At 39.5% G+C, this 57671-nt stretch carries 49 protein-coding genes and 9 pseudogenes (1 of these 58 running past the window's edge); 36 read left to right on the forward strand and 22 right to left on the reverse strand.

Annotation, left to right across the window (positions count from 1 at the left end):
• Positions 1-35 precede the first annotated feature (35 nt).
• On the reverse strand, positions 36-323 hold the full coding sequence (locus ABID23_RS01385) for a hypothetical protein (RefSeq protein ID WP_354188562.1): 288 nt from the start codon (positions 321-323) through the stop codon (positions 36-38).
• Between the two features lie 238 nt (positions 324-561).
• On the opposite strand from ABID23_RS01385, the gene ispG reads away from it, so the two are divergent.
• Entirely contained in the window at positions 562-1803 is a 1242-nt protein-coding gene (gene ispG / locus ABID23_RS01390) for a flavodoxin-dependent (E)-4-hydroxy-3-methylbut-2-enyl-diphosphate synthase (protein WP_354188564.1), read from the forward strand.
• Between the two features lie 796 nt (positions 1804-2599).
• On the opposite strand, the gene ABID23_RS01395 is transcribed toward ispG, so the two are convergent.
• The gene (locus ABID23_RS01395) at positions 2600-3502 is read right to left on the reverse strand and encodes a polyprenyl synthetase family protein (protein WP_354188566.1); all 903 of its coding nucleotides are present in this window, start codon (positions 3500-3502) and stop codon (positions 2600-2602) included.
• A gap of 351 nt (positions 3503-3853) precedes the next feature.
• On the opposite strand from ABID23_RS01395, the gene rpmF reads away from it, so the two are divergent.
• Positions 3854-4033, forward strand: coding sequence for a 50S ribosomal protein L32 (gene rpmF, locus ABID23_RS01400; protein ID WP_011181291.1), 180 nt, complete (start codon positions 3854-3856; stop codon positions 4031-4033).
• A 257-nt stretch (positions 4034-4290) separates the two neighbouring features.
• Here the strand turns inward: rpmF and ABID23_RS01405 are convergent, their stop codons facing one another.
• The 4 genes from ABID23_RS01405 to ABID23_RS01420 all read right to left on the reverse strand — a co-directional run bounded on the left by ABID23_RS01405 (position 4291) and on the right by ABID23_RS01420 (position 8144).
• Positions 4291-4422 carry a hypothetical protein gene (locus ABID23_RS01405; RefSeq protein ID WP_354188568.1) on the reverse strand — a complete coding sequence of 44 codons (132 nt, stop codon included), beginning with the start codon at positions 4420-4422 and terminating at the stop codon, positions 4291-4293.
• 900 nt (positions 4423-5322) lie between these two features.
• Positions 5323-5907: a CarD family transcriptional regulator gene (locus ABID23_RS01410; protein WP_354188570.1), complete on the reverse strand. Its 585-nt coding sequence runs from the start codon at positions 5905-5907 to the stop codon at positions 5323-5325.
• A 305-nt stretch (positions 5908-6212) separates the two neighbouring features.
• Complete coding sequence (fdxA, locus tag ABID23_RS01415; protein ID WP_354188572.1) at positions 6213-6551, reverse strand: ferredoxin FdxA; 339 nt, start codon at positions 6549-6551, stop codon at positions 6213-6215.
• Between the two features lie 21 nt (positions 6552-6572).
• Positions 6573-8144: a hypothetical protein gene (locus ABID23_RS01420; protein WP_354188574.1), complete on the reverse strand. Its 1572-nt coding sequence runs from the start codon at positions 8142-8144 to the stop codon at positions 6573-6575.
• A gap of 561 nt (positions 8145-8705) precedes the next feature.
• Between ABID23_RS01420 and ABID23_RS01425 the strand changes: the two genes are divergently transcribed.
• On the forward strand, positions 8706-9617 hold the full coding sequence (locus tag ABID23_RS01425) for an RNA polymerase factor sigma-32 (RefSeq protein ID WP_354188576.1): 912 nt from the start codon (positions 8706-8708) through the stop codon (positions 9615-9617).
• A gap of 149 nt (positions 9618-9766) precedes the next feature.
• Here the strand turns inward: ABID23_RS01425 and ABID23_RS01430 are convergent, their stop codons facing one another.
• Positions 9767-11347 (reverse strand): M48 family metalloprotease, encoded by a 1581-nt coding sequence (locus ABID23_RS01430; RefSeq protein WP_354188578.1) that lies wholly within the window; start codon positions 11345-11347, stop codon positions 9767-9769.
• Positions 11348-11523: 176 nt separating this feature from the next.
• On the opposite strand from ABID23_RS01430, the gene ABID23_RS01435 reads away from it, so the two are divergent.
• The 4 genes from ABID23_RS01435 (at position 11524) to ABID23_RS01450 (ending at position 15285) form a co-directional block, all read left to right on the forward strand.
• Positions 11524-12159, forward strand: a complete 636-nt coding sequence (locus ABID23_RS01435) for a thiamine diphosphokinase (RefSeq protein ID WP_354188580.1) — start codon at positions 11524-11526, stop codon at positions 12157-12159.
• Between the two features lie 90 nt (positions 12160-12249).
• Positions 12250-12639 (forward strand): YMGG-like glycine zipper-containing protein, encoded by a 390-nt coding sequence (locus tag ABID23_RS01440; RefSeq protein WP_354188582.1) that lies wholly within the window; start codon positions 12250-12252, stop codon positions 12637-12639.
• Positions 12639-14501, forward strand: a complete 1863-nt coding sequence (locus ABID23_RS01445; protein WP_354188584.1) for an ABC-F family ATP-binding cassette domain-containing protein — start codon at positions 12639-12641, stop codon at positions 14499-14501. The genes ABID23_RS01440 and ABID23_RS01445 overlap by 1 nt, the downstream gene beginning before the upstream one ends.
• A 415-nt stretch (positions 14502-14916) precedes the next feature.
• Positions 14917-15285: a helix-turn-helix domain-containing protein gene (locus ABID23_RS01450; protein WP_354188586.1), complete on the forward strand. Its 369-nt coding sequence runs from the start codon at positions 14917-14919 to the stop codon at positions 15283-15285.
• Between the two features lie 522 nt (positions 15286-15807).
• On the opposite strand, the pseudogene ABID23_RS01455 reads toward ABID23_RS01450, so the two are convergent.
• Positions 15808-16197 (reverse strand): annotated as a pseudogene (locus ABID23_RS01455) (GNAT family N-acetyltransferase); the annotation flags it as partial.
• A gap of 405 nt (positions 16198-16602) precedes the next feature.
• A complete protein-coding gene (locus tag ABID23_RS01460; protein ID WP_354188588.1) occupies positions 16603-16860 on the reverse strand; it encodes a DUF2312 domain-containing protein in 258 nt (85 codons plus the stop codon).
• Positions 16861-17086: 226 nt separating this feature from the next.
• On the opposite strand from ABID23_RS01460, the gene ABID23_RS01465 reads away from it, so the two are divergent.
• The 8 genes and pseudogenes from ABID23_RS01465 to ABID23_RS01505 all read left to right on the forward strand — a co-directional run bounded on the left by ABID23_RS01465 (position 17087) and on the right by ABID23_RS01505 (position 22827).
• Entirely contained in the window at positions 17087-17620 is a 534-nt protein-coding gene (locus tag ABID23_RS01465; RefSeq protein ID WP_354188590.1) for a DUF1036 domain-containing protein, read from the forward strand.
• Positions 17617-19053 carry a pyruvate kinase gene (gene pyk / locus ABID23_RS01470; protein WP_354188592.1) on the forward strand — a complete coding sequence of 479 codons (1437 nt, stop codon included), beginning with the start codon at positions 17617-17619 and terminating at the stop codon, positions 19051-19053. The genes ABID23_RS01465 and pyk overlap by 4 nt, the downstream gene beginning before the upstream one ends.
• A 1348-nt stretch (positions 19054-20401) precedes the next feature.
• Positions 20402-20845 (forward strand): annotated as a pseudogene (locus tag ABID23_RS08140) (ATP-binding cassette domain-containing protein); the annotation flags it as partial.
• A 48-nt stretch (positions 20846-20893) separates the two neighbouring features.
• A complete protein-coding gene (locus ABID23_RS01485; RefSeq protein ID WP_354188596.1) occupies positions 20894-21148 on the forward strand; it encodes a hypothetical protein in 255 nt (84 codons plus the stop codon).
• A gap of 85 nt (positions 21149-21233) precedes the next feature.
• The gene (locus tag ABID23_RS01490; RefSeq protein ID WP_354188598.1) at positions 21234-22058 is read left to right on the forward strand and encodes an ABC-2 family transporter protein; all 825 of its coding nucleotides are present in this window, start codon (positions 21234-21236) and stop codon (positions 22056-22058) included.
• 10 nt (positions 22059-22068) lie between these two features.
• Positions 22069-22275, forward strand: a complete 207-nt coding sequence (locus ABID23_RS01495) for a hypothetical protein (RefSeq protein WP_354188600.1) — start codon at positions 22069-22071, stop codon at positions 22273-22275.
• Positions 22266-22406: a hypothetical protein gene (locus ABID23_RS01500; protein ID WP_354188602.1), complete on the forward strand. Its 141-nt coding sequence runs from the start codon at positions 22266-22268 to the stop codon at positions 22404-22406. Before ABID23_RS01495 ends, ABID23_RS01500 begins: the two co-directional genes overlap by 10 nt.
• A gap of 127 nt (positions 22407-22533) precedes the next feature.
• Positions 22534-22827, forward strand: coding sequence for an ABC-2 family transporter protein (locus ABID23_RS01505; RefSeq protein ID WP_354188604.1), 294 nt, complete (start codon positions 22534-22536; stop codon positions 22825-22827).
• Positions 22828-24065: 1238 nt separating this feature from the next.
• Here ABID23_RS01505 and ABID23_RS01510 read toward each other — a convergent pair.
• The 3 genes and pseudogenes from ABID23_RS01510 to ABID23_RS01520 form a co-directional block, all read right to left on the reverse strand.
• Positions 24066-24447: pseudogene (locus ABID23_RS01510) on the reverse strand (helix-turn-helix domain-containing protein).
• A gap of 1114 nt (positions 24448-25561) precedes the next feature.
• Positions 25562-25966, reverse strand: coding sequence for a cell division protein ZapA (locus ABID23_RS01515; RefSeq protein WP_354188606.1), 405 nt, complete (start codon positions 25964-25966; stop codon positions 25562-25564).
• Positions 25967-25978: 12 nt separating this feature from the next.
• The gene (locus ABID23_RS01520; protein ID WP_354188608.1) at positions 25979-26254 is read right to left on the reverse strand and encodes a DUF4164 domain-containing protein; all 276 of its coding nucleotides are present in this window, start codon (positions 26252-26254) and stop codon (positions 25979-25981) included.
• Positions 26255-26596: 342 nt separating this feature from the next.
• Here ABID23_RS01520 and tkt point away from each other — a divergent pair, with 342 nt between their 5' ends.
• From tkt to ABID23_RS01545, 5 genes and pseudogenes are all read left to right on the forward strand, one after another.
• The gene (gene tkt / locus ABID23_RS01525) at positions 26597-28603 is read left to right on the forward strand and encodes a transketolase (protein WP_354188610.1); all 2007 of its coding nucleotides are present in this window, start codon (positions 26597-26599) and stop codon (positions 28601-28603) included.
• Between the two features lie 156 nt (positions 28604-28759).
• Entirely contained in the window at positions 28760-29767 is a 1008-nt protein-coding gene (gene gap / locus ABID23_RS01530; RefSeq protein ID WP_354188612.1) for a type I glyceraldehyde-3-phosphate dehydrogenase, read from the forward strand.
• Positions 29768-30129: 362 nt separating this feature from the next.
• A complete protein-coding gene (locus ABID23_RS01535; protein ID WP_354188615.1) occupies positions 30130-31320 on the forward strand; it encodes a phosphoglycerate kinase in 1191 nt (396 codons plus the stop codon).
• 240 nt (positions 31321-31560) lie between these two features.
• Entirely contained in the window at positions 31561-32595 is a 1035-nt protein-coding gene (locus tag ABID23_RS01540; RefSeq protein WP_354188617.1) for a class I fructose-bisphosphate aldolase, read from the forward strand.
• Positions 32596-33675: 1080 nt separating this feature from the next.
• Positions 33676-34060 (forward strand): annotated as a pseudogene (locus ABID23_RS01545) (helix-turn-helix domain-containing protein).
• Between the two features lie 505 nt (positions 34061-34565).
• On the opposite strand, the gene ABID23_RS01550 reads toward ABID23_RS01545, so the two are convergent.
• Positions 34566-34928: a hypothetical protein gene (locus ABID23_RS01550; RefSeq protein WP_354188619.1), complete on the reverse strand. Its 363-nt coding sequence runs from the start codon at positions 34926-34928 to the stop codon at positions 34566-34568.
• 212 nt (positions 34929-35140) lie between these two features.
• Here ABID23_RS01550 and ABID23_RS01555 point away from each other — a divergent pair, with 212 nt between their 5' ends.
• The 3 genes and pseudogenes from ABID23_RS01555 (at position 35141) to ABID23_RS01565 (ending at position 37699) form a co-directional block, all read left to right on the forward strand.
• Entirely contained in the window at positions 35141-35341 is a 201-nt protein-coding gene (locus ABID23_RS01555) for a hypothetical protein (protein WP_354188620.1), read from the forward strand.
• A gap of 361 nt (positions 35342-35702) precedes the next feature.
• Positions 35703-36100, forward strand: a pseudogene (locus tag ABID23_RS01560) (helix-turn-helix domain-containing protein).
• A 1401-nt stretch (positions 36101-37501) separates the two neighbouring features.
• On the forward strand, positions 37502-37699 hold the full coding sequence (locus tag ABID23_RS01565) for a hypothetical protein (RefSeq protein WP_354188621.1): 198 nt from the start codon (positions 37502-37504) through the stop codon (positions 37697-37699).
• Positions 37700-38434: 735 nt separating this feature from the next.
• On the opposite strand, the gene rpmE is transcribed toward ABID23_RS01565, so the two are convergent.
• Complete coding sequence (rpmE, locus tag ABID23_RS01570; protein ID WP_354188623.1) at positions 38435-38656, reverse strand: 50S ribosomal protein L31; 222 nt, start codon at positions 38654-38656, stop codon at positions 38435-38437.
• Between the two features lie 180 nt (positions 38657-38836).
• Between rpmE and ABID23_RS01575 the strand changes: the two genes are divergently transcribed.
• Positions 38837-40645: an ABC transporter transmembrane domain-containing protein gene (locus ABID23_RS01575; protein WP_354188625.1), complete on the forward strand. Its 1809-nt coding sequence runs from the start codon at positions 38837-38839 to the stop codon at positions 40643-40645.
• Between the two features lie 1101 nt (positions 40646-41746).
• Here ABID23_RS01575 and ABID23_RS01580 read toward each other — a convergent pair.
• The 8 genes and pseudogenes from ABID23_RS01580 to ABID23_RS01615 all read right to left on the reverse strand — a co-directional run bounded on the left by ABID23_RS01580 (position 41747) and on the right by ABID23_RS01615 (position 50186).
• A complete protein-coding gene (locus ABID23_RS01580; RefSeq protein ID WP_354188627.1) occupies positions 41747-42538 on the reverse strand; it encodes an inositol monophosphatase family protein in 792 nt (263 codons plus the stop codon).
• A gap of 260 nt (positions 42539-42798) precedes the next feature.
• Positions 42799-43374 carry an elongation factor P gene (gene efp / locus ABID23_RS01585; protein WP_354188629.1) on the reverse strand — a complete coding sequence of 192 codons (576 nt, stop codon included), beginning with the start codon at positions 43372-43374 and terminating at the stop codon, positions 42799-42801.
• A gap of 417 nt (positions 43375-43791) precedes the next feature.
• Complete coding sequence (locus ABID23_RS01590) at positions 43792-44805, reverse strand: tetratricopeptide repeat protein (RefSeq protein ID WP_435521239.1); 1014 nt, start codon at positions 44803-44805, stop codon at positions 43792-43794.
• Positions 44806-46184: 1379 nt separating this feature from the next.
• Positions 46185-46583 (reverse strand): hypothetical protein, encoded by a 399-nt coding sequence (locus ABID23_RS01595; RefSeq protein WP_354188633.1) that lies wholly within the window; start codon positions 46581-46583, stop codon positions 46185-46187.
• 418 nt (positions 46584-47001) lie between these two features.
• Positions 47002-47425: pseudogene (locus ABID23_RS01600) on the reverse strand (helix-turn-helix domain-containing protein).
• 874 nt (positions 47426-48299) lie between these two features.
• Positions 48300-48656, reverse strand: coding sequence for a TIR domain-containing protein (locus ABID23_RS01605; protein ID WP_354188703.1), 357 nt, complete (start codon positions 48654-48656; stop codon positions 48300-48302).
• Positions 48657-48858: 202 nt separating this feature from the next.
• Positions 48859-49062 carry a hypothetical protein gene (locus ABID23_RS01610; protein WP_354188635.1) on the reverse strand — a complete coding sequence of 68 codons (204 nt, stop codon included), beginning with the start codon at positions 49060-49062 and terminating at the stop codon, positions 48859-48861.
• A gap of 461 nt (positions 49063-49523) precedes the next feature.
• Positions 49524-50186, reverse strand: coding sequence for a thiamine phosphate synthase (locus tag ABID23_RS01615; RefSeq protein ID WP_354188637.1), 663 nt, complete (start codon positions 50184-50186; stop codon positions 49524-49526).
• A gap of 105 nt (positions 50187-50291) precedes the next feature.
• On the opposite strand from ABID23_RS01615, the gene ABID23_RS01620 reads away from it, so the two are divergent.
• The 12 genes and pseudogenes from ABID23_RS01620 to ABID23_RS01675 all read left to right on the forward strand — a co-directional run.
• A complete protein-coding gene (locus tag ABID23_RS01620; protein WP_354188639.1) occupies positions 50292-51434 on the forward strand; it encodes an OpgC family protein in 1143 nt (380 codons plus the stop codon).
• Between the two features lie 165 nt (positions 51435-51599).
• Positions 51600-52127, forward strand: a complete 528-nt coding sequence (locus ABID23_RS01625) for a DUF1465 family protein (protein ID WP_354188641.1) — start codon at positions 51600-51602, stop codon at positions 52125-52127.
• Positions 52128-52303: 176 nt separating this feature from the next.
• Positions 52304-52816, forward strand: coding sequence for a crossover junction endodeoxyribonuclease RuvC (gene ruvC, locus ABID23_RS01630; protein ID WP_354188643.1), 513 nt, complete (start codon positions 52304-52306; stop codon positions 52814-52816).
• A 44-nt stretch (positions 52817-52860) separates the two neighbouring features.
• A pseudogene (locus tag ABID23_RS01635) lies at positions 52861-53064 on the forward strand (crossover junction endodeoxyribonuclease RuvC); the annotation flags it as partial.
• A complete protein-coding gene (gene ruvA, locus ABID23_RS01640) occupies positions 53061-53681 on the forward strand; it encodes a Holliday junction branch migration protein RuvA (RefSeq protein WP_354188645.1) in 621 nt (206 codons plus the stop codon). The pseudogene ABID23_RS01635 and the gene ruvA, both read left to right, overlap by 4 nt.
• 9 nt (positions 53682-53690) lie before the next feature.
• Positions 53691-54779: a Holliday junction branch migration DNA helicase RuvB gene (gene ruvB / locus ABID23_RS01645; protein ID WP_354188647.1), complete on the forward strand. Its 1089-nt coding sequence runs from the start codon at positions 53691-53693 to the stop codon at positions 54777-54779.
• 40 nt (positions 54780-54819) lie between these two features.
• Positions 54820-54957, forward strand: a pseudogene (locus ABID23_RS01650) (Holliday junction DNA helicase RuvB C-terminal domain-containing protein); the annotation flags it as partial.
• 204 nt (positions 54958-55161) lie between these two features.
• Positions 55162-55300, forward strand: a pseudogene (locus tag ABID23_RS08145) (Holliday junction DNA helicase RuvB C-terminal domain-containing protein); the annotation flags it as partial.
• Between the two features lie 106 nt (positions 55301-55406).
• Positions 55407-55865: a tol-pal system-associated acyl-CoA thioesterase gene (gene ybgC / locus ABID23_RS01660; protein ID WP_354188649.1), complete on the forward strand. Its 459-nt coding sequence runs from the start codon at positions 55407-55409 to the stop codon at positions 55863-55865.
• Positions 55866-56011: 146 nt separating this feature from the next.
• Complete coding sequence (gene tolQ / locus ABID23_RS01665) at positions 56012-56725, forward strand: protein TolQ (protein ID WP_354188651.1); 714 nt, start codon at positions 56012-56014, stop codon at positions 56723-56725.
• An 11-nt stretch (positions 56726-56736) separates the two neighbouring features.
• The gene (tolR, locus tag ABID23_RS01670) at positions 56737-57186 is read left to right on the forward strand and encodes a protein TolR (RefSeq protein ID WP_354188653.1); all 450 of its coding nucleotides are present in this window, start codon (positions 56737-56739) and stop codon (positions 57184-57186) included.
• Between the two features lie 70 nt (positions 57187-57256).
• Positions 57257-57671, forward strand: the 5' end (the start) of a protein-coding gene (locus ABID23_RS01675; protein WP_354188655.1) for a cell envelope biogenesis protein TolA. 1088 nt of this gene lie beyond the right edge of the window; 415 of the gene's 1503 nt are visible here — the first part of the coding sequence; its start codon is at positions 57257-57259; its stop codon lies off the right edge, out of view.

Here is a 57671-nt window from a genome sequence, read left to right on the forward strand (position 1 = left end):
TTAAGGCGGGCATTTAAAAGGTATTTTGGGTTATATTATCTGTATTTGCGCGCTAGCAGGAAACCAGATAAAATCAATCCTGCAGTTAAGGCAAGAGTTGTTTTGGGGTGTTGTTTTGCTTTTTTCTTTAATGCTGTCGTATGCTCGTTAAGGTGGTAGAGTGCATGACGTCCTTTTTGTTTCCATGTATTCAGTACATCAGAGATATTTTCAAAGCTATTATGATGAGAGTGCCAGTGATTTACAGGGACAAGTTCATTTTTTAATTGTGCAATGCGTTTTTTAATTTTAGCATTTTTGCTGTGGGGTGAAAATAGATACATTTGTTGACTCCTTTATCTGTTATACTGTTTTACGGGAATGGGAACGGGTTTTGAGGTGTTGCGATAACGGTTTGGCAATGAAAAGGTTGCATTTGGTTGTGTTTGTCGGCGAGGTGAAAAAAGCTAAGGGCTTTGGTTGAGTGAATTGGTATTTTTTGTGCGTTTTTTAAATTGTACTGTAATAAGTGGTATTATGAATGATGTTTGAGAGCGCAGGTTTTGGGAATTTGAGGATTTGATGCGTACAGCGTATTATTTATCTAAACCTCTTGAGCGTCGTCGGTCTGTTGGGGTTGCGGTTGGCGATGTGATGGTTGGTGGTGATAACCCCATTGTTGTTCAGTCAATGACCAATACCGATACGGCCGATATTGATGCAACTGTTGCGCAGGTTGCTGCTCTTTGGCAGGCTGGTTCGCAGTTGGTTCGGATTACTGTTGATCGTGATGAAGCGGCGGCGGCTGTGCCCAAAATACGCGATCGGTTAGAACGATTAGGTTTTTCTGTACCATTGGTGGGAGATTTTCATTATATTGGTCACAAGCTTTTATCGGAACATCCTGCCTGTGCTGAAGCTCTTGCAAAATACCGGATTAATCCTGGAAATGTTGGCTTTGGTGCCAAAAAAGACCGCCAGTTTGCAGAAATTATTGAAATTGCTTGTCGGTATCATAAATCTGTTCGTATTGGTGTGAATTGGGGGTCGCTTGATAATGCATTGTTAACACAGCTTATGGATGAAAATGCACAGCAGGAAAATCCTTTATCTGTTGCAGAAGTTATGCGAGAAACCGTTGTGCAGTCTGCTTTGCGTTCGGCTGTTCTTGCTGAAGAGTTGGGGATGGGACGTGATAAAATTATTCTTTCTGCAAAAGTGAGTGATGTTCAAGATCTTATTGCTGTTTACAGTGCTTTGGCGGCGCGTTGTGATTATGCGCTCCATTTGGGGTTAACAGAAGCAGGGATGGGAACAAAGGGTGTTGTTGCCTCTTCCGCGGCTTTGGGAATTTTGTTACAGCAAGGGATTGGGGATACGATCCGTATTTCATTAACGCCTGAACCGGGTGGAGATCGAACACGCGAAGTGAGAGTTGGGCAAGAGCTTTTACAAGTGATGGGGTTTCGGCAATTTTTACCTGTGGTGGCGGCTTGTCCTGGGTGTGGACGTACAACCTCTACGGTATTTCAGCAATTGGCGCAAAAAATTGAAGCGGATTTATACAAAAATATGCCTATTTGGCGTAAGAAATATCCTGGTGTTGAAACGCTTAAAGTTGCTGTGATGGGTTGTATTGTCAATGGACCAGGAGAATCAAAGCATGCCGATATTGGTATTTCATTGCCTGGAGTGGGTGAAAGTCCAGCTGCCCCTGTTTTTATTGAAGGAAAAAAGGTAAAAACTTTGCGGGGTGATCATATTGCCGAGGAATTTGAAGCACTTTTGAGTGATTATATTCATACACGTTTTGGGCAGGGGTAAAATAGACGAGCTGTTTATAATGGTCATTTATCGTTTTTCGTCGTAAAAACCCCAAGAGCGCAAACTTCTTTCACGTCAGATCTGTTTATTTTGAAGCAATTAAAATCTATATTTTAGCGCATCATAAATAGTGTGAGCGTGTGGGCGAAAGTGAGCAAAGAAAGGCGCTGTATCTTATGAATCGTGTAACAATACCCACAAGCTGGCAAATAGCATGATGGTGCTTGTTTTCTCTTTCATAAACGCAAAGATGCGTGTTGCTTAATAGATCTTATTATATCATTCACAGGTGTCGTTGTGAAATGGAGTTGCGAGTGATGTATATTTTGAAAACAAATGCGTGAAATTGTGACGCAATGGTATTTTGTTTGACATGAGGAGTGTGATTTCATGAAAAAACGTAATAAAAGCGTGAGGCAATGCGTCATCTCTCTTTTTAAGAGATTTCTGGAGATGTCTTTGACAGGTGTAAAGATAAACTAAAAAGAAATAGTAGGTTTGAAAGCTGGTTTTTACTTTTAAAACTTCATATTCCTTTCAAATTGGGTTTCTCCTGTTTCAGAGATACTTCATACCAACACCTTTGTCCTTAAAAGGTGGGAATTTCTTATAAACATGTCCAATTTGGTCGGAGGGCATCCGTTGTGTAACTGGATCAAGTTAAAATGAGCTATTCAATGATGGGGGTGAAATAAGTTGTTTTTAATGGTGGAGTGAAATTCTTCAAAAAGTTTAACATAAAGTTTTTGTTTTTTATCTTTCAGTTGTTTTACGTTTTATTGGAAGTTTGGTGCCTTTAATTTTTTCGTATTGCGCTAAAATGGGCTGCTTGTCGGAGTGATTTCGCTTTGATGCCAAAAGGGTGTAAAATTTGTTCTGCTTTTGTGATGAGTTCATTGCGCTTTTTTTCTGTTTCTTTAATCCCATAAAGGTCAACAAAAGTGGCTTTGTGTGCTGTTTTATCTTTTCCAGCAGTTTTTCCTAAAATGTCACTGCTGGCGGTGACATCTAGAAGATCATCGGTTAATTGAAATGCTAAACCAACATAGCTTCCAAAAAGAGAGAGTTTTTCTGTCAACTCTTTTGGAGCATTGCCAATGATTGCGCCTGCTTGGCAAGCAAAGCTTATAAGGGCTGCCGTTTTCATGCGTTGTAGCGTGATAATGTTGCTACTTTCTTGCGGTGTTTTTTCTGCTGTAATGTCGAGCATTTGACCGCCTATCATCCCACCAAGTCCTGACGCTTGTGCAAGGGCAGTGATTAGCTTTATTCTGGTTTCAAAAGAGAGGCTGCTGGATTTATGGGAAATGATTTCAAAGGCAAGCGTCAAGAGAGCATCGCCTGCGAGAATCGCTGTTGCTTCATCAAAGGCTATGTGAACTGTTGGTTTTCCACGCCGAAGCGTATCGTTATCCATGGAGGGAAGATCATCATGAATGAGTGAATAGCAATGGACACACTCTAAGGCACATGCAACATCAAGAGAGTGTTCAAGAGGGATATCAAAAAGTGCGGCACTTTGAATCACAAGAAAGGGGCGTAAACGTTTTCCACCATTCAGGACACCGTGACGCATGGCTTTGATCAAATTTTCAGGACGCGCAATCTCACCATTTTGAACTTGATCACTTAACAGTGCTTCAAGACGGTTTTCAACAGCGCGCCCATGCTCGGCAAGAAAGGTGGCAAATTCGTGCATCTTGCTTCCTTATATTTTATGAAACTTTAGAATGGATAAGAGAAAGTCTATTTTTTCTCGTTTTTATCAATTTTCATCGGTTTCTTCATTTAAAAATCAATTTCTTTTTTGGTCCTTAAGGTGAGTGTACGCGCAAGTCATTGTTAAAGCCAAACAAAAAATGAGATGAAAGTTTCATGAAAAGTTTTTCATGTGTGCATAAAACCATCATTTTGGTCATTATATTACTACTTTTGACATTGCCTCTTCTTTTTTATCAGTGTATAAGAGTCTCAATTTTTATGTTTTTTGATATAGGCTCTGTCATTTTGACATTGCCTCTTCTTTTTAGTGGATTTGGAGTGTCTCTTTATGGCTGTACCTAAACGAAAAACCTCTCCATCGAAGCGGGGTATGCGCCGTTCGGCTGATGCCCTTAAAGCGCCGACTTATATTGAGGATAAAAACTCTGGTGAGCTGCGTCGACCTCATCATATTGATTTGAAAACAGGAATGTATCGCGGTCGTTCTGTTTTGCCTGCTAAAGATTGAAACTTTGTCTCTTTAAGCAGCGGTAAAGTTTATTGCATTTAAACAGATATTTGCAGCGGTGGGGCAGATTTTTTAGTTATTTTCTTACAGAAGATTTCGAGATGTACGCTGCCCTATCATATTTGAGAGCAGGAGTGTGTGGCTGTTGTTCTATTTTTTCTGCTAGCGATTGAAACTTTATCTTTCTCGTTATAAAGTTTATTGTGTTTATAAGCAGATATGTGCAGCAATCAACGCTCATCTTTACCGTTACCTTTTCATTCCACTTTACGGTTTTTAAAAGCATTTAAGACAATGTCTTGTAAAGAAGAGAAATGACGCATTGCTTTACGTTTTTGTTTGTTGCTTCCTTTAATGGGTGCGCGCCCCTCATGTAAACAGAACGCCATTGATTTGCACATTCATGCGTTTTTTTTAAGAAATATTTTGCAACGCATCCAAGCCCATTTCGCGTCGGAAGCTGTGAAGGATATAACGATAAAGCTATTGAGAGCCCCCATCTTGACGTTTATAAAGAAGCAAGCCGGATTATATTTGCCTGCTCGTGGGTGTTGCGACAGATCTCGTATTAGGACTCTTCATAAGAGCCATTTTTATTCTTTTCTTATACAAATTTGATCCACACACGTATCCCGCTTATTATGCGCAAGTGATACTGATTGATCCAACATAAACAGTTTTGAAATGAGAGAATCTTACGATATTCGGAGTTTTAATTCAATATGAATAACGTATCATTATAAATCAATATATTATATGAGAAAGTGAGTGATTTTGATTGATTCAAGATAAGCAGGTTTGCAATGAAAGAAGCTGGTGATATTTAGTTTTCTTACTTAACATGTAAAACAATGAATTATTTTTATAGATCAATATGCTGAAGTGATCTCCAGAGCTTCCAGCTGTGTTCTTAAAAAAGATATGGGGTATCAGCTTTTCACTTCATAGAGCGTATTTAGAGATATCTCGTTGCCTTCATTGAAGGTTTGGGTATGTGCATTTGATGTGGTTTTTACTGTGAGAAAAACTCATATATTCGCTCTTTATCAGTATCAATAGAAACTAAGTCTGATAATTGAATTGCCTTTTTATAAATATAGAGATTCGAAAGGGAAGAAAAAAGACGAACACACGACTTTTTAAATAGATTCAGAACTGTAATATGGCTTATTATATATCAACGGATGAGAACATTTGGTAAACTCTTTATCAAATGTTCTGTTTCCGATAAAAGTTTTCTGATAATAAAAAACATGCTTGATCTATTTTATTACCAGAACATTAAGCTATTATGCAGCACAGATCGCTTCACTGCTTACGTTTGTTTCATCTTTTTCCACTTCAAATTCGCGCTTTGATTTGTTTGAAAGGTGCATTTCTATAAGATTAATGGCTTCTGTTTCAGAAAGATTATTAATGACAGCAATTTCACGAGCCATTCTTTCAAGAGCAGCCGTATAAAGTTGACGTTCAGAATAAGACTGTTCAGGCTGTATATTGGAGCGAAAAAGATCGCGCACCACTTCAGCAATACAAATCAGATCACCTGAGTTAATCTTAGCGTCATATTCTTGAGCACGGCGCGACCACATGGTTCGCTTAACGCGTGCTTTTCCGTGTAATATTTTTAATGCACGTTCAACGGAATCAACAGCTGATAATTTGCGCATTCCAACGGAAATAGCTTTTGCAACCGGTACTTTAACGTCCATTTTATCTTTTGCAAAATGAATGACAAACAGTTTTAACTTATGTCCTGCGACTTCTTGATCCTCAATCGCTATAATCTGCCCAACGCCGTGGGTAGGATAGACGATATATTCAGATGTTGCAAATCCTTTAGCATTGGAGGGTGTTCTGCGTTGGGATGCCATATCTTAGTTTACTCCCTTTATGACCAATAAATGTACTGGAAAACAGGCTATAAACCTGAAAATTGAATATTCTTTAACCAAGTATATTACAAATTGAATGAGCATAAAAGTTAAGTACTTTTAAATCCAACAAAAAGTACATTGCTTTATAAACAAAAGCAAAAGACAATACTTAGAAAGGTGATCATGTTAGAGTGACACTAACACCAAAATTCAGAAGAATCAATCATTTCGCTTAAGATTTTTTGTTTTTACAAAAGAATCTTCTTTATTTTTGAAAGAATAAGATCAAAACCGTATCGTTATTACTCACCGCTTCCTGGATTTTCTGAAAAATACTTTTCTAATTTATTCGAAACTCCGTCCATTTCTTTTGCTTGAGGGAGAGGATCTTTTTTGGTTGTTAAATTTGGCCATTGTTCTGCATATTTTAGATTAAGTTCTAACCATTTTTCTAGCCCTGGTTCGGTATCAGGTATAATGGCTTCTGCTGGACATTCTGGCACACAGACACCACAATCGATGCATTCATCGGGGTGAATAACAAGCATATTTTCACCTTCATAAAAACAATCAACGGGGCAAACTTCAACGCAATCCGTATATTTGCAATGGATGCAGTTGTCGGTTACGACATGAGTCAAGATTGAACTCCCTTTATTCTTTTAGTGATCCTTGGAGGCAGTGGGATACACCTCTTTCTTAGCGATGAGCTGTTCGCGTAGCGCAGCTAATTTTGCAAAAGGTGAATCAAGATCAGGGCGTTTTTCTTTTTGAAATGACTTTCTCTTCACATCTTTGGTGGAGGGCTTATAAGGATATTTCGTGTGGGATGTTTTTTCTTGAGAGGAGAAGGCATTCGCACGTTCTCTTTTTTTAAAAGTCTTTTTCGGTTTATTTTGCCACTCTTGTTCAGATTTATCACGTTTTTTTGAGGTGTGCTTTTTGGGGGTATTATAGCGAGGTTGGGGATTATAATGCCACAGTAAGACGACGTTATCATCTTCTACAATGTGTTTTTGCTGTGCAAAATCGCCAATGGCTTCAGCTGCCGGTAAATCATCTACGCTCTTTGATTGTATCTTATGAAAAGTGGATAAAGTGTTTTTTGTTTCCTGTGTTGTGGCTACTGTTTCCACGGTTTTCCATTGATCTCCAACACATTCTGCTTCAGGAACATTTTGTGTTGCCTGACATGAATGGGAAGAGACTTTGCTTGCGAGGAGATTTTGTTCAAAAATAGCTTTGGAAATGCTCTGTGATTGATAGCCAAGTTTTCTGAGAATTTCTTCCGTATCAGCCTCACGGGCTCCTAGAATCGACATCATGGCAGATGTAATAAAGAAACTCTTACCATCATAAGCGCCATCGGGTTTGGGGGTGTTGCCTTTTGTCCAGTGAAGGGCAGGGCGGATTAGGTTGGCAAGACGTTCTAAAATATCAACTCGTACAGCACGCTGCCCTAAGATTCGATAACCAGCCAACTGATAAAATTGTCGGTTATAGCTGGGCTCAACAGCCAGGGACGTTCGTCCAGCTGATAAGGCAGAGAAAATTTCATCCAAACCGGTTTGGTCATGACCTTCATTTTGAAGGTTCCAAAGCAATGTAATGGCTTGCACTGGGATTGGTTTAAGTACGCCGGAAACATAAATATAAAATGCACCAAAACGCACACCGAGACGCCGAAGAACCGCGCGTGATGCTTGGTCAAGATTTTTGACGGTTTCGGCAACTTTTCGGCGGGGTAAAATCCCTAAAGAGTTAACAAGTTTTGAAGCAAAATCGCTGGTAGCATCCGTTAAGTTGTCACCATTACGCAAAGCAAAAAGTGGTTGTAAGGCCGTTTCAAAATGAAATGTTACAAAACGCTCTAATCTTTTGGCAACATTGTCGCGGGATTCTGTTGTTAATTGCGTATCGGCTAAAACAATGAGTTTGGGTTTTAAAAAATCCTCTGTTGCAATAAGGCGTCCCACCGGTTGACCAATCCAGCGCACAATTCCATCAGAACTGATTGTAAAATCTTTATTGGCACAAGCACAAAGACGAGAGGCACGTTTGGAAAAGGCAAGAATCAAATCTTCATTCTCTATGGAGTTTTGCGTGTTCGTGCTTTGATCGCTATTGTTCTTGTTAACATAAAAACGAAAACCTTCAAATTTTCCATTTCCATGTTTTTCAATAAGAAGATCATCCTGAAGAATATCATTCTGCTGAACAATTTTGCTATCCATAATTATGCTCTTTCTTGGTGCTGCACGGGTCAAAAGCCTATTCTTAACGATTTTGGCATTCTGCTGCTTCTTTAACATGTTTGTTCCATTTGCTTCAATCTTTCTTATCGTTTTTTGGCGCTTCTTTTTCCTTCTTTGTTCTTGGATATTCCTTTTTTGCTTGCCTTAAATTTATGGCAGATTGTTGCACCTATGGGTTGTATTGTGAGTCTAAAACCATAAATAAATGCTTTATAAAAAGGATAAGTAGGTCGATGATGAAACAAAACAGTATTCAATTTTCCCGATTATCTTATTTTTTTATTTTGTCATAAAAATTATGGGGAGAAGGTTTTTTCAAGCATTCCTTGATAATAGGACGTTTTTCAGCTGTTGGTTTGTAAGCGAAATTGTGGCCTATTCAGATAAGTTTTGTGATTACAGTCAAAAAAACAATTGCGATTATAAAAATACACGCTAAAGTAGTGGTATGTAAGTAAACAACTTTTACGTTCTTTTTCTAAAAGAACAGTGATGTCGTTACCAAATCAGTTTTGATAATTTTAATCGCAAGGGGTTATTATGGGTAATCTTTCAAATACTGTTTATAAAAGCAGTAAAAATTATAATGACGCAGAAAAAAGCTTGGGGCGTAATATGATGCGTTCTGCCATGCAAGCGCCTTATCTTGAACGAGAAAAAGAACATGATTTGGCTTTGCGGTGGAAAGACAAGCGTGATGATGAAGCAATGCATCAAATTGCAGCTGCTCACATGCGTTTGGTGATTGCGATTGCTAACCGTTTTAAACGTTTCAAAATGCCTTTGGGGGATCTGGTGCAAGAGGGTTATGTTGGGCTTTTGGAAGCGGCTGCGCGTTTTGAACCTGATCGGGAGGTTCGCTTTTCAACTTATGCAACGTGGTGGATTCGTGCTTCTATACAAGATTATATTTTGCGAAACTGGTCCATTGTTCGAGGTGGAACAAGCTCTTCACAAAAAGCGCTTTTCTTTAATCTGCGGCGATTGCGGGCTAAATTGGTGCAAGATGATAATGCCCTTTCAAAACAGGATATTTTTCGTACCATTGCTGAAAAGCTCGGTGTTTCAGTTCGGGATGTTGAAACAATGGATTTTCGTTTTTCAAGTTCCGATAATTCATTGAGTGTTTCTGTTTCTGAAAATAGTGATAACTCCGTTGCTAAAATGGATGCTCTTGTTGACGATAGCCCTTTGCCTGATGCTCTAATCGAGCAGATGATTGATGGTCAACGACGGACACAGTGGCTTTATGATGCCTTGCAGATTCTCAATGAAAGGGAACTTGAAATTATTCGTTTTCGTCGCTTGAATGAAGAGGGGGCAACTTTAGAGGTTTTAGGCGAAAAACTTGGAATTTCAAAAGAGCGCGTGCGTCAAATTGAAGCGCGGGCTTTGCAGAAATTACGTACTGCTTTGCTGAATGTTCATTCAGAAGATGCTTATGAAATGTAGGATGAACTTTTCAAGAAGTACGTTTTGAGCGGGGGGGCCGTATAGAGATATGACAGATTTGAGGACTTCATTATACCTGCGGGAAAAAGAGGTTGTTAAAAGGAGGGGACATAAAGTGAAGAGAGAAACCTGTGTTGAAAAGAGTTATATTATTGCGTGATAATTTTAACTTTTGTGCCAATGTTTAAAGTTTTTGTTGGCGAGAGTGCATTGAGAATGCAGAAGAGTTTTTCTTTATGGGCGCTGTTTTGCATTTTGTTTGCAAGGCTTGCAATGCTGTCTCCCTTTTTAACGCGGATAATCCGAATTCTTAAGGGTTTCAACTTTTTGAGCTGTGAGGATGATAGGAGATGAAAACTTTCAATTGTTCTTTTGGCAATTTTTTGAAAATTTTGAGATTGATGGGGCGCGCCGATAAGAAAACGGAAAATGTGTTTTTTAAAGAGAACAACAACGACATCAAATTGCCACTGTTCGTTGGTTGCGCGGGCACGCGCACCAAGCAAACCTTTGATCGTGATGGAATGAACAGAGGATGGATCGAGCCCTGCAATCCAGCCGCTCTTTACATAATCACTGGCAGATATCTGTGTTGGGCGCGGTATAGCATCAAAACGAATGGCAATTTTATCGGGGCCACTGGCCCAAACAGTGTGTGCTGAATTCTCTATTATGAAATCGTCTGGAACAGAAAAAGTGATGCCTAACTGTGGGTGAATAAATTGGTTTTCTCGCACAAAGCCGCTATGAAAGTTATCCCAAAAAATCATGCCATCAATGCTTTTCAGAAAAGAATCATGCTCTTTGTTTCTTGTATGTACTGTATTGATTTCACTTATGTGTTCTTTACTGATTTTACGCGCTTTTGTTAATGCAAGGCGGACGCGCTGCGGGGTGTTTGGATGACTTGCTAGAAAGTCAAGAGGTGTATTGGTTACATCTGAGATATTACGAAAAGCGTTATAAGCTTCCATAGATTGGAGAAAGTGTGGCAAAGCAAAAGGATCATATCCTGCCTTTTGCAGAAGTGTAAGAGCAATTGAATCGGCTTCGAGTTCTTGATGACGTGAAAATTGGGCAAGTTGTTGCTCGTTTTTATGCGGAGAAGGATGTTTTTTCTCTTTTTGAGAGAGAAAATTTGATGATATGCCATGTGCCATTTTTAATTCGGCTTCTTTTTGCAGGCGTAAAATGCCGTGATTGGCTATGATATGGGCGATTTCATGCGCTAAAATTGCTGCAACTTCTGACAAATTGTTGGTCAGTGCCAGCATGCCGCGTGTGATATATATTGAGCCACTTGGATGAGCAAAGGCATTGACGCTTTCTGAATTTAAAATGGTGACAGAATAGGTTTTGTGAGGATTTTGTGATACAATTGCAAGTCTATGTACAATATTGGCCAACAAATGTTCTAATTTGGGATCGTCATATGCGCTGCCATATATCTGCAAAATGCGCAGGTGTTGTAGCTCACTTAAGGTGGCATGGATATCGTGAGCGCTGGCATGTGTTATTTTTTTAGACAAGCTCCCAGAAGAAATGGGCTCTTTTGAAGAGAAAGGGGAGTGACACGCAGAAAGGAGGAGCATTAAGCCTATAAGTGTTGCTTTGTACCCTTTGATGCAGACTTTATATTCTTTGGCGTAAAAAAGAAAGAATCGCTGGAAAATCTGGTGCTTTTGACCAGTCTGCACGGTGCTTTCTGAGGATATTGCGACAAATTCCATTTATATCTTTGTTGATGTTTTTTAATAAAGCGAGAGGTTATTTTTACAAGAAAGAGACATGATACCAAGAATATTTTTGACAAGAATTTTTGTCGCTCTATATCACGGTTATTATTTATAAAGACAGCTCTTTTTTATCATTTTTTTAACATATGTAAGAAAGCAGGACGAAAGGCATGGTAACATTCACAATCTTGTTAAACGGAGATGTTTGTATCACGGATCGTTTGCGCAATCAAATTCGCAACAGTCGGGTGATTGCTGCCGATGGTGGAATGCGCCATGCGGCAGCGTTGAATGTGACTCCTGAATTGTGGATAGGTGATTTTGATTCATCAAATCAGGCTTTAATGGATAAATATCGTGATGTTACGCGTGAGGTTTTTCCCTCTGATAAAGATATGACGGATAGTGCTCTGGCATGTGAGAGAGCGCTCCAAAATGGTGCACAAAAGCTTATTTTATGTGGCGCTTTGGGAGGTGAAAGAAGTGATCATAGCCTTTCTCATATGACACAAGCGCTGATGATGGCTGAAAAGGGCATTTCAGTGTTGTTAACAAGTGGTCGGGAAGAAGGATGGCCGGTTTTGTCAAAGCCTTGTTCCTATGATTTGCCGGATAATTGTTTGTTTAGTATTATTGGTTTTTCTGATTTAAAAGGCTTAACCCTTTCAGGTGTAAAGTGGCCAATCTATGATAAAAATGTGTCATTTGGGTCATCTTTGACGCTTTCTAACTGTATTTGTGGAACCTTTTCTTGTCATTTAGGTTCTGGGAAGGCTATATTATTAGCGTCTGTACCTATTCCATAAAGCTCTTCCAGCATATTTGTATCAGGTAGGGGGGGTGGTGATTTAAGGGCTGGCGCAAATAATATTTTATTATAGAAGGAGAGGTTTTATATGTTGAAATCAGTTTTAAAAGTGGCTGTGGTTTCTGCCATTGGACTCAGTACGGTGGCTTGTTCTGTGAGTGATCAGCGTGTTGCACGTTATGGTGTGGGAGGCGCTGCAATAGGTGCTCTGGCGGGAACAGCAATTGGTGGAAGTACTCCTGGAGCAGCATTAACCGGTGCTACATTTGGTGCCCTTGCTGGGACAGTAACAGGGGCTGCGGTTAATCAGAAAAAACGGCAAAAACAAAATGCTCAGTCATTGTGTACGTACCGTAGTCGTAGAGGGCAGCTTTATCAGGCACCTTGTTCTCCCATAGTACAAAGACCACAATTATGCACTTACCGTGATGGAAGAGGTATCTTTTATCAAGCACCTTGTCCGCAACGCGTTCGTTGATGTCGGTGCCGCTGTTGCGGCTTGACCGCATTTTCTTAACCTTTGGCACAACCCCTTTGCTCAATCAAGCGTGCTTGTCGATTGAGCAAGGGGCACGTATTGCCTTGGTGGGCCGTAATGGCTGTGGAAAATCAACGCTGTTAAAAATTGCTGCTGGAATGATAGAGCCCAGTGGAGGAGAGATCTTTCGTCATCCACGTGCTATTGTTCGTTATGTTTCGCAAAGCCCCGACTGTTCGGGCTTTGAAGATATTTACGCCTTTGTGGAGGCAGGGCTTGATGATACGTCTGATGTGCAGTGGGTTAATACACTTCGGACAAGTTTGGGGTTTTCAGGAAATGAGAAGTTAGAAACGCTTTCTGGGGGGGAAAAGCGGCGCGTTTCGCTTTTACGCGCTATTGCCGCGAAACCAGATATTCTTCTCTTAGATGAACCAACAAATCATCTGGATTTACCAACGATTGAATGGCTTGAAGGTGTTTTACGTTTTTTGCGTTCAGCGATTGTGGTTATTTCACATGATCGGCGATTTTTAGAAAATGTTACGCGTTCAACTGTGTGGTTGGATCGGGGGATAACCAAAAGGCTAGAGAAGCGTTTTTCAGAGTTTGAAAGTTGGCGTGATAAAGCCTTGGAAGAAGAGGCTCTCGAGCAGCACAAATTAGGGCGGCAAATTGAGCGTGAAGAACAATGGTTACGCTATGGTGTGAGTGCACGGCGTAAACGTAATATGCGCCGTCTAGGCGCGTTAAAAGAACTGCGACAGATGCATCAAGCCTATCAAGGACAACCGGGAAGTGCACTTTTGAATGCGGCTAAAAGTCCTCATTCTGGACAGTTGGTTTTGGAAGCAAAGCGTATTTCAAAATCTTATGGTGATCGGGTTATTGTGAAAGATTTTTCTTTGCGCATTCAGCGTGGGGACCGAATTGGTTTGGTTGGTCCTAATGGTGTTGGAAAGACAACCTTGCTTTCTACCCTGATTGGCAAGGAAGACCCTGATCAAGGAATGGTGAAGCATGGATATAACCTTTCCATGGCATTGCTTGATCAACAGCGGATTTTAAATGGAGAAGAAACTTTAGCTCATTATTTAACTGATGGAAGGGGAGATACTCTGTTGGTCAATGGGCAAGAGCGTCATGTTGTTTCTTATATGAAAGATTTCTTGTTTTTGCCTGAACAAGCGCGAACACCACTTAAAGAATTTTCAGGTGGAGAAAGAGCGCGAATCATGTTGGCGCGGCTGCTTTCACGCCCAGCAAACTTTTTGATTCTCGATGAACCAACCAATGATTTGGATATGGAAACATTGGACCTTTTGCAAGAATTTATTGCCGATTTTGATGGAACTGTTTTGTTGGTCAGTCATGACAGAGATTTTTTAGATCGTACTGTTACCCATATATTGGCACCTCAAGGCGATGGTCATTGGATTTTATATGCCGGCGGTTATCGTGATATGATCGCACAAAACAAACAAGCTGCAGTGCTGGGGCGCAAGGATAAAGAATTATCACAGCGTAAAGCGGTGGAAAGTGCGCGTGCGAGGGGGGATATAAAACATCTCGCATCATCAAACCAAAACAGTGTGGGGCAGGAAAAAACGAAGCCGCGCAAACTGTCTTATAAGCAGGTTTACGCACTGGAAAAATTGCCTAAACAAATTGCTGCCTTGCAGGATGAAATCAAAAAAATTGAACAAGAGCTCTCTGATCCAGCACTCTATTGCAATGATAAAGAGCGCTTTGAGCGTTTATCAATAACTCTGGAAGAAAAGAAAAATATTTGCGTACAAAAGGAAGAAGAGTGGCTGGAACTTGAATTGTTGCGCGAAGATATAGAGTGTGTGAAATCATAAAACGCTTTAGCGTTAATGCTGAGAATGTTCTAGAGAGAGTGTGCTGGTTTAGGTGCTATGAGCAGCTCTCTTTCTCATTTGTGATTTTAGAGAGCATTGATAAAAGTTTGAGAGGCAGAATGCTTCTCGTTAAAAAATCATAGGTTCAAAAATACTGTTTTTATTGCCAATCCCTTGAAATTATTTTACGGGTTAGAGGGTGTTTTGGGGTTGTATATACAACAATCAATCGGGATCTAAAAACCCTATAATCTGAGTGCGAGAATGAGTCCACTCTGTGACTGTCTCAGGATTCCGGGAGGTTTTGTTATGTCTAGGTGCTTCTCAGCACTAAAAGCAAAAAGGCTGATTCGGATTCAGTGTTTTCAAGCTCCCGGAATACCAATGCGAGGGTGCTCGCAACCGGTGGGGAAAAATGCAAGATAAAAATCCCGATAATGACATTTTCGTTGGCAAAAAAATTCGCTTTAGGCGAAAAATGCTGAAAATGTCGCAAAAGCAGTTGGGGCATGCTCTAAATGTCAGTTCCCAACAAGTACAAAAATATGAAACAGGGTTAAACCGTGTGAGTGCGGAGCGTTTAAAAGAAATTTCCGATATCCTTAAGGTTCAGATTTCCTTTTTTTATGCTGATATTTTAACAAAACAACAGCCTCCCTATCATCATGATGAGATCATATCGAGTAGAGAGGAATATCTGCTTCTTAAAAGATTTCGCGTTTTAACTTCCGTAAAACAAATAGCCATCTTGCAGTTAATCTCTGATCCAAATGAAAGTTTTTAAAAGCGTAGTATAGGAATATAGAGTGCAAATTTTTTGTCTATCAGTATAGTTTTTATTTTTAAAAGAGCAGCATCCGATGTGGAGGCTTTTTGATTTGAAACGATGTGTACTTATATGTCTGATAAATGCTTGTTCTCTGTTTTATCTTACACTTTTAAAGAATGGAAATTCCTACGCGTGCCGATTTGTAAACAGCGTTTTTAACAGTCTGCCTTTTTGGAAGAGGTCTCATTTGGCTGGGTTCTCATGGGATTTACGTGATATGTAACGTATTGATTTATCACAGGTTATTTATTGTTTTGTCTATTGGATGAGAATTCAGAAGATGATGCGTTTCTCTTATCACAAACGATCTCATTGAATCCATTAAAATCATTTCCTTATAGATCATAAGTGCGGTTGGAATGTGGGGAAAAACACTGAGAGAAAAGAGTCAAAAGGTCTCTCCATGAATTTCCTAAAGCTTTGTATTGTTTAAACATCTGATAACAGTAACATCTGATCAAAAGACTTGAACACACTTTATTTTGGTGTTTGGGCAAATTTATATGAATCATTGATTCGAGAGGTAAGAATGTGATTTCTCCATTTGCCAGAAATCATCAGATAATCTTTTGCATAGTCTTCTTTTTCAAAATCAAGACGCTTTAATAAATTCCCGCTTCTGATATTTTCTGGCATATAATTCGCCATTACTCTATGTAGGTGATAGACATCAAAAATATGGTGTATAAGAACAGATAAAATTTCGAACATCAGACCTTTTCCTTGATGTTTTTCATCAAGAGAAAAACCAAGATGACAGGCTTGAAAAACACCACGAACGACATTTGTAAAGTTAACAACGGCGATGATTGTACGGTCATTTTTTAATCGGACAGCATATCGGTATGCTTGTCTTTGTGCGCTCTCGTACGTACAAGCATTTGTGTTTCTACAATTATTCTTTAAGAAGCTTGATTATACGTTTTGGAGCCAATTCTTGCGTGGTGCGATATTGAGCAATTTTTGTCATGGCATTTGTGTAAAAGCGGGTATGGTATAGGATAATATCGTCAAAGGTTTTTTGATATTGTCATTCATATATCTTTTCATTCTGTATCTTAACGGATGATTGTAGGAACAGAACCGCTCTGAGGGCAAGGGAAATGATAATCTTTTAAAGATTCTTTTCCCTAGAGGGTCATATATTGTCAATATCTTCATCATACACGACACAAACGACTCATTTCTGGTAAAGGTTTTTGTGCGTGACTCATTTTTCGTATTTTCTATTTTCTCTTTATTTTGAGAAAAGGTCTCATGTTCTTCATGGTATCAACTCATACCAAGGGCCTCTTTATAAAGTTGGATGATAGCTTCTTCTTCCATGCGTTCATGTTCTTCTTTTTTCCGTAACCGTATAATACTGCGAACAGCTTTGCTATCAAAACCAGAGCCTTTTAATTCAGCGTAAACTTCTTTAATATCCTCGGAAATGGTTTTTTTCTCTTCTTCTAGTCGTTCAATGCGTTCGATAAAAGTACGTAATTGGTTTACGGATATTGCGTGTGTTTCATCGGTGACTGTGTTCATTGTATTTTTCTCCAGACTATAACTTTAAGTTACTTTTCAACAATTAATTTGCGGTGAAAAAGCTTGAAAAACAAAAAGTCAATCAAACTGTAAGTTTTTTTTACGAATTGTCTTTAAATATTTTGTAAAAGTTTAAGGTATCTACATTGATAAAAAGGCTATAAAAAGTAAAATATAGTTATACCGGTCTATGAATTTAAGAAACTTTTTAAAAGAAAAGGGATGTATGCTTTATTTGAGCGGTTTACGTTGTGAGGGACGTTTTTTGATTGCCACAAAACGGGAATGGGTTTTCTGGAAAAGATTGAGAGTCTTTCTTTTGGCTATTTTAATTTCCTGTTCGTTGGTTGCTTTTGCAAAGGCTGATTTTAGGGTGTGTAATACAACCCAACAGTCTGTTGGGGTCGCTCTTGGATATCGGACCCTTTCAGGCTGGGTGAGCGAAGGGTGGTGGGTGGTGCCAGTGACAGAGTGCCAGACTTTAATTGAAGGACCGCTTTCTTCAAGATTTTATTATTTTTATGCGGAAGGCGCGCAGAAAAAGGGAAATTGGCCGGGTTCTGTCACGATGTGTGTGCAAGATAGCCAATTTACGATTCAAGGCGTGCATGATTGTTTCCCCCGGGGTTATCAAAAAGCTGACTTTAAGGAAATTGATACAGGGAATCAGACAAGTTGGATGGTGCAACTAACCGATGAGGCTTTATTTGGTGATTCGGTTGTTAATTCTTCTTCTTTTTCAGGAGTTTCTCCACCGTGAAGCGTGCACGTAAAATTAAAATTATTGCAACCCTTGGTCCTTCTTCTTTTTCTGATGTTATGATTGAAAAGCTTTTTAGGGCAGGGGCTGATGTTTTTCGTTTGAATATGAGCCATACTGATCGTGAAACCATGGCTGATTTGGTCAAGGGCATACGAAAAGTTGAAAAGACTGTTCAACGGCCTATCGGCATTTTGGTGGATCTTCAAGGGCCCAAATTGCGTGTTGGTTGTTTTGCTAAAGGGCAAGAAGAGTTGCGTGTAGGGCAAAAGTTTATATTGGATGATCGTGATGTGCCAGGTGATGTCCAGCGTGTTTTTTTTCCACATCCGGATGTGATCGCTGCTGTTCAATCAGGAGATCGGCTGCTGGTTGATGATGGAAAACTGGAATTGCGTGCAGAGATATGTGGTGGGCATTTTATTGAATGTCGTGTGGTGACGGGAACACATATTTCTGATCGCAAAGGTGTGAGTTTTCCTGATACAGTGTTGCCTCTTGGTTCGATGACACCAAAGGATCAGGATGATCTTCAAGCTGTTTTAAAACGGCCTGTTGATTGGGTGGCGCTTTCTTTTATCCAGCGCCCTGAAGATATTATGGCTGTGCGTCGACTCACAAAAGGCAAAGTGTCTTTGATGGCGAAGATTGAAAAACCGCAAGCAGTGGAACATATTGAAAAAATTATTAATGTTTCTGATGGCATTATGATTGCACGAGGAGATCTTGGGGTGGAAATGCCGTTAGAGAGAATTCCTGCTCTTCAGATGGAGATTATAAAAGCTTGTCGTTTGGCTGGAAAGCCCGTTGTGGTGGCAACGCAAATGCTTGAGTCTATGATCACATCATCTATCCCCACACGTGCTGAAGTGTCTGATGTTGCAACAGCTGTTTATGCTGGCAGTGATGCTGTGATGTTATCTGCTGAATCTGCGTCGGGGCATTATCCGGAAGAGGCGGTGCTTATGATGGACCGAATTGCTCGGCAGATCGAGCAAGATCCTACTTATGCGGCTCAGGTTGGAGCGCAACACCCTACACCAGAATCAACCGGTACAGATGCGATTTCTCTTGCGGCGCGTCAGATCGCTGAAACACTGAAATTAGCAGCTATCGTTGCTTATACCGCTTCAGGGACAACGGGGATACGGGCATCACGTGAGCGTCCTAATCGTCCTATTATTGCTTTGTCACCTATTGTTGAAACCGCACGGCGTTTGTCTTTGGTGTGGGGGCTCCATTGTGTGGTGAGCGAGGATGCCCAGAACTTAGAAGATATGGTGGATCGTGCGGCAGCACTTGCTTTTCAAGAAGGTTTTTGCCAATCGGGCGATCGATTTTTGGTGACAGCGGGTATTCCCTTTGGAACACCGGGGACGACCAACTTATTGCGTATTGCCTCTGTTTCTGCCGATGGAACCAAGGCAGTTTAAGAGGAAACTTGTTTTTTTCAGGAATGTTGAACCCATGATTGCGATCTATTGTTGAGACCGCACGACGTTTGTCTTTGGTGTGGGGGCTTCATTGTGTGGTGAGTGAAGATGCCCAGAACTGAGATATGGTGGAACGTGCGGGTAGAATGGTTTTCCTTAGAATGGTGATGTAAGGCGCATGTGAAAAGAGTATATTGTTTATATTTGATTTCAGTTTTTTGTATCAACCAAATATATCAAATATATAAAGTGTGCATTTGAACGAGATTTTTAAGGCTCATTTATCTGTAAAGCTTGATGTGAAAGCGCACCAATCATCATTTAAGTGGAATCTATTTTGATTGCTTGGAATAGGGTGGTATTTTGTTTTTTGAGGTGCGGGGAAAGTCAATAATATTCAATGTATCTTTAAAAATTTGATGGCATTTGCAATTGCAAAGGAAAAAAATGGCGTGGTCACAAAAGTTGAGAGTGTTTGGTGCATTTTTGATGCAACACTTTTTATAAAAAAGAAAATGCAAAATAGGTATATTTTTCTCTCTCTTTCGTTGATTGTTCGCTGGACAGTTTAAATGAGACCAAATTGTTATCATTGATGAAACTGTTCAGGATTTGATTGAAGGAACAAGGTGATTTAGGGCGCATGTCCCGTTTGTTAACATTGTTGTTTGTTAAAATTCATGATAAATATTGATTTATAACGATTATTGACTGTTTTGTATGTTGAGTTAAGAGATCTGAAGATTTTATCATTTCAAGCTTGTGTATACAGAACCCATGAAAATCATATCCTAACATGTCATCAAGAGGGTTGGCGTGAGGGTGAAAATTGTAAAAGATAAGGGGTATGGTTTTCGTGAATTGTTGCAGGGGTATTTCAACATTTAAGAGGTGGTAAAACAATAAAATAACGCAAAGGCGTTAAGGGTATCAATTCAATGGTGAATGGGTTTTGTGAATATAACAACAAGTTTAAAATGTCTCGTTTTGGTGCTCAGTATGACAATTCCTCAATGAAAGCATGACATTGAAAAAGCACGATAACCAAAAATTGTAAAATGCGAGGTGCATTTTCGTCATAACAATGGGATGGGCGCAATATCTATTTTTTCGGTGAATGACAATGGATACCCAAAGATGACGGGTTTTATGAAAAAAAGATATAAGTTAATATGAGGAATGGTTCATGCAATCACCATTGATTGAACTTGAAAACGTATCAAAAATATATCACAACGTCGAGAGAGAGCTTGGCTTTAAAAATAAAGTGGTTTCTCTTTTTAAGCCTGTTTATAGAAATGATCAGGTGCTGGCAGATATTTGTTTTACCCTCTTTTCAGGGTAGTCGCTCGCTGTTTTTGGTCCTAATGGGGCAGGTAAATCAACACTCATTAAAATACTTTCTGGTATACAATGTGCTGATACGGGGTGTGTTCAAGTTCTTGGTGTTGATCCCTATAAAACAAAGAAAGATCTGTTCAAATATTTGGGCGTGGTCTTTGGTCACAAGAATTGCTTATAGTGGGATTTACCCTTACGCTATAGTTTGAATATGGTTCAGCCATTATATGGTCTTGAGCGCGCTGCTTTTACCCGTGATCTTAGAGAAAACACAGAACTGCTGGGTATTGAGCATGTCATGGATAAACCAGTGTGGATGCTGAGTCTTGGTGAGAGAGTGAAAAGTGAATTAGCTTTTAACCTCTCATTTAGATCTAAACTGTTGTTTTTAGATGAACCAAGTATTGGTCTTGATATTACTTCCAAGCATGAAATCAGAGAGTTTCTTTAAAAACTAAAAAGGGAGCAAGGCATAGGGTATATCATCACGAGTCATGATATGGGGGATATTGATGGTTATGTTGATGATATTCTTCTGTTGCATAAAGGAAAAAAACAATTTTACGGGGATATCAATGAATTTAAAAATATGTCTCCTTCTTTGGTGAGAGGCACCGTTTTTTGTGAGAACGCTGTAGCGTTTTCAGCTGTTTTAAAGAGAATTGATGAACTTACGTTAAAATTGTCTTCTCCCTTGAAAGATAAAAAACTCAATCATGAAGAATGCTCGTTGGAGATTTCTTTAGTTCGTTAGGATTATCCTTGTTTTATACGGGAAATGACAACACAGCTCAATTGTACGTTTTCTGTATCCACTCCCTCCCTTGAAGAGATGCTCCGTGTTAAATTTAAAGAATTTATATAATAACTGCTTTGCTCTGTTTCTTTTTGCGAAGAATGGATTACTCACTGTCGTCAATGATAGGGCAATGTTCTTTACCGATTTTGTGATGGGAACCCTTTTGCCATTCATTATTCAACTGTTGTTATGGAATGCGCTTTTTTCTGATATGGGCAGCACCATAAACGGTTTTGGTTTTCATGATATCATTTATTATTACGCCTTTGCTCTCATTTTATCGCGCTTAAACAATGGTTACGGTGTTATTTTGACCTTTTCTCATCATATTAAAGAAGGAAAACTAGAAGTTTACCTCACAAAACCATTTCGTTATATGATACAATTGTTGTTTACCTTTTTAGGTAAGAGTGTATTATATACAACGCCTTTCATTGTTCTCTTCATTGTCAAGCTGAGTTTATCCTCTGAAGATATTGTGGGATGCTGCCTCTCTTTACTGTTTCTTTTTTCATTATTATTTTATCACAATTGCTTTGTTTTTTTACTCTCTTTCACCATTTCATTATTGGCTTTCTGGGTGATTGAGTACAATATATTGCTCTCTTTTAGTATCCTCAGTTCGGCTCTTTTGAGGGGTGTTTTGTTGCCACCTTCTTTTTGGCCCACTTGGCTTATTCCAGTCATGCAGTTTAATCCTTATCGTTTTATGATCTCTGCTCCTGCCGAGTTTCTTGCAATGCGTGATTTAGCCGTTTTCCAGCAGTTTATACGGGGGAGTGTTTTTTATATTTTGTGTCTTTTATGCTTTATTCATGTTGTCTGGAAAAAGGGAATGAAGGCGTATCATGGAGCGGGAGGTTGAGGTGAAGATTATGATTCATTTTACCGGTATGAATATACGTCGACAAATGGCTTATGGGAAGAATTTTACGGGGGAGTTTATTCTTGCTCTGTGCTATTATTTTATTCAATTCATCTTTATTGATGAAATATCTTCTTTTTCAGGAAGAATTGGTTCCTATAGCAGAGATGAAGTTATCTTATCTTTGTTGTATTTGTTTTACTTGGGGTGTTTTTGAATATCTTTACCAGCTCGATTGAAACGTTTTTTGAAAAAGTGGCAGAGGGTAAAATTGAGGTTTATCTGACAAAGCCTGTTTCAATTTGGGTGTCATGTTCCTTGGATGGTGTAAACCCCTTAATCTCATGAAGCTCTTTGTTCTTTATATAGGGGTGTATTTCTTTGTATCATTGCCGGATATGGCAGAAATGGAGCTGAGATGGTTCCCTTTTATCGTTGCAATGTTTTGTGTCTTTATCATTAACTTGTGTTTTTTATGGTTTTCAATTTTATAACATTTATGACCGGACGCAAAATGCCCGTCGAATATTTTCATGAAATGGTTTATAAACTTTCTTTTATACCCATAGCAATTTATCCTTCAAGCATTGTTAAATGGCTTTTGTTTCTGTTGCCCATGGCTTTTTCTGCTTCCTTACCTGTGTCATTGTTCCTTGGTAAAAATGAATGGGATATCGGATATCTTTTGTTAAGTGCTTTTTTATCTATTGTCATGACGTTTATGGTTTATAAAAGAACAATCCGTCAGTTTAACGGTTTAGGGGGATGATATAAAACCAGCGTGGTTGTTAAAATAAAGAAAAAAGTTATGCACTATTTTGACCAAACCACTCTTAGAGGACTCTTGGAAATGTTGCATAATAGTTTTTTCTGAAACGAATATTGTGTTGATATAGGAATATCGAACTGGCTCTTCTTCAGATAATGCGTTGATTTATAATGATAGTCTTGCATTATTGATATTGAATGGGAGCCCCGAATACCGTAAGATTCTCTCATTTCAAATCTGTTTATCTTGAATTAATCAAAACCATTCGCTTGCACGTTATAAGCCGGGTTGGTGTGTGGGGAAAACCACGTGAGAGGGGATGCAAAATGCTCCTTAGGAATCAATTGTTTCTGGGGTGTTGCAATTGTTTATGCGTTAGAAAATATCATGCTGCTGCTGGTTTGTGCTTTTAATGAAGCGTAAAGGTGATAATGTCTAATAGCTTTGCCATTACAGATACTGGTGGTGCCATGAAATGGGCTTGAAAGTAGGAGACGTTGTTTAAAAGCAAGCGCATGAATGAGAATCTTTTTGATCATCATCTTCGTTCAAAATTGAAAAATGATTTGCATTATGCAAGATGCAAGGCAGTGGCAGGGCTGGTCAAATTTTTTGAGAAAGGTGTTGTTATCGCTTTTGTGAGTTGTGGTAAGATAAGGGAATTGTGTGCTCTAAAGTGGTGCCTATCAATAAAAGTGGCGCGTATTGATACGCGTATCAATATATGAAGAGTGGAGAAAGAAAGCGGTGGTCTTTCTGATTGAGACATTTAAAGGCGCTGGTATTCAATAGATTTTAATACCCTTTTGCGAGGCGTTTTTCTGTTTTGGCAGCTGCTTTACAGCTTATTTTTTTCGGAAAAGACTTCTTTTACTTCTTACTGTTGCAAGCTGTTTGTTTTCTTATCCTTGATGGGCTTAAACAAATTATGAACAAATAAAATATGTTTTCAAAACGAAAGCGGGTGTTTTTATGAGAGAGAAAATGGTTAGGGGTGAGAGTATCTGTATCTTGTGAAATGCGCTGGGGGGGGGTAAGAGAGGCTGTTCTGTGAGATGCCCAATCGTTTCCCAACAGGATTGTTTTGCCAACCGATTGCAGAGGGACGTGTGAGCTGTTTGGGGGTGGGACATCCTTTGAGGCATGGAAAAGAGGACGTTTTTTTGAGATGTGGGAAGGCAGAACGAGAGTGGAGTATTTTTGTGCTTTTAAAAACGTTTATTTGGGTTAGAGAGCAATTATAAAATGGCTCTTTGTTTTACGGAAGTTAAAAAGCGAAATCGTTTGAGAAGTAGATATTCTTCTCTGCTCGATATAATTTCATCATGATGATATGGGGGGGGGGTTTGTTAACATATCCGCATAGAAAAAAGAAATAGGAACCTTGAAGATATCAGCAATTTCTTTTAATTGCCTCGCACTTACACGGTTTAAGCCTTTTTCATATTTTTGAATTTGTTGGAAGCTTACCCCTAGAGATTGCCCTAAGGTTTTTTGAGACATTTTGAGCATGTTTCGTCTAAAACGAATTTTTTTGCCAATGAACTTGTCAACCAAATTGTCGTTCTGAGGACTTTTACTTTGCATTTCCCCTCCCACCGGTTGCGAGCGCCCTCGCATTGGTATTCCGGGAGTCTGAAAGTACTGAATCCGATTCAGCTTTTTGCTTTTAGTGTTGAAAAGCACCTGGACATAACAAAATCTCCCGGAATCCCGGGATACCCACAAAGTGAGCTTATTTTTACGCTCGGATTTAGGGCTTTCAGCTCCCCATTGGTCGCCGCGTATACGACCAAAAACACCTTTTAAGGTATAAAGTAATTTTAGGGGACTAGCAATAAAAACAGTGTTTTTTCACGGACAGCTTTTGAATGGTATAGCGATAAAGCTTTGAGCATCTCCATCTTTACGCTTGTGTAGTAACAAATCGGCACCATCATGCTATTTGCTAGTGCGTGGGTGTTGCGACAGATCTTGCTAAGATAAGTTCATAAGAGCCATTTTTAAATTCTTTCTTATACAGTTTTTATTCACACGCCAGCTCCACTTGTGATGTGCAAGCGAGTGGTTTTGATTGTTTCAAGATAAACAGATTTGAAATGAGAGAATCTTACGGTATTCGAGGGTCTCATTTAATATCAATAATGCTTTATTATCATTATAAACCAATGTATTATATGAATAAAAATGGCTTCATTTCTCACATGGTGCCAAAAATAGTGGTTCTTTTAGGGATCGTGTTGTCTGAAGCAAATGATCAACAAAAAAGCGTGTTTTCAAAATGAAGGGGAAGGTGAGTTTCGTCTAAAACGGATTTTTTGCCAATGAATTTGTCACCCAAACTGTCGTTCTGAGGACTTTTACTTTGCATTTTCCCCTCCCACCGGTTGCGAGCGCCCTCACATGGGACTTCCGGGAGTCAAAAACACTGAACCCTGGTCAGCTTTTTTGCTTTTAGTGCTGAAAAGCACCTGGACATAGCAAAATCTCCCGGAATTTTTAGGATAGCTACGCTGTGAGTCTATGTTTTAGGTTCTTTCACTTCTTTTGAGAGTTACGGATGCGGTTAAAATATCTTTTAAAGTGTAAAGTTATTTCAGGGGGTTGGCAATAAAAACAGTGGTTCTTAACGTATAGTTTTGAATAAGAAGGCACTCATGTTATTTCACAATAATGCCAAAAACAGTGGTTCTTTTGTGCATTGGATATGATTGGCTGAAAAATAGCTGTGTTTTTACGAATTTTCTGATTCGTGAGTCTCAAGACTGTTCTGGTTGTTTTTAAGCGTTGGATTCAACTGATCATCTTTAAGTAATTGATTGGTGAGTTTTTCAATGCGTTCTGTTGTGTTTCTTATAACTTTTCCCATGGTACGGTCTTTTTCATTATGGAGTCGTAGAAGAGCTTCGTAATCTTCTTTTAATTTTTTGTTTTCTCGTTGTATTTCTTCCATTTCATCGATAATCATAATACCAGCCATCACGGATAAACGATGATCGCCAATTTCACCGAAATTTTTCTTTAAATGTGTGATATACTGGTCGAGTCGAGATGCAAGAGCAATAAGGTGATCTTCTTGCCCTTTGTTGCAAGCCATGCGATAAACTTTACCATCAATGGTGACGGAAACAGTTTCCATATATTCAAACCTTTATCTATCAATGACGATGCGAATCGTTTCCATTGCTTTAATGAGACGTTTAGAAACCTCTTTATTGACAGACTCTAATCGTTCAACTTGGGCTTCAGATTTGTCAAGCGCTTGGGCAAGATGGCTACGATCAGCATTCATGCGTTGAATTTCTTCTTCCCATTCGTTGCTTTTATCAATAACAGCATTGCGGTTTATAATGGTGATTTCTAAGGTTCTTAATGCCCTTTCCAATTGTTCTAGTGCGTGGGGTAGAACCGTTGTTTCTTGGCTCATAATGTTCTTATCCTTTGAGTGATTGCACCTTTTAACAGCTCTTTATGTAAAAGCGAATCACTTTTTTTCTTTTTCTCTATGAATTTTATTTTTAAATATGTAAGGAATTTTAGCAAGTAAAGCAGGAAATACTTGTGAATTAAAAGCTGGATTTTTTGAGAATATTGTCATAAGTGATATCTGCGTAAAGAGTGCGTGAGGGGGATGTGATTGGTGTTACGTTTAAGTGGTCAGGAAATCTCACGCTGAGAATGAAAAAGTCGTATTTTTCAAAAATGAAAAAAATACGCAAGTAGCAAAAAATAATGTGTTTAATGTGTTTAATGAAATGGTTTATCCTTTATGACAAATACTGAACAACAAAATCAGATGGCGAATGCTATCCGTTTTCTTGCGATTGATGCGATTGAAAAGGCAAATTCTGGGCACCCCGGTTTGCCAATGGGGGTAGCCGATGTTGCTACCGTTCTTTATACAAAATTCTTGGCTCATGATCCTAAAAAACCTCATTGGCCTAATCGTGATCGGTTTGTGTTGTCGGCGGGTCATGGCTCCATGTTGCTTTATGCTTTGTTGTATCTCTCTGGTTATGAAGATATCTGTCTTGAAGATATCAAGAATTTCCGCCAATTAGGGTCAAAACTTGCGGGGCATCCAGAATATGGGCATGCTGCTGGAATTGAGACAACCACCGGTCCCTTAGGACAGGGATTGGCCAATGCTGTAGGGATGGCGCTTGGTGAACGTTTGCAGAATGCACGTTTTGGCAATCTTATCAACCATTACACTTACGCGTTGGTTGGTGATGGTTGTCTTATGGAAGGAATTTCTCAAGAGGCAATTTCTCTTGCAGGTCATTTAAAGCTCAATAAGCTGATTGTGTTATGGGATGATAATAATATCTCTATTGATGGGGAGATTTCTCTTGCTGATAGCACTGATCAGATAGCGCGATTTAAAGCTTCTGGCTGGAATACACAAAAAATCGATGGACATGATCAAGCTGCCATAGAACGCGCCATTGAGATGGCACAAGAGTCTGATAAACCAACCTTGATCGCTTGTAAAACAACAATTGGCTTTGGGGCACCCACCAAAGCAGGAACCAGTAAAGTTCATGGAGCGCCTTTGGGAGCACGAGAAATCGCTGGTGCTCGTGTCGCTTTAGGCTGGGATTATGAGCCTTTTGTGATACCCGCTGATATTCTTGACTGTTGGCGCTTGGCTGGTCTGAATGCGGCTAAAAAGCGACAAAAATGGGAGGAAAAATTCGCTGCCCTTCCTGTTTCTGAACGGGTGGAGTTTGAAAGATTAATGCGTGGCGATTTGCTTGGCGGATTTGATGGCGCTATTGATGCCTATAAACAGAAACTTGCTGAAGAATGCTCTGTTGTTGCTACCCGTAAAGCTTCTGAAATGGCTCTTGAAGTGATCAATGAAGTTGTGGTTGAAACCATTGGTGGTTCTGCTGATTTAACGGGATCTAACAATACAAAAAGCAGCAAGATGAAAAATATTTCTGCTGAGGATTTTTCAGGTCGCTATCTGCATTATGGAATTCGCGAACATGCAATGGCAGCTCTGATGAATGGTCTTGCTCTTCATGGTGGATGTATTCCTTATGGAGGAACTTTCCTATGTTTCTCTGACTATATGCGTCCTGCCATGCGTCTTTCTTCTTTGATGGGGTTGCGTGTGATTTATGTGATGACCCATGATTCCATTGGTCTTGGTGAAGATGGCCCTACACATCAACCCGTGGAACATTTGGCTTCGTTGCGGGCAATGCCTAATCATTTTGTTTTCCGGCCCGCTGACGCTGTGGAAACTGTTGAATGTTGGCAACTGGCTTTAAAAGCACGAAAAACACCCTCCACTTTGGCTTTGAGCCGGCAAAACTTGCCTCTTTTGCGTCAAGAATATGAAGAAGAAAATCTTTGTACCTTCGGTGCTTATGAATTATTAACCGCTAGTGATGATGCGCAGGTGACGCTGTTTTCTTCCGGTTCAGAATTGCAAATTGCCGTCAATGCCCATGAAATATTAGAAAAAAAAGGCATTCCAACGCGGGTGGTTTCTGTGCCTTGTTTTGAACTCTTTGCAAAACAATCTCCTTCCTATCAGCGTGCTCTTATTGGTGATGCACCCATTAAAATTGCTATTGAAGCTGCAGTGCGGCAAGGATGGGACTGTTTTATCGGATGTGATGGTCTATTTATTGGTATGGAGGGATTTGGTGCAAGTGGTACAATTGATGCACTTTATGCCCATTTCGGGATCACTTGTGAGAATGTAATCGCGACCGTTGAAAAAGAGCTTAAAAAGATCCATAAGAAAAATGAAAAATGATTGTTCGCGTTGCAACTTATGGATTTTATCCTATTGGGCGCATTATTTTGTGCGCACTCTAAAGATGGTGATTGGGCAAGATATTGAATATTGTTTAAGTTATAGACATCTGGTGCTCGTTTGTTGCGCTGTAAAGAGAGTGAAGGAAAATATAAAATGACTGTTCGTGTTGCAATTAATGGGTTTGGTCGTATTGGACGCAATATTTTGCGTGCTATCGTGGAAAGTGGGCGTAAAGATATTGAAGTGGTGGCTGTGAATGATTTGGGGTCGGTGGAAACCAATGCCCACTTATTGCGCTATGACTCCGTTCATGGGCGTTTTCCAGGTCATGTTAAAGTTGTGGGGGATGCGTTTGATGTTGGCACCGGTTTGATAAAGGTGTTGGCAGAACGGCAACCAGAAAAATTGCCTTGGAAAGATTTGGATATCGACATTGTCTTAGAATGTACGGGCATTTTCACAGCATGTGATAAAGCGCGTGCCCATTTAGATGCGGGCGCCAAACGCGTTCTTGTTTCTGCACCTTCGGAGGGGGCTGATCTGACCGTGGTTTATGGCGTTAATCATCAGTCCTTGAATAAGGAGCATCGTGTTGTTTCAAATGCTTCTTGTACAACAAATTGTTTGGCACCTGTTGCCCAAGTGTTGCATAACACTGTTGGTATTGAAAAGGGATTTATGACGACAATCCATTCTTATACCGGAGATCAACCTGTATTGGATACAATGCATCGTGATTTGTATCGTGCACGCGCTGCCGCTCTTTCAATGATCCCGACCTCGACCGGGGCAGCAAAGGCTGTGGGATTGGTTTTGCCAGAATTAAAAGGATTGTTGGATGGGGTATCGATTCGTGTTCCAACACCGAATGTTTCCGTAGTGGACTTAACATTTACTGCTCAGCGTTCTACAACTGTTGAAGAAATTAATACCGCTATTTGTACGGCTGCACAAGGTTCACTTAAGGGAATTTTGGACACGACAGAAGAAAAGCTTGTGAGCTGTGATTTCAACCATAATCCGCATTCGGCTATTTTCCACATGGATCAAACAAAAGTGATTGATGGTCAGCTGTGTCGTGTTCTGGTTTGGTACGATAATGAATGGGGCTTTTCTAACCGTATGGGAGATACCGCTGTGGCTTTTGCTAAAACAATCTAAAAAGAGAACCTTTTGGTTCTCTTTCTTATATTAAAGTCAAATATTGACAGTAATAAAGGTATGTTTTTTGGAAAAAGTGAAAAATGCTCGTGAGTGATGAGATAAAAATATTGTTTGAGTGACTGCGAGAGCTGTTCTGGTCGTCTCGTGGAATATTTTTCATACTGCGTAAAAGAGAACCAAGTGAAAGAGTGGCCTCTCGATCAACAATGTTTGAAATGATGTTCGTAAGTATGAGGTTTGAGAAATAGAGTTATGGGGCTTTTTGTATAAAGATATTTTGTATAAGAGTAGAGTGCATGAGGAAAAGTTGAGGTGGTGCGTTTTAATGGGAAACAACGGAAAGTGAAAGGAGAACGGTAATGGGTTTTCGCACACTGGATGATGTTGATGTTGCTGGGAAACGTGTTCTCGTACGGGTGGATTTTAATGTTCCAATGGCACAAGGAAAGGTGTGCGATGAAACACGCCTTGAGCGACATAAGGAAACACTTATTGAACTTCAAAAACGTGGTGCTAAGCTTATTCTTCTTTCACATTGTGGGCGGCCAAAAGGGAAAGTAGAGCCAGAGTTTTCACTTCGTCCTGTTGTGCAAGCGTTAGAAAAAATCATCAATCAACCGGTGGCTTTTGCATCAGATTGTATTGGTGTTGCAGCGCAGGTTGCTGTTGAAGCGTTGCAAGATGGTGGTATTTTGCTGCTGGAGAATGTTCGTTTTTACCCAGGAGAAGAAAATAACGATTGCGCTTTTGCTGAGGCTCTTGCCCAGAATGGTGATCTCTATGTCAATGATGCTTTTTCAGTTTCTCACCGTGCCCATGCTTCGGTGGAGGGAATCACGCGTTTATTGCCTTCCTATGCAGGGCGTTCTTTGCAATGTGAATTGCAGGCATTAGAAAAAGGTCTTGGAAACCCAACACATCCTGTGATGGCAATTGTTGGGGGGGCAAAGGTTTCGAGTAAGCTTTTTGTGCTCAACCATTTGGTCGAAAAGGTCGATTATTTGGTCATTGGTGGTGGTATGGCAAACAGTTTTCTTGCGGCAAAGGGCGTGTCTGTTGGCAAGTCACTGTGTGAATATACACTCATGGAGACGATTAAGAAGGTCATTGAAAAGGCACAAGAGTGCCAGTGTACGATTTTGCTCCCCATGGATGTGATTGTTGGATTTCGTTTTGAAAAAAATGCACCGCATCGGCTATATGATATTGAAGATATTCCAGAAGAGGGGATGATTTTAGATATTGGGACGCGCTCTATTGCGCATATCAATGCTGCGATTGATGAGGTTGCAACCCTCGTGTGGAACGGTCCTCTTGGGGTTTTTGAGATGCCTCCCTTTGATCAAGGTACCATTGCAGTGGCACGCCATGTTGCAGAACGTAGTTTGGCAGGAAATTTGGTTTCAATTGCTGGAGGAGGGGATACCGTTTTTGCACTGAACCATGCTGGTGTTTCTCATGATTTTACTTACCTTTCAACGGCAGGAGGTGCCTTTTTAGAATGGATGGAAGGCAAGGTTCTGCCAGGTATTCTTGCTCTTCATGAATGATGAACCAATGAAGAGTGAAATGTTGTGTTTTTATGGATAAGTTGCAGGAGACATTATCTTTGTGTAACTGGAAGGTGTGTCTTTAGAATAGGTAGATAGGTGTAGTGTCTTCTTACTTTTTGTGCAGGGTGAATCGTTGTATGTGGCAGATAAGTTGAAAGAAAAGCCGTATTGATACGGATGTTAAAGGTGTATTGGTTGCCTTGGGAAATTAAGACAAAATATTAAGAGGAATTTTTTATGAATGAACGTCTTGAAGATATCGCACTTGCTTTGGTAAGTACGGGGAGAGGGATTTTGGCAGCAGATGAAAGTACTGCGACCATTGGAAAGCGCTTTGCAACTATTGGTGTTGAATCCAATGAGGACAATCGCCGCGCTTATCGTGAAATGCTTTTTAGTGCAAAAGAAGCGATGGAAAGTGCCATTTCTGGTGTCATTTTATTTGATGAAACTATTCGTCAAAAAGCGTCGACTGGCAAAATGTTGACCGATCTTATTCGTGATTTTGGTGCTGTACCAGGGATTAAAGTGGATACCGGTGCAAAGCCATTGGCGGCTTTTCCTCAAGAAACCATTACCGAAGGATTGGATGGACTTCGTGAGCGTTTGAAAGATTATTATGCTTTGGGCGCGCGCTTTGCGAAATGGCGTGCTGTCATTGCCATTGATGCGCATACTCTTCCAACAAGAGGCGCCATAAACCAAAATGCACAAGCTCTTGCCCGCTATGCCGCTTTGTGTCAGGAGGCAGGAATTGTGCCTATTGTGGAACCAGAAGTGCTGATGGATGGTCCTTCACGCCAGCATTCAATTGCACGCTGCTTTGAGGTGACACAAGTTGTTTTAAACACCGTTTTTAAAGAACTATTTGAAGCCCGTGTTCTTTTGGAGGGGATGATTTTAAAGCCCAATATGGTGATTGATGGAAAAGATGCACGGAATGCTTCGGTTGATGAAGTGGCTGAAAAGACTGTACAAGTTCTTAAACAAACTGTGCCTGCTGCGGTCCCTGGAATTGCTTTTCTTTCTGGAGGACAGTCTGATGAAGAAGCAACCGCTCATTTATCTGCTATGAATGCTTTGGGAACAGCGTTGCCTTGGAAACTCACTTTTTCTTATGGACGGGCACTGCAAGCAGCAGCCTTGAAGGCATGGGGTGGACGCCATGAAAATATTGCCATTGCGCAAAAGGCTTTTTGTCATCGGGCACGTATGAATCATCTCGCTGCTCTGGGACAATGGACAAAAGAGCAAGAAAAGTCTTGTGCTTAAAAGGCAAAAGTCTCCTATTTATAGATGTTTTTTCTACCGTTTTTAGGGGAGGGTTGTCTTCCCCTTTTTCTTTGTATCAATACGGTTTAGATAAGTGTCATCCGTCTTTATTTCTTACAATTTATAAAGAGTTCTGTCTGACAATGACACGCATGTTTTCATAAAAACACTCCCTATGCTGATTTTATGCCCCCTATATTTGAAAGGACGCTCTCTCTCTCCAATTGACCACCATCGGCTACGACTGAACCGTCTAGGAAGCCATTTGGTTTCTCAAAGGAAGGCACACTCCATTTGAAGTTTTTGTGATCAGATTTGCAATCCTACCTCTGAATATTCACTATATTCTTTCATAAAAACATTCCCTTTCGTTTTGAAAGCACGCTTTTTTGTTGATCATTTGCTTCAGACAACACGATCCCTAAAGAACCACCATTTTTGGCATCATATGAGAAATGAAGCCATTTTTATTCATATAATACATTGGTTTATAATGATAATAGAGCATTATTGATATTAAATGAGACCCTCGAATACCGTAAGATTCTCTCATTTCAAATCTGTTTATCTTGAAACAATCAAAACCACTCGCTTGCACATCACAAGTGGGGCTGGCGTGTGAATAAAAACTGTATAAGAAATGATTTAAAATGGCTCTTATGAACTTATCTTAGCAAGATCTGTTGCAACACCCACGCGCTAGCAAATAGCATGATGATGCCGATTTGTTACTGCACAAGCGTAAAGATGGGGGTGCTCAATGGTTTGTTATACCATTCAAAAGCCGTCCATGAAAAAACACTGTTTTTATTGCCAACTTTCTGAAATGCCTTTACACTTTAGTTTAAAACAACTTTAGACTTTTAAAGATATTTTAGCCACATACACAACAATCAAGAGAAGTGAAAAACCCTGAAATTCAAACATAAAAAACCCACAGCGCAGCTATCTTAAAAATTCCGGGGGATTTTGTTATGTCCAGGTGCTTCTCAGCACTAAAAGCAAAAAGCTGACTTGGATTCAGTATTTGTTACTCCCGGAATACCAATGCGAGGGCGCTCGCAACCGGTGGGAGGGGAAATGCAGAGTAGAAATCCGCAGAACGGCAGTCTAGTTGATAAATTCATTGGCAAAAAAATCCATTTTAGACGAAACATGCTCAAAATGTCTCAAAAAACCTTAGGGCAATCTCTAGGGGTAAGCTTTCAACAAATTCAAAAATATGAAAAAGGTTTAAACCGTGTAAGTAAGTGCGAGGCAATTAAAAGAAATTGCCGATATCTTCAAAGTTCCTATTTCCTTTTTTTATGCGGATATTTTAACAAAATAACAGCCTCCCTATTATCATGATGAACTCGCCTCCAACAGAGAAGAATACCTGTTTCTCAAAAAATTTCGCGTTCTCACTTCCGTGAAACAAAGGGCCATTTTACAACTACTTTCCGACCCAAATGAATGCTTTTAAAAACAGGGGGATTCTGCATTCTCGACCTTTCTTGCCACATCTTAAAAGACGTGAAGCCTTTGCATACCTTCAAGGGATAACCTATCCTAAAACTGGCTGCATACTCTCCTCAAATCGGTTGAAAAAACAATCTGGTTTGGAAATAATTGAGCATTTTACAGAAAAGATTCTCTTGATCTCCTATTGAAAATTCCTTTCAAAAGATTCAGGCAATCCCACTCCTGAATAGGCACCACACTCTCTCATAAAAACACCATATACGTTAAGTACATGCCTTGCTTCCCACATTTCAAATGATGCAAATTCTTCCCTCCATCTGCACCCTAAACTGGTCGGGAAACATGTTGCACGCTATCACAGGTAACACATCCGAGAAACGCGGCAGTCAATCTGTTTTTCCAAAACCTAAACCGGCTAACAACAAGGGTGTTTCTTTGCGCGGCTATGCATCTCGTGCGACGCGAGATGCTTTCTTTATCAAGAGCCTCTTTCTTTATTGACTAATTTAATTAATAGAGCATGACATCCAGCGTTGGCCACTATACTCTTTCGGGTCAAGATCTTTACAAATACTTCTTATGCCCAAAGACAGAAGAAGTGAACGATACCTCTTTTGAATTTTAAAACTGTCCTGTCTATATGAAAAGAGGTTGATTCTCTCAGGAACAATAATGTTTTCAAGAATTGCTTCAATTTCTCTCCCTCTCTCTCCATTTCTATTAAACCCCTTTTTTTCCATAATTTTCGCTATTATAGCATCTTTTTTAGTCCCCCAACCATTTCCTACTGGCAGTGCACTAACCGTTACCGGAGATAATACTGAAGAAAAGACAGCAAACAAAGCTGCAGCGAAAACAACACGTTTCATGAGATAAACTCTCCTTTAAATTAAATTGACACATGATCTTTGTGATGAAGTTATGAAATAAAACAGTAAAAGTTATGACAATAACACATTTAGATCACAGTCTAAGTGCACATTTTGATTTTAACTGTCAACAAATAAATTATAATTTTTTATCATTCAGATTCAGCTATTCGATGAATATGTTAACATTTACCATGGTTAAGGAATTTTTGATGAAAAAAAGAATGTCTAAGAGTTACATGACCGATATTGAATGTGAAGAATTACGAGCAGACGGTTTAAGTATCCCTATAAGCCTGCATTTTCATCACAATTTGGGCGCTTTGTCTGAAGGACAAGACAAACCGTTGTGGTTTACATATAAAAGACGCCTAACGGCGTCTTTTAAAGGTTTTTTTGATCTTAAGAATTAAGACTTTTTAACCTTCTTAATAAACGTAGATCCGATGTCATGATTTTGGAGAGCGGACATAAGAATTTGAGAAACACAGCGCCTTCTCATTCAAAAACCATCTATGAAAAAACACTGTTTTTATTGCCAACTTTCTGAAATGCCTTTACACTTTAGTTTAAAACAACTTTAGACTTTTAAAGATGTTTTAGCTGCATACGTAACTCTCAAGAGGGAAAACAAGCCCTAAACCCTAGCATAAAAATAGATTCGCTTTGTGGGGATCCTAAAAATTCCGGGAGATTTTGCTATGTCCAGGTGCTTCTCAGCACTAAAAGCAAAAAGCTGACTCGGATTCAGTATTTGTTACTCCCGGAATACCAATGCGAGGGCGCTCGCAACCGGTGGGAGGAGAAATGCAGAGTAGAAATCCGCAGAACGGCAGTCTAGTTGATAAATTCATTGGCAAAAAAATCCATTTTAGACGAAACATGCTCAAAATGTCTCAAAAAATTTTAGGGCAATCTCTAGGGGTAAGCTTCCAACAAATTCAAAAATATGAAAAAGGTTTAAACCGTGTAAGTGCGAGGCAATTAAAAGAAATTGCCGATATCTTCAAGGTTCCTATTTCCTTTTTTTATGCGGATATTTTAACAAAACAACAGCCTCCCTATCATCATGATGAAATTTATCGAGCAGAGAGGAATATCTGCTTCTTAAAAAACTTCGCGTTCTCATGACAGTAAAACAAAGAGCCATAATGACTTTCCGACCCAAATGAACGCTTTTAAAAACATGGAGTGCTCTATTCACGATTTCCCTCGCCACATATTAAAGGATGCAAATCCTTTCCATACCTTCAAGGGCTGACCTATCCCCAAACCGGTTGCACACTCTCTTCAAATCGGTTGGAAAAACAGTTCGATTTGGAAAAAATTGAGCACCTTACAGGGAAAGCCTCTCTTAACATCCCATTTGAAGTTCTTGTTATCAGTTTTGCAACCTATCTTTGAATAGGAACCTCTCTCTTTCATAGGCATACCTTTTCATTTTGAAAGCCCCTTTATTCATTCATAATTCGCTTAAACTAACAATATCCCATACCACAAGAATCACTGCTTTTGGCATCATATGAGAAACATAGCACCTTCTCATTCAAAAGCCATCCGTGAAGAAACATTGCTTTTATTGCCACATTTTAAAAGATATGAAGCCTTTCCATACCGTCAAGGGATAACTTATCCCCAAACTAGCCGCACACTCTCCTCAAATCGGTTGGAAATACAGTTCGGTTTGGAAATAATTGAGTATCTTACAGGGAAAACCTCTTTTAACACCCTATTTGAAGTTCTTGTTATCAGATTCTGGAAATTCCACCTCTGAATATCTCCTATGCTCTAAAACATCACATATGTTGAGTTAATGTTTCCCTTGCCAAATACTCAACAGTCTAAACAAGTATCATCAATCTTTATTTTCTTACAGTCTGTAGAGAGATCTGCCTCGAAATAGGGAATTTCATTCGCAGTTTTCAAACTGTTTTTGGAAAATGTACCATTTTTTAGAAATCGTTAGGGGGCGCGTTTCCCTTCATATAAAGTGATGTCTTTATCTTTTAAAATCATTTTTTAGCGGCAATTTTTTAGAGTTTTAAAACTGTGGTTTGTGTTATTGCTCAAATTGAAAGATCTTGTTTGCTATTTTATAGTTTGTTCTTTTAAATAGGATTATGCTCTTCATATAGTACAGATACCATTATGCAGTCGGATAATACCATTGTGTTGTGCGTTCATGTGTTGGTTGTAAAGGGCTATCTCAAATTCATTTCATGGTTTTGCTTCTGTAATCAGTTATTGCGTTTATCATCTTACTAATACAAGATATACCAATACTCTTATTTTAATAAGGCTTTGATGTATAATTATAATCTAGTTCTATTCATATTGAATGAAAGTCCCGCATATCGTAAGATTCTTCCATTGCCAATGTGTTTATGTTGAATCAGTCAAAACTATTTGCTTGCACGTCACAAGTGGGATGGGCATGTGGGTCAAATTTATATAAGGAAGGACTAAAAATAGCTCTTATGAACCTCTCTTAGCAGGAACTGTTGCAACGCCCACGAGTTGGCAAATTAGTATTACCACCTTGCTTCTTCACAAACGTGAAGATGGAGGGTGCAATGAATTTATCGTTATATCTTTCACGGACATTGTTGCGAAATGGGTTTGGATGCTCTTTGAGAGATGTTTTAGCCTGTGAATGTGCCGCTGGGTGGCATTCTGTTTTGCATATGGGGCGTGCCCCTCTTAAAAGAAAGAAACAAAAGTGTAAGGCAATGGTCACCTCCATTATTGAAAAGACATTGTTCCACTTTTGAAAGCCATAAAGCCAAACGAAAAAACGACAGCAAAACCAGTGACTGGCGCCTGCTTTTACAGCTTTATATTTATTTATACTCTGCCCAAACCTGTCTTCTCATTTCAGAAATGACATCACCAGAAAATACCCAATAAGCTTTCTCTCACCTCACATAGAAGAGCAGCAACAGCAAACAGAGCTCTCATTCGCTTCAATTTTGCTCTCAAATATACTGTTTAAGGTTGGGCAAACACACAATTGCCATTAAGATGACGTATTAATTAACAAGCAACCACAAAAACACGCGCTCTCTTATTTGTTCGCCTGCGGTGTTGCGAATATTTTTTACATTTGGCCAGTTTATAAAAGGTATCGTTTGATTTCTATTCTACACGCCAATTTTGTTTACGTTTGTTTACGACGAGCAAGTCGACACTTTTATTTGTTTTCGCATAAACGAGCATGAACCGAGAAAGTCTCACAATATTGAGAGCTTATATTGCAATATGCCAAGTATGATGATCAATCAAGGTGTTATGAAAGTGGTCATTTTCAGAAGTGTGAGAGAATGCTTTCCTTTTTATATAAAATGAGCATCTCATTTGTCGTTTTACAAGTTATTGTTTACACTTTTTGTCAGTGGCAGTTTTTCAGAATGGAAAACAACACCACACACCCGTTAAAAGCAGTTTATATGCTTTTAACGTATCATCGTTTTAATTTTATCACATGCTTTATCGATAAAAGCAGAATCTTATATGCCAAGATTACCAAAACGGTTTTTGAATTTGGAAACACGGCCACCACGGTCTACCAGTGTTTGAGACCCACCTGTCCACGCTGGATGCGTTGTTGGATCAATATCCAAATTAAGAACATCACCTTCTTTTCCCCATGTGGAGCGCGTGGTATATTGCGTACCGTCCGTCATAACAACGGTAATTTTGTGATAGTTAGGGTGAATATTCGCTTTCATACGGCAAACCTTTTATGTTTATAGAATGAAATGGCACTTTTTTAAGTGCGCTTCCTTTACCTTTTTGATAAACTGATTAAGTTATTATTTCTATAACTGAGCACGCAGCAAAAAACAAGTATTCAATATACATGACTGTATCATCTGTTATGTATATCCTAAACTAACAGGCCAAATCTGATGCATTTTTTTAATCATTCAAATAAATCTACACAGTCTTCTATAAGAAAATCTTCATTTTTTACGTTGGCGACTTTTGTTCCCTATCTTGTTCGCTATCGTTGGTTATTTATTTTGGCGTTTATCGCTTTGTCCGTTGCTGCTCTTGTGACCTTGGCTTTGCCGATTGCTATTCGTCAAATGTTTGATCATGGTTTTTCCACTTCAAGCCACGGCCATATTAATTTTTATTTCTTTATTTTGTTTATCCTCGCTTTGCTTCTCGCACTTGCTTCCGCTTGCCGTTATTATTGTGTGATCACTTTAGGAGAACGAATTGTTGCTGATTTGCGCCGTGATGTTTTTGTTCATATTCTAAAACTTTCTCCTGCTTTTTTTGATGAGTCTCATTCTGGTGAAATTGTTTCACGGCTCTTAACAGATACAACGCAAATAAAATTAGCCGTTGGTTCAACCGCCTCTACTGCTTTGCGTCATCTGATTGTGGTGGTGGGTGCCATTGTGATGATGGTTGTTACAAACGCTAAATTATCTGCGCTTGTTTTGCTGGCTATCCCCTTTGTGGCTATTCCATTGGTTGTTTTTGGGCGTAAAGTTCGGGTGCGAACAAGGGTTGCGCAAGACCGTTTGGCAGATGCCAATGCTTTGGCAACAGAACAAATAAGTGCTATTCGTACAGTACAAGCCTTTACCGCTGAAGCGCTCGTTTCTAAACGTTTTTCACAATTTGTAGAACGTGCTTTTCAAACGGCACGTGCCTCTGTCACTCTTCGTTCCTTTTTTACAGGTTTTGCAATTTTTCTGGTTTTTGGCAGTGTTGTGGCTGTTTTATGGATTGGGTCTCGTGATGTTTTAAATGGGACCATGACCGGAGGGACATTAGGACAGTTTGTTCTCTACGCCGTTTTTGGCGCTTCAACCTTTGCACAATTATCAGAGCTGGGGGCAGAATTAATACAAGCTGCAGGCGCGGCTGAACGGCTTGCTGAACTGTTGAAAGAAAAATCAACTATTTTAGTTCCCCAAAGTCCTGCATCATTAGTAAAACCTGTTAAAGGGGCTATCGTGTTTGATAAGGTTGACTTTACTTATCCTTCCAGACCAAACGAAAAGATTTTGCGCTCTCTTTCTTTTTCTGTCCAAGCAGGTGAAACAGTTGCTTTTGTTGGTGCTTCTGGGGCTGGAAAAAGCACCATTTTTTCTTTAATCCTGCGTTTTTATGATCCGATAAGTGGTCATATTCAATTGGATGGCACGCAGATTGATCAGCTTGCTTTGCAAGATTTACGCGGTGCAATTTCTTATGTGCCACAAGATGTCGCCATTTTTGATGGCTCATTACGTGAAAACATTATTTTTGGTACAGAAAATGTTCGTGAAGAGGAAATCATGGCGGCTGCTAAAGCAGCCAATGCTCTTGAGTTTATTGAAGCTTTGCCCAATGGTTTTGATACAGAAGTGGGAGAACGTGGTACCATGCTTTCTGGAGGACAAAAACAACGCGTTGGTATTGCACGGGCGATTTTAAGAAATGCTCCTTTGCTCCTGCTTGATGAAGCAACATCAGCCTTGGATGCAAGCAGTGAAAAACTTGTACAAGAAGCCTTAGAAGGATTAATGCAAAATCGAACAACATTGGTCATTGCCCACCGTTTGGCAACGGTTTTAAAAGCTGATCGCATCTTGGTGATGGATAAAGGGGCGCTTGTGGAAGAAGGAACACATGTACAGCTTATCGAAAAAGATGGTGTTTATGCACGCTTGGCAAAATTGCAATTTTCTCCACAATACAATAAGCCATCATCATAAAGAGATAAGCTTTTTGATCAATTTCGCATTTTTATGAAACGTGTCTCAGTTTGCAAAATCATTGAAGTATAGAATGTATGAAATGTACTTCATAAGTGGTGCATATTTACTTTATCGCAACGCTTGGCAGAAATTACGCTCTTATGCGTGATTTAACGGCCTTTTTTAAAGGCACTTCATGAATGAAAAAGAAAGAACACCTTTATAGGCTTACTTAATATCAATATTGAATCATGTGTAGCAACTGTAGCAAAAAGCGAGACAATGATAGTGAAAAATGAGGGAAGAACATGGCTCTTTGGTGAGATTCTCAAAGAGTTTGCAAAGTCTTCTTGCCAATACCAAAATAAAATTGATTTCGTTAGGTGTAGAATATTTGCTTATTCAAAATAAATTACATCCGAAACGGGCATACAGCCTCATTGGGAGAGAATATAAAGCTGTAAAGAGAGGTTCCCCATCACCAGCTTTGCAACCATCTTTGAATTCAGCTTTTCGATTTTTAAAACGGTCTCAAGCGATATCTTTTCAAGAATGAAGATTACGCATTGCTTCATGTTTTTTCACATTCTTGACTGGGGAGTCATGCCCCATACGCAAAATAGAACGCTACAGGGGTGCACATTCACAGGCGTGTTTTAAAGAAACCTAAAGTCCCCAAGCCTATTTTACGGGGGCACCCATGAATGGTATAACAATAAAGCCATTGAACAGCATTGTCTTTACGTTTGTGAAAAAGCGCTGGGCACTATCATTCTATTTGTTAACTCGTAGAAATTGCGACACAGCTCTTGCATCAAAACAGAGAGGTATTTTGAATCCGTTCTTGTATAATTTTTGCTTATACGCCAACTCACGCTTGTGACATGCACAAAAATGATGTTTATTGATTCAATATGAAAGGGTTTGGAATGAGAAAATCTTTACGATATTCGGGATTCTCATTCACTATGCAGAACGTTCAATTATCTTAGTCAATCAATTTGTTTTTGCTCCATGGGATGGTTGCACACAAGCATATGCACCACCTTGGCTTTATAATCGTTTTTTATGAAAGGATGAAAGGGGTAAGAATGTTTTCTTTTTCGACGTTCTTAAGATTTAAATGCCTTTTTTGAGGGTTCTTTCTAATTTCATGCGAATATGCTCATTGCCTGCAATGATATTTTTTGTACCAAATATATCGTTGCTCCCTTCTTTATCGGTTACAAAACCACCGGCTTCACGAACCATGAGAATGCCTGCAGCCATATCCCAGATTTGCAGATTATCTTCCCAAAATCCGTCTGTTCTGCCTGCAGCCACATAAGCTAACTCAAGAGCAGCGGCTCCAAAACGGCGAAGCCCAGCGGCTTCCATCATCACATTGCGCAATTCAATAAGATATGTTCCGTGATCTGGACGACCAAGATGGGGCATTCCCGTTGCAATAACACAATCTTCTAATCTTTTTCGTGCAGAAACGCGGCAGCGTCGGTCATTAAAAAAAGTCCCCCCACCACGCTCAGCAGTAAAGAGCTCATCACTCACTGGGTTATAAATGACACCCGCAGCGATTTTCCCTTGGCTTTCTAAAGCTATGGAAACAGCAAAAAAAGGAATGCCATGAAGAAAATTTGTGGTGCCATCAAGGGGATCAACAATAAAACGATGTTGTGAATCTTCTCCAATAATTTCTTCAGACTCTTCCATAAGAAAGCCAAATTTGGGACGTGCTTTGCTTAATTCATTGAAAATAATCTTTTCCGCTTTACGATCTGCTTGGCTGACATAATCGGCTGGTCCTTTTAAAGATACTTGCAAATTTTGTACTTCACCGTAATCACGCACCAGTGAACGCCCAGCTTTCATTGCGGCTTGGACCATGACATTCATGATTGCAGAATGTGCCATTTTTGATTCCTTAGACTTTAAAAACTAAATTTTACTTGTGTTTCTCTTCATTCATTAAAATGATTTTCACTGCTTTATGATCCGTTCAACTTTCATAATGATTTGCTTTTTCAAGAATCCTTGCAAATTTTGTACTTCGCTGTCGTGCGACCAATAAAACATATAGTTTTTATGTGGTCTGTACCATAACATTTATGATTCAGGCTGGGCACGTGTGCGCAGTGGGCATGATGGAACGGGGTGGATCATTGTCTATGGCTTTATTTATCCTTTTCATTATCACGGCGCAAATAAATCAATTCATTGGTGTCGACAATGACATGTTCACCGGCATTAATAAAAGGTGGGACAAGAATGCGAATACCGTTTTCCAGAATGGCAGGTTTATAAGAGGAGGTAACTGTTTGTCCTTTGATGGCAGGATCAGCCTCAGCAATTGTTACGCTTACCTGATCGGGAAGTGATATGCCTATTGGCTTTTCTTGATAAAGTTCAACTGTGACAGTCATGCCATCTTGTAGAAAAGCAGCCCGTTCACCAACAAAATCCTTTTGGAGTTCAAGTTGTTCATAGGATTGTGAATCCATAAAAATTAAAGCATCACCTTGTTGATAAAGAAATGTAAAATCCTTTTGCTCGAGGCGTACTCTTTCAACAGTTTCAGCAGCACGAAAGCGTTCATTCAATTTTGTACCATCAATTAAATTTTTCATTTCAACTTGGTTAAATGCACCGCCTTTTCCTGGTTTTACTGCATTGCATTTCACTGCGACCCATAGGCTACCTTGATGTTCGATTACATTACCAGGGCGAATTTCGTTGCCATTAATTTTCATCGCTTTTATCCAACTCTACTCTTGCAAAAAGAGCTCTCTTTTCGTTCTTTATGACATTATCTGCTATCATGTTGACGCGAGCTCTTTGTGTTATTTTTGTGTTAAGTTTCCTCTTTCGTTTGAGGAAGATCTCTTGTGATCTTTATTGGTGGTCTTTTGTATTGTTCTCTGTTGTGGGTTTTGTCATGGTTTTCGCAGAGAATGCAACCAGAAAGATCCCCTTTAAATAAAGAATTTTATTTATTCTTTGCAAGACCATAAAAACAGCGAAGACGCAAGTCTTTAAAAAAATTACACAAAGGTTTTTACAGAGACTTTTGGTTTTTTACAGGGATTTTTTCGAGGATTATTGTATCGGAATTTCTATTAAAACTTATACCTTGAATTTATTCTTTTAAAGATACCATGAAGCCTTTCTCAAAAAGTATGGAGGAGCTTGATTGATTCTTTACGTGCTTTTTCCAGTTGTATATCATCCATACCTGAAAGCATCATTTCTAGATCAGGCGCTTGTAGTTTTTCTTTCTTTACAAGCATATACCATGCCGCTGCCATGATGATATCGCCTTTTGTGCCTATCCCATCTCGATAAAGCCTTGCAAGAGAAATCTGTGCTGGTGTAACCATGTTCGCGGCGTTGCTTAAAAGCAAATGAAATGCACGTTGGAAATCAGTTTCGCCTCCACGACCTTGAACTAGCCACTGTGCTAACAACAGTTGCGCCATGGTGTGGTTGTTTTGAGCTGCCACCTCCATCAGTTTGCGCGCGTTATGATCATCCTTTGGTTGTTTTAATGTTCCTAAGGAAAGAATTTTTGCTGCAGAAAAAGCAGCTTCAGCATCACCAAGGGCTGCACCTTTTAAAAACCATTTTAGCGCTTTTTCTATGGCTTCATTTTCACGACTTGAGGAAGAAACTCCAGCAAGAATTTGTTTGTCATGGGCAGCTTTATAAAGAAACAATTGCCCGTAATAAAAATAGGATTCCTTGACTCCAGCTTCTACAGCTTTTCGGATAAACTCTTCACCAAGCTTTTGATCTTGTGTGACAAAGTTTCCGTCAAATAACATAAGTCCATAGCGCAATTGCGCTTGTGGCTCCCCTTGTTGAGCTGCACGTTTAAACCATAAAGCGGCACGGGCGCCATCAGCTGGAACAGCGCATCCTTCTGTATAAAGACGCCCCAACAGCGTTTGTGCAAAAGGGTCATTTTTTTCAGCACGTCTTAGGGCTTCACGAAAAGCCTTTAAATAATAGCCTTGGATGTAATAATCATAGGCTTGGTCATATTCTCCAGCTTGTAAGGGTTTGAATGTTTCTTCTGTATTTGAACTTTTTTGAACTGTATTAAAAGAGCTTTCAAAATCGGAGGATTTTTCAGGAATTTCAGCAAAACTCGTCATCACACTGCCAAGCCAAGCGGCTGCCATGATAAACAGTCTTATGCTTTTTGTGATCATAAATCTTTCCTCCTCATAATGATTGAAGATTTTCACATTTTGTTTTCATCATTTCAAGCAGGAAAGAATTATCATGAGAAAAAATACTTTCCACAATGGCAATCACTTCACATGCCGTTTTTAATCTTTTTTTACCACTTTATCACAATTGTAGAATTGTTTTCTGTTTGAACAAGTGGCGGCATTATTTCTGTTTACTGCTGTTCTCATTCAATAAGGCGGAAAAAGCTAAAATGGTAGCCCTTTACACAAAAATAACCGATCGAAAACGCTTTGCAATAGAAGCAGTCAAAAAGCTACAAAAAAGTTAAAACGATAGGCGGTGGCTGAAAAACAAACCAAAAGCACTGGAAAAATGATGAACGAAATGAAAACGGCGTTTGAGGTGAATGAGAAACAAAAGGAGAAATAGGTAGTTATGCCTGTTGCATTGCGTGCCATAAATGATAATTTGTTTGCATATCCAACCAAAATTTTTCTTTACTAAAACCAGCTCATTCTCATTGAACAGCAAGTTCGGTACTCATAGAAGCATGTCTCACCCGTTATAGAGAAGCTCTTGCCACATGGAGATGATTAGCGAACTATTATATGTTACCCTCATTTCTTCTCAGAAAGCGACTTTTAGAACTTCACTTGGATGTGTGGGAGCATCCTTTGTTTTCATTCCTTGCATCAATGGCAATCTTGATAATTCACAAGTTTCATATCTGTTCCTATAAAGTAACACGCCAATTTTTATTTACCCATAGAAAACGGTATCCTGTGAGTTTAACTTTTAAAAAGATGTCTTTTAAAGGCTGCGTGTTAAAGAACCAAGGGTGTTCAATATTTCAGGAGTGGTAGCACTTGTTCAAGCGATTCAAATAGCGTGTCATTTTTTTACGTGATCTCATAGCCTTTGTAGAACCCGTTGTATAAAATAATTTTAAACCCTTATGTTTTAAGGTATAATTGCCATGAGCCCACCTTATTCTATATTGTATGGTTCATAAAAAGAAAGGTTAAGCATCATACTGGAAAAACTAGTTCCGTATTTAGATAAAATGATTAAACATGCGCTATAAAAAGGTTCAGGATAATAAGTGAAAAGAACCAATAAAGTTTTCTCACCTTTATATAACTTATTGATTTTATCGCAATAGGGCGATCCACACATCTCATAGAAGTGTGGAGTATTTTTCATTGTCGTTACAGTTCTTTACAGTCACTCTTATATCATCATGAAGACAGAAAGGATTGATCCATTCTGTCCAAAAATAAGAGCTTAAGGTGCAAATCCTTTTGCCTTTTGCAAGAATTCTTAAGTCTTGACCTCTGAGAATATAGAGAATGTCCACATTGCAGCGTTATTTAGGATGAGTGCTTATACCAGCATATGGCTCTCCGTCTACATAATACTGAATCAAAGATACTATAACGTTGCTATTTAATTGTATTCTATAACTCAAAACCATACCTATGTTTTTCTGCTTTTGGGGTTGATCTGTATAAATCACATTATACCCATTCTGCCGCAACTGATTGATAAACAAAGAGGTAAAGTTATCTGCTGTATTATTTTTCTTGATAATAAGTGTGGTTGTCGCTGCTGGTAAATGGCTTTTGATATCGCTAATAAAATTATCAGCAACGGTTTTTGCCTGTTTTTTCGTGAGATTTTGATCAACAAAATTTGATGAATAACTCCCTAGTGATGCGCAACCAGCTGCCAATACAAGTGGTGGTAAAAACAAATATTTTGACATCTTAATTCCCCCTTTTCATTTTTACTTTTTCTTAGAAATTCCCTGCATAAGAAAGACAAGCAGTTTTTCTATAATTGTACTAGCATATATTGTTATTGGATCAAATATTTATTCACCAATTTTTATGTGTTGTTAAAAAACTGCCATCCTCTTTTATCGTCCTTAAAACTTATACTTAACATAGACAATAAAATGATGTGTTCGGCGCGCATTCAGATTGCTTAAATAAATTTTTTAAATGTTGTTTTTGAGGAATGTCCTTAAAAATGCACAATACACACTGATGCATAGAGCCTGTGAGATGAGAGCCTCTGAGGTGAGAGGCTGCGAGATGGTGGTCTGTGAGGTGAGAGGTTGTGAGGCACGAGGCTATAAAGTGGGAGGTTTTGAGGTGAGAAGTTGTGAAGTCGGCATGATGTTAAAGGTTTTCATTTGGGTCGGAGAGTAATTGTAAAATAGCTCTTTGTTTCACGGAAGTGAGAACACGAAATTTTTCGAGAAGCAGGTATTCTTCTCTGTTGGAGGCGAGTTCATCATGATAATAGGGAGGCTGTTGTTTTGTTAAAATATCCGCATAAAAAAAAGGAAATAGGAACTTTGAAGATATCGGCAATTTCTTTTAATTGCCTCGCACTTACACGGTTTAAACCTTTTTCATATTTTTGAATTTGTTGGAAGCTTACCCCTAGAGATTGCCCTAAGGTTTTTTGAGACATTTTGAGCATGTTTCGTCTAAAACGGATTTTTTTGCTAATGAATTTGTCAACCAAGTCAACCAAATTGTCGTTCTGAGGATTTCTACTCTGCATTTCCCCTCCCACCGGTTGCGAGCGCCCTCGCATTGGTATTCCGGGAGTCTGAAAGTACTGAATCCGAGTCAGCTTTTTGCTTTTAGTGCTGAGAAGCACCTGGACATAGCAAAATCTCCCGGAATTCCGGGATACCCACAAAGCGAATCTATTTTTATGCTAGGGTTTAGGGCTTGTTTTCCCATTGGTCGCTGCGTATACGACCAAAAATACCTTTTAAGGTATAAAGTAATTTTAGAAGATTGGCAATAAAAACAGTGCTTCTTCATGGATGGCTTTTGAATGAGAAAGCGCTCATGTTTCTCACATGATGCCAAAAGCGGTGGTTCTTTTGCGTATGGGATATTGTTGGTTTAAGCAAATTATGGGTGAATAAAGGGCGCTTTCAAAACGAAGGGGGATGAATTTCGCTTAAAACGAATTTTTTTGCCAATGAATTTGTCAACCAGACTGTCGTTCTGCGGATTTTTACTCTGTCTTTTCCCCAACGGTTGTGAGCATTCTCGCATGGGGTTTCCGGGAGTCTGAAAGTACTGAACCCTCGTCAGCATTTTGCTTTTAGTGCTAAAAGCGTCTGGACATAACAAAATCTCCCGGAATTTTTAGATACCCACAAAGTGGATCTATTTTTACGCTAGGGTTTAGGGTTTGTTTTCCCTCTTGAGAGTTACGTATGCAGCTAAAACATCTTTTAAAGTCTAAAGTCGTTTTAAGTTAAAGTGTAAGGTCATTTTAGAAGGTTGGCAATAAAAACAGTGTTTCTTCATGGATGACTTTTGAATGAGAAGGCACTCATGTTTTTCACATGATGCCAAAAGCGGTGGTTCTTTTGTACATGGGATACTGTTGGTTTAAGCGAATTATGAGTGAATAAAGGGGGCTTTCAAAACGAAAGGGGGCAAGTGGTTCAAATGTCACTTGATGCAAGAGCAAGTTTTTTGGGGTCTATAGTAAAACCAGCTTTGCTTAATCGTTGGGAAAGCTTTAGCATTATGTCTATTATCTGTTCTTTAAAAGGAAGGAAGTGAACTCCATTAATATCTGAAGGAATTTCAACGCCTTCTTTTATTAGAATAGCAATATTATTAAGAGGAAACACGGCAGCTAACATGCCCATTTCAAGAATAACATTTTGTCGTGCACGAGGTTGTGCTGCTGTTGCATCGCCGGATTGAGCATAGCCCATATCATCGGGAGTGAGGAGTACAATACCAAATTTTATAGAACGGGTTGGTTTACAGATTTCTTTTTCTAAAGCTTCAATGAGGGTAAAACCATTACCGCTTGTATTTTTTTAAACGTATGACTTCAACCCAAATTTGTAAAGAATAAGTTCAAGTTGCTCTAGGGCTGTATGATCACGACCATGAACGATAAAAATTTTTGGAGGAGAATCTTTGAGACATTAGAAGCAGTCTTTGGGGAAGAAGATGTTGATGTTTTTTCTATATATGGCGTTAAATCTTCTATGAGTTTTTCTTTTGTTTGTGATTTGCCTTGAATGCTGAGTGTTCTTTTTTTTCATACCAATTAATGGTACCTTCATCAGAGGTTTTGATCTGATATGCCTGATCACAGGATGCGTGTTGCATAGGTCCAGATTTTATGATTTCATATCCAGCTTGGTTAATGATGTCTTTAAGGTCTTCAAATGTTCCTCTGTATTTCATTTTGATGCCCCGCCCGTGTTTCTATCATAAATTGTTGGTATTTATTACCAATATAAACAATGATGAATGTCCCTAATGATTTTTTATAAGATATTGAAATAGAAAGTTTCATGATTTGTCCTTTTTACATCATGTAAAAAGCGGGTTCTAGCTTTTTTTATCTCTTTCTCTGTCATGATATGCTCCTATATGGATATTGTGGAGAGGATAATGTGGGGAGAAGGGGGATAGTATGGGAGGAAACAGAGTGGAGGGAGCATGCAGGGAGAATAGTGAGAGAGGAAAATGTGAGGGGGTAAATGTAGAGAAGATCGTGTGTGTGTGGGACCGTGTATGGGGATCGTCTGGAAAGGATAGTGGGGGAGGAATAGTGTGTGGCGAAATGTTGGGGGGAGAGTGTTGAAGAGGTAATGTGGGGGATAATTTGGGTGCGAGGGGTTAAGCTTGGTGTTGTTTCTGCATCACAAAGGCGCATTTTCACATTTTTCTTTTATTCTTTTAAGAAGGAGCAGGGGATTCTCGTTCTCAAAAATCATTTCTTCAAGGGCGATAAATTCACATGCGGTTTTTATCACCTCATCAAAGGTTTCAAAATCGCTTCCTGCTTGAATAATGGCAGGGATTTCCATAACCTCTGCCCACCAGCGGGCTAACTGAAGATTGCGTGGGTGCGCATGTGGTTTGTTATCAGCGCCTAATTTGCCAAAAAACAGATAGTCAACATTTGCTTCTCCAGCAATCATCGCACTATGGCGATCACGCAAATTGCCAAAACCAATGATTTTTTGTGTCTTTTTTTGATTTTGCAGGCTTTCAAGAGCGTTAAGGTCATTTTCTATATGGAAGCCATCTGCTTTGAGGCGTCCGGCAATGCGGCTGTCACCAGAAATTAGCAGAGCGGCATCATTGCCTTGAATATCTTCTGCATAAGTTTGTGTTTGTTTTTGTAAAAACAACGCATCTTCTTGAGCGCCTTGTGAGTCATAGGTGATAACGCAGGAAAAAGATTTCGTTTGCAAGATTTGGCGCAAAAAGCTGGGCGGGATAAGACGTCGAACGTCTAATGTTAAAATGAGTTGAGGAAAATTATAGTTATCAATCGGTTTATTCTTTTGGTCTGTCATACAAAATCCTTAGCTCTTTCAATATAAGCTTAAAATTAAAACTTCATCTTATCAATATTCTTTGCTAATATAAGTGGTTACTTTCGCAATTCGTGGGGAAGATTTATGGGATATGAGGGCGTTTTGAACCATAATACGCATCCTTCTCATCGTGATACACGCATTGATGTCTTTCGTTCTTTAGCCTTATTGACCATTTTCATCAACCATATTCCCGGAACTTTATATGAACATTTCACACATAGAAATTTTGGTTTTTCTGATTCAGCAGAGGTTTTTGTTTTGCTTTCTGGGGTTTCTTTGGGTTTAAGTTTTCATGCGCGGTTGTATAAACAGTCTTTTCTTTCCATTATAGGCAGGCTTTGGAAAAGAGCCTTTAAGCTTTATGGGGCATATCTTTTTACGACTTTTGCAACTTTAAGCCTTTTTGGAATTGCTTTTTTATTATGGCGGGTGGAAAAACTGTTATTGATGAACAATGTAGGGTTGTTTTTTACCCAGCCTGTTACTGCATTTTTGAGCATTTTAAGCTTGGGGCATCAATTGGGCTATAATAATATTTTGCCACTTTATATTGTTCTCATGTTTTTCGCCCCCTTTGCCCTTTATTTGGCGTGTAAACAAAAAATATTGCTGCTTTTGGCTTCATTCCTTCTCTATCTCATTTGCGGATTTTATAAAATTGCTCCTCCTTCTTATCCTCTACAAGGAAAGTGGTTCTTAAATCCTTTGTCGTGGCAATTGTTATTTGTCATTGGCTTGGTCACCACTTTAGCCCTTAAACAAGGACAAAAAATCGCCTTTCAACCGGTTTTGGTGTTTTTGGCAGCCCTCTATTTGCTGCTTTCTTTGTTATGGGTGCGCTTAAATTGGTGGGGAGTTTTGGGGTGGCTTGGGTGGTCTTCCCCCTTGTGGAACTTTAATAAAACTTTTTTAAGTTTGCCGCGTTTGCTGCATATTATGGCGTTGTCATCCCTCATTCTTTGCTTGCCTACTTTGCATAACAGATTTCGGTTCTCTGAGAAAAACCCCTTAACCATTTTAGGAAAACACAGTTTGCCCGTTTTTGTAACGGGGACTGTTTTTGCCATGTTTGGACAAATTTTAAAAACAGTGATGACGGGAACGTTTTTTTCCGATACTCTATTGATTATAAGTGGTATTATGGTGCAGTTCGTGGTCGCTTACTATTATGAAAGACGCCGATCCTTGCAGAAGTCCTTTCTAAGGAAATCTGTCGTTTTATGACCCTATAGGAGGGCATGTTAACCTTATATTAAGAAGCGCGTTGCGTAAAAATTTTAAAAGAGGTACTCAACAAAAAGCATTTTACAGAGCCTAAAAAAGAAACTTTTTCATTCTCATTTCGTTGAGGAACACAGATTTCTGTGTTGATATTTGGAGTATAAAAGCGTGAGTGCACATAAACGTCCCTATGATGAACCCATTGTTATGATTGAGCATAGTGCTTTTGAAAATGCTTTCAATCGTCTCTACGAAGAAACAATGTCCTTAATTGAAGAGACGGCAACTTATATTGATACGCAAGGAAAATTAGCAGCACGTTCTCTTTCAACGGAAGTTTCTGCAATTTATGCCAAAGAAGCTATGTATTTAAGTACACGGCTTATGCAAGTCGCCTCGCAGCTCCTTCTGCTTCGTGCAGAGCGAGAAGGGGAAATGCTCCCTGAGCAAATACAAAAAGAAATTGCAAAGGTATCGCTTCACACACCAACATTAGAGCTAGAAAGTGACCATTGGCAAGAGCTACCAGAAGTTTTTCGGCATTTTGTTGCTCGTTCACTCCGCCTTGAAGCGCGTATGCAATATATGCGCAATATGCACATTGCTAAAGAAGGTGAAGTTGCTCAACCCCTAGAAGAAGAAAATCCTGTCGGGAAACAAATCGAATTGCTTAAAACCGCATTTGGGCGTTTTTAAAAAACGCTTCTAAAAAACTTCACAGTGTATTTTTTAGTTTTCTGTGCGTCTGCTTCCTTAAAATCTATTTTGATTTATCTTTTTCCTTTATTCTGTTTTATTATTTCCTATTCTTTGAGTGTTTTTCCTGCTTAGCCTTTATTCAAGCGGGGAAAAAATATATAGACTTATAACTTATGGCAGAGACGATTCGTATTATAGGCATTGATCCCGGACTACGGCGTACAGGATGGGGCGTTATCGATCTCTCTGGAAGCCGCCTGCAATTTGTTGCGGCAGGCACGATTACTTCTGATGTGCAGTGTGACCTTGCCTCCAGATTATCTCAGCTTCATAAAGGACTTTCAGAGATTGTGCATCAATTCATGCCGCATGAAGCTGCAGTGGAACATGTGTTTGTCAATAAAGATGCGACGGCTACTTTAAAACTTGGTCAGGCGCGTGCTATCGCCCTTCTTGTTCCAGCACAAGGGCATCTTCCAGTTTTTGAATATGCGCCCAATAAAGTGAAAAAATCGGTTATTGGTGTTGGTCATGGTGCTAAGGAACAAATTCATATGATGGTGAAAGTGTTGCTCCCACGTGCCGAATTTGATAGCAGTGATGCCGCTGATGCATTGGCTCTTGCCATTTGCCATAGTATGCATCGTAAGAGTTTGAATGCTTATCATTCAAGGATGAGAGCATGATGGGAAAATTACATGCTCTCCTTGAACATATTTTGGGTGATGATGTTTTTGCATATGCTTATCATACAGTGAAAAAATCGGTTATTGGTGTTCATGGTGTTCAGGAACAAATTCATATGATGGTGAAAGTGTTGCTCCCACGTGTTAAATTTTACAGCCGTGATGCCGCTGATGCATTGGCTCTTGCCATTTGCCATAGTATGCATCGTAAGAACTTGAACGCTTATCATTCAAGGATGAGAGCATGATTGGAAAATTAAAAGGTATCCTTGAGCATATTTTTGATGATCATATCCTCGTGGATGTTCAAGGTGTGGGCTATGTCGTTTTTGTGTCCAGTCGGATGCATCATTCCTTACCTGCTCTTGGTGAGAATATAAATCTTTTTATTGAAACCCATGTGCGTGAAGATGCTATTCGTCTTTTTGGTTTTGCGACAAGAGCTGAACAAGAGTGGTTTTGCTTGCTTCAAAATGTTCCAGGTGTGGGTGCAAAAGTTGCTTTGGCCATTTTGGGCACTTTAGCGCCAAATGAACTTTCACAAGCCATTGCATTAAACGATGTGGCCATGATGAGCCGCGCGCCAGGGGTTGGTAAAAAAGTCAGTGAAAGGATTGTTCGTGAGTTGAAAAGTAAAGCGCTGCCCTTTCATGAAAATGCAGCTCAAAATGCTCCGACCCCTCATTTGGAAATGACACATCAACCAACAAATGATGCCCTTTCCGCTTTGATCAAGCTCGGTTTTGAACGTGATAAAGCGGCGCATGCTCTTGCTTTAGCGGTCAATGCTTTGGAAGGGGAAAATCTTTCTTCTGCGTTGCTTATTCGTCATAGTCTCAAATTACTTTCTCCTCCCAATTCGTAAAAGGTAACAATGCATAAAGATGAAGATCAACGCTTGCTTGGTAGTGTTTCCCTCCCCAATGATCCAGATCGGTCTTTAAGACCACAAGTTCTCGATGACTTTATTGGGCAAGAAGCAGCGCGGGAAAATTTGAAAATATTTATCGAAGCCGCAAAAGCACGCCAAGAGGCACTCGATCATGTGTTGTTTGTTGGTCCCCCCGGTTTGGGAAAGACAACGCTTTCACAGATTATGGCGAAAGAATTAGGGGTAAATTTTCGTTCTACCTCTGGACCTGTCATTGCTAAAGCAGGGGATTTGGCTGCTCTTTTAACCAATCTAGAAGAGCGCGATGTTTTGTTTATTGATGAAATTCACCGTCTTAGTCCAGCTATTGAAGAAATTCTTTATCCAGCTATGGAAGATTATCAGCTTGACCTTATCATTGGGGAAGGACCGGCTGCGCGTTCGGTTAAAATTGATCTTGCTAAATTTACTTTGGTGGCAGCAACCACGCGTTTAGGGCTTTTAACCACACCATTACGTGATCGTTTTGGTATTCCTATTCGGCTCAATTTTTATACCATAGAGGAATTAGAATATATTGTGCAGCGGAATGCGCGGCTTTTTTCGGTGCAGATCAGTGATGATGGTGCCCATGAAATTGCACGTCGAGCCCGTGGAACTCCACGAATTGCCGGACGGCTTTTACGCCGAGTGTGTGATTTTGCATTGGTTCAACGTGCTCAAAAAATTGATCGTAAAGTAGCTGATGAAGCGCTTTCACGCCTTGAAGTTGATCATTTGGGGCTTGATCCGCTTGATCATCGTTATTTACTGTTGATTGCCGATACTTTTCTAGGAGGACCGGTGGGAATCGAAACAATTGCTGCTGCTCTTTCCGAACCGCGTGATGCTATTGAAGATATTGTTGAACCCTATCTTCTCCAACAAGGATTTATTCAGCGTACAGCGCGGGGAAGAATTTTGACAGAAAAAGCGTGGAGCCATTTAGGGCTTTCTCCTCCGGTTTCTTCACCACAAGGACGGGCTAAATTGCTCGAGGCAGGGGATCATTCACCACAGCAAACAAATTTGTGGGATGAGGAAGATGACTAAGGCATCTTCTTTTAAGCTTTTCTTATGACATTTTTCTGGTGGGGTGGAGGCAATTGCTGCTGTTCTTTCAAACCCTCGTGATGTTATCAAAGATATTGTTGAACCTTATCTTCTTTACCAAGGATTTATTCAGTGTATGGCGTCGGGAATAATTTTGACAGAAAAAGCTTGGGGCCACTGAGGGCTTTCTCCTCTGGTTTCTTCACCACAAGGATGGGCTAAATTTCTCGAGGTAGGGGAGCATTTACGACAAAGATTTCTTCACAAACGTATCATTAATCGCTTAATCTACAAAGGAGTGTATCACAGCAAACAAATTTATGGGGTGGGGAAGGTGACTAAGGCATCTTCTTTAAAGCTTTTCTTATGACATTTTTCTGGTGGGGTGGAGGCAATTGTTGCTGCTCTTTCAAACCCTCGTGATGTTATCAAAGATATTGTTGAACCCTATCTTCTTTACCAAGGATTTATTTAGCGTACGGCTTGAGGGCAGGATTCTGACAGAAAAAGCGTGGAGCCATTAAGAATTTTGTATTCCGGCTTTCACGACTTGAACACAAAAATACGTTAGCCTGTTTGATACACTTGATCATTTATGACACAAAACAATTTTATGGAAGAAAGTATATGTCTGAAAAGCCCCTGTTTAAAAACAATTCCCCTTTTAAAAATAATTCTATGTCTGATTTTCATGACCTGCAGGTGCGTGTTTATGTTGCTGATACAGATTTTTCCGGTGTGGTTTACCATGCGCGCTATTTAGAGTTTCTCGAACGCGGACGTTCAGAGTTTTTGCGGAATACCGGATTTAATAACAAGATGTTAGCATCAGATGATAAGGGTGAAAAACTGTTTTTTGTTGTTTGTCATATGGACATCAATTTTTCACGACCAGCGCAAATTGATCATCTTTTGACCGTGAGAACAAGAATGAATCGCATTCAGGGCGCCTGTTTTTTTATGGAGCAGTCTATTATGCGTGAGGATACAACATTGATCACAGCAAAAGTTAAAATTGCTGTTATTAATGAAACGGGAAAACCACGTCGCTTGCCCAAAGAACTTTTTTCAAAAATTCTCGTTTAAAACTGTACTTTCTTAAGAAAGTGATATTGTATGGGCTTCTTTGATGGAAGAGCAGGATAAATTATTTTCTTAAATTTAGAAACTATAAAACAATCTGCTTTATCAAATTTTAACAAATGAATCTTTCATTGAGAGGGACAAAAATTATGCCGCATGTAGAACTAACAAATCCAGAAACGATGGGAGTGTTGCATTTGTTTATGCAAGCCAGTTGGGTCGTTAAAGCTGTGATGATTGGGTTGCTGCTGGCTTCTGTGTGGAGTTGGGCAATTATTTTTGATAAAATACTGACCTATCGGAGAATACGGCGTGAGATAAAAAAATTTGAACGCATTTTTTGGTCAGGAAGAGCGCTGGAAGATCTTTTTGCAGAATGTAAAAGTCAGCGCACCAATAGTATATCTGCTGTGTTTATGGCTGCTATGGTGGAGTGGAAAAAATCCCTTGAAAAAGGAATTCATACATCAGTCAGTTTACAAAGTAGAATTGATAAGGCTATGGATCTTACATTAGGGCGTGAAAGTGAAAAAATAGAATCAAAATTAGGTTTTCTCGCAACCCTTGGTTCGGCTGGACCTTTTATTGGTCTTTTTGGTACAGTTGTTGGGATTATGGGGTCATTCCTTTCGATTTCAGCGTCTCAAAATACTTCCCTTGCTATTGTTGCACCAGGGATTGCTGAGGCACTTTTAGCAACCGCTATTGGTTTGTTTGCCGCAATTCCTGCAGTGATTGCCTATAACAAACTGACCCATGAAAGTGCCAAGATCATTGCACAAATAGAAAACTTTGCTGATGAGTTTTCAACCATTGTGTCACGGCGCATTGATGAAACACTTACAGCGAATTCATCGGTATAAGGGGATTGGTTATGGGCGTTTCTGTTGCTTCTTCTCGAAAAAATACCCGTAGGCGGCGTCATTCACAAAGGCAGTTGATGAGCGAAATCAATGTTACGCCGTTTGTTGATGTTATGTTGGTGTTGTTAATTATTTTTATGGTTTCTGCACCACTTTTGGTTAATGGGGTTCCTCTTGATTTGCCGCATAGTCAAGCTGGACCAGTAAAAACACACCATACCCCACTGACCGTTTCCGTTGATGCGGAAGGGCGTTTGGCAATTAATCAAGATTATTATGATACAGCTGAAGCGTTGATTGCACAACTCAAAGCAAAATTGGAAGCTGATCCTGAACAAAAACAACAACGTATTTTTGTGCGCGCTGCAAAAACTGTTGAATATCAACAGGTGCTAAAACTGCTTGCTGATATTCAAAAAGCCGGTTTTTCACAAGTTGCTTTAGCAAGTTTGGCACAATAAGTGTATGGTAAACTGTTGTGTATTGTGAACAAAATAACGCAGAGCGATAAAAAAGCACAAGGCATGGAGTATGAGTAAAAACTCTTATCATAGCATGAAACGAGGTTTGGCTTTATCCCTTGCTGTTCATATTTTTCTTTTCAGCTGGGGGGCGGTGTATTTTATCAATCCCATACCTCTTCCACAACAATTGGAAGCCATTCCAATCACGCTTGCTCCTTTGATGGAAGGGTTTTCCTCTCAAAAAGGGGCGGTGGATGCTCCAGTGCGTGCAATTCCTGCAGTGAAGTCAACCATTAAACCGCAAGAAAAAGAGGATGCACGCCATGTTGGAGAGGGAACAATAGATAGTGTCGCACCGTTTAAACCAAAAGAAAAACCGCGGCTCGTTGAGGCAACACCTCCTCCATCAGGAAAAGAAAAAATACCGGAAAAACCATTACTAGAACGGACAGAACAGGAATTGTCTGAAACAACAACAGAAG

This window comes from Bartonella silvatica, from assembly GCF_040545155.1.
Lineage (GTDB): Bacteria > Pseudomonadota > Alphaproteobacteria > Rhizobiales > Rhizobiaceae > Bartonella > Bartonella silvatica.

Bases quoted from the DNA above. Each gene is read 5' to 3' on its own strand.
- ABID23_RS01385 (WP_354188562.1), bottom strand. From the start codon at position 323: ATGTATCTATTTTCACCCCACAGCAAAAATGCTAAAATTAAAAAACGC.
- ispG (WP_354188564.1), top strand. From the start codon at position 562: ATGCGTACAGCGTATTATTTATCTAAACCTCTTGAGCGTCGTCGGTCT.
- ABID23_RS01395 (WP_354188566.1), bottom strand. From the start codon at position 3,502: ATGCACGAATTTGCCACCTTTCTTGCCGAGCATGGGCGCGCTGTTGAA.
- rpmF (WP_011181291.1), top strand. From the start codon at position 3,854: ATGGCTGTACCTAAACGAAAAACCTCTCCATCGAAGCGGGGTATGCGC.
- ABID23_RS01405 (WP_354188568.1), bottom strand. From the start codon at position 4,422: ATGGCGTTCTGTTTACATGAGGGGCGCGCACCCATTAAAGGAAGCAAC.
- ABID23_RS01410 (WP_354188570.1), bottom strand. From the start codon at position 5,907: ATGGCATCCCAACGCAGAACACCCTCCAATGCTAAAGGATTTGCAACA.
- ABID23_RS01420 (WP_354188574.1), bottom strand. From the start codon at position 8,144: ATGGATAGCAAAATTGTTCAGCAGAATGATATTCTTCAGGATGATCTT.
- ABID23_RS01425 (WP_354188576.1), top strand. From the start codon at position 8,706: ATGGGTAATCTTTCAAATACTGTTTATAAAAGCAGTAAAAATTATAAT.
- ABID23_RS01430 (WP_354188578.1), bottom strand. From the start codon at position 11,347: ATGGAATTTGTCGCAATATCCTCAGAAAGCACCGTGCAGACTGGTCAA.
- ABID23_RS01435 (WP_354188580.1), top strand. From the start codon at position 11,524: ATGGTAACATTCACAATCTTGTTAAACGGAGATGTTTGTATCACGGAT.
- ABID23_RS01440 (WP_354188582.1), top strand. From the start codon at position 12,250: ATGTTGAAATCAGTTTTAAAAGTGGCTGTGGTTTCTGCCATTGGACTC.
- ABID23_RS01445 (WP_354188584.1), top strand. From the start codon at position 12,639: ATGTCGGTGCCGCTGTTGCGGCTTGACCGCATTTTCTTAACCTTTGGC.
- ABID23_RS01450 (WP_354188586.1), top strand. From the start codon at position 14,917: ATGCAAGATAAAAATCCCGATAATGACATTTTCGTTGGCAAAAAAATT.
- ABID23_RS01460 (WP_354188588.1), bottom strand. From the start codon at position 16,860: ATGAACACAGTCACCGATGAAACACACGCAATATCCGTAAACCAATTA.
- ABID23_RS01465 (WP_354188590.1), top strand. From the start codon at position 17,087: ATGCTTTATTTGAGCGGTTTACGTTGTGAGGGACGTTTTTTGATTGCC.
- ABID23_RS01485 (WP_354188596.1), top strand. From the start codon at position 20,894: ATGGGGGATATTGATGGTTATGTTGATGATATTCTTCTGTTGCATAAA.
- ABID23_RS01495 (WP_354188600.1), top strand. From the start codon at position 22,069: ATGATTCATTTTACCGGTATGAATATACGTCGACAAATGGCTTATGGG.
- ABID23_RS01505 (WP_354188604.1), top strand. From the start codon at position 22,534: ATGGTTTTCAATTTTATAACATTTATGACCGGACGCAAAATGCCCGTC.
- ABID23_RS01515 (WP_354188606.1), bottom strand. From the start codon at position 25,966: ATGGAAACTGTTTCCGTCACCATTGATGGTAAAGTTTATCGCATGGCT.
- ABID23_RS01520 (WP_354188608.1), bottom strand. From the start codon at position 26,254: ATGAGCCAAGAAACAACGGTTCTACCCCACGCACTAGAACAATTGGAA.
- tkt (WP_354188610.1), top strand. From the start codon at position 26,597: ATGACAAATACTGAACAACAAAATCAGATGGCGAATGCTATCCGTTTT.
- gap (WP_354188612.1), top strand. From the start codon at position 28,760: ATGACTGTTCGTGTTGCAATTAATGGGTTTGGTCGTATTGGACGCAAT.
- ABID23_RS01535 (WP_354188615.1), top strand. From the start codon at position 30,130: ATGGGTTTTCGCACACTGGATGATGTTGATGTTGCTGGGAAACGTGTT.
- ABID23_RS01540 (WP_354188617.1), top strand. From the start codon at position 31,561: ATGAATGAACGTCTTGAAGATATCGCACTTGCTTTGGTAAGTACGGGG.
- ABID23_RS01550 (WP_354188619.1), bottom strand. From the start codon at position 34,928: ATGAAACGTGTTGTTTTCGCTGCAGCTTTGTTTGCTGTCTTTTCTTCA.
- ABID23_RS01555 (WP_354188620.1), top strand. From the start codon at position 35,141: ATGAAAAAAAGAATGTCTAAGAGTTACATGACCGATATTGAATGTGAA.
- ABID23_RS01565 (WP_354188621.1), top strand. From the start codon at position 37,502: ATGAATTTATCGTTATATCTTTCACGGACATTGTTGCGAAATGGGTTT.
- rpmE (WP_354188623.1), bottom strand. From the start codon at position 38,656: ATGAAAGCGAATATTCACCCTAACTATCACAAAATTACCGTTGTTATG.
- ABID23_RS01575 (WP_354188625.1), top strand. From the start codon at position 38,837: ATGCATTTTTTTAATCATTCAAATAAATCTACACAGTCTTCTATAAGA.
- ABID23_RS01580 (WP_354188627.1), bottom strand. From the start codon at position 42,538: ATGGCACATTCTGCAATCATGAATGTCATGGTCCAAGCCGCAATGAAA.
- efp (WP_354188629.1), bottom strand. From the start codon at position 43,374: ATGAAAATTAATGGCAACGAAATTCGCCCTGGTAATGTAATCGAACAT.
- ABID23_RS01590 (WP_435521239.1), bottom strand. From the start codon at position 44,805: ATGGCAGCCGCTTGGCTTGGCAGTGTGATGACGAGTTTTGCTGAAATT.
- ABID23_RS01595 (WP_354188633.1), bottom strand. From the start codon at position 46,583: ATGTCAAAATATTTGTTTTTACCACCACTTGTATTGGCAGCTGGTTGC.
- ABID23_RS01610 (WP_354188635.1), bottom strand. From the start codon at position 49,062: ATGAAATACAGAGGAACATTTGAAGACCTTAAAGACATCATTAACCAA.
- ABID23_RS01615 (WP_354188637.1), bottom strand. From the start codon at position 50,186: ATGACAGACCAAAAGAATAAACCGATTGATAACTATAATTTTCCTCAA.
- ABID23_RS01620 (WP_354188639.1), top strand. From the start codon at position 50,292: ATGGGATATGAGGGCGTTTTGAACCATAATACGCATCCTTCTCATCGT.
- ruvC (WP_354188643.1), top strand. From the start codon at position 52,304: ATGGCAGAGACGATTCGTATTATAGGCATTGATCCCGGACTACGGCGT.
- ruvA (WP_354188645.1), top strand. From the start codon at position 53,061: ATGATTGGAAAATTAAAAGGTATCCTTGAGCATATTTTTGATGATCAT.
- ruvB (WP_354188647.1), top strand. From the start codon at position 53,691: ATGCATAAAGATGAAGATCAACGCTTGCTTGGTAGTGTTTCCCTCCCC.
- ybgC (WP_354188649.1), top strand. From the start codon at position 55,407: ATGTCTGAAAAGCCCCTGTTTAAAAACAATTCCCCTTTTAAAAATAAT.
- tolQ (WP_354188651.1), top strand. From the start codon at position 56,012: ATGCCGCATGTAGAACTAACAAATCCAGAAACGATGGGAGTGTTGCAT.
- tolR (WP_354188653.1), top strand. From the start codon at position 56,737: ATGGGCGTTTCTGTTGCTTCTTCTCGAAAAAATACCCGTAGGCGGCGT.